Source organism: Bradyrhizobium shewense, assembly GCF_900094605.1.
GTDB classification, from domain to species: Bacteria; Pseudomonadota; Alphaproteobacteria; order Rhizobiales; family Xanthobacteraceae; genus Bradyrhizobium; species Bradyrhizobium shewense.
In genome coordinates this window covers 1-56,623 of record NZ_FMAI01000032.1, presented here as the reverse complement: position 1 = coordinate 56,623, position 56,623 = coordinate 1, and the positions used below count along the sequence as shown (strand labels likewise).

General features: G+C 64.3%; 53 protein-coding genes and 1 tRNA gene (1 of these 54 cut by a window edge). 34 read left to right on the top strand and 20 right to left on the bottom strand.

The genetic code is table 11. From position 1 onward, the window contains the following. The 3 genes from GA0061098_RS37070 to GA0061098_RS37060 form a co-directional block, all read left to right on the top strand. On the top strand, positions 1-733 hold the end of the coding sequence (locus GA0061098_RS37070; protein ID WP_091966284.1) for a molybdopterin-containing oxidoreductase family protein. The gene continues 1,394 nt to the left of window position 1, outside the view; the window shows 733 of its 2,127 coding nt (coding positions 1,395-2,127); the start codon falls outside the window, past its left edge; the stop codon is at positions 731-733. 2 nt (positions 734-735) lie between these two features. Beyond that, positions 736-1,041 carry a ferredoxin family protein gene (locus tag GA0061098_RS37065; RefSeq protein WP_091966283.1) on the top strand — a complete coding sequence of 102 codons (306 nt, stop codon included), beginning with the start codon at positions 736-738 and terminating at the stop codon, positions 1,039-1,041. Between the two features lie 111 nt (positions 1,042-1,152). Further along, positions 1,153-2,340, top strand: coding sequence for an FAD-dependent oxidoreductase (locus GA0061098_RS37060; RefSeq protein ID WP_245323848.1), 1,188 nt, complete (start codon positions 1,153-1,155; stop codon positions 2,338-2,340). 136 nt (positions 2,341-2,476) lie between these two features. Here GA0061098_RS37060 and GA0061098_RS37055 read toward each other — a convergent pair whose 3' ends face one another. Both GA0061098_RS37055 and cysE read right to left on the bottom strand, forming a co-directional pair. Beyond that, positions 2,477-2,695 carry a DUF3126 family protein gene (locus GA0061098_RS37055; RefSeq protein WP_007602550.1) on the bottom strand — a complete coding sequence of 73 codons (219 nt, stop codon included), beginning with the start codon at positions 2,693-2,695 and terminating at the stop codon, positions 2,477-2,479. 157 nt (positions 2,696-2,852) lie between these two features. After that, positions 2,853-3,677, bottom strand: a complete 825-nt coding sequence (gene cysE / locus GA0061098_RS37050) for a serine O-acetyltransferase (protein WP_091966282.1) — start codon at positions 3,675-3,677, stop codon at positions 2,853-2,855. A 292-nt stretch (positions 3,678-3,969) separates the two neighbouring features. Between cysE and GA0061098_RS37045 the strand changes: the two genes are divergently transcribed. The 3 genes from GA0061098_RS37045 to GA0061098_RS37035 all read left to right on the top strand — a co-directional run bounded on the left by GA0061098_RS37045 (position 3,970) and on the right by GA0061098_RS37035 (position 6,772). After that, positions 3,970-5,346: a hypothetical protein gene (locus GA0061098_RS37045; protein ID WP_165637841.1), complete on the top strand. Its 1,377-nt coding sequence runs from the start codon at positions 3,970-3,972 to the stop codon at positions 5,344-5,346. Positions 5,347-5,499: 153 nt separating this feature from the next. Beyond that, positions 5,500-6,291: an alpha/beta fold hydrolase gene (locus GA0061098_RS37040; RefSeq protein WP_091966304.1), complete on the top strand. Its 792-nt coding sequence runs from the start codon at positions 5,500-5,502 to the stop codon at positions 6,289-6,291. A 250-nt stretch (positions 6,292-6,541) separates the two neighbouring features. Beyond that, entirely contained in the window at positions 6,542-6,772 is a 231-nt protein-coding gene (locus GA0061098_RS37035) for a hypothetical protein (protein ID WP_091966281.1), read from the top strand. Positions 6,773-7,027: 255 nt separating this feature from the next. Here GA0061098_RS37035 and GA0061098_RS37030 read toward each other — a convergent pair whose 3' ends face one another. The 3 genes from GA0061098_RS37030 to GA0061098_RS37020 form a co-directional block, all read right to left on the bottom strand. Further along, entirely contained in the window at positions 7,028-7,354 is a 327-nt protein-coding gene (locus tag GA0061098_RS37030; RefSeq protein WP_091966280.1) for a nuclear transport factor 2 family protein, read from the bottom strand. A gap of 537 nt (positions 7,355-7,891) precedes the next feature. Then, entirely contained in the window at positions 7,892-8,647 is a 756-nt protein-coding gene (locus GA0061098_RS37025; protein ID WP_091966279.1) for an alpha/beta fold hydrolase, read from the bottom strand. A gap of 113 nt (positions 8,648-8,760) precedes the next feature. Next, positions 8,761-9,897 carry a hypothetical protein gene (locus tag GA0061098_RS37020; RefSeq protein WP_091966278.1) on the bottom strand — a complete coding sequence of 379 codons (1,137 nt, stop codon included), beginning with the start codon at positions 9,895-9,897 and terminating at the stop codon, positions 8,761-8,763. A 321-nt stretch (positions 9,898-10,218) separates the two neighbouring features. Here GA0061098_RS37020 and GA0061098_RS37015 point away from each other — a divergent pair, with 321 nt between their 5' ends. After that, positions 10,219-10,464: a zinc-finger domain-containing protein gene (locus GA0061098_RS37015; RefSeq protein WP_007602543.1), complete on the top strand. Its 246-nt coding sequence runs from the start codon at positions 10,219-10,221 to the stop codon at positions 10,462-10,464. 19 nt (positions 10,465-10,483) lie between these two features. After that, the gene (locus GA0061098_RS37010) at positions 10,484-11,686 is read left to right on the top strand and encodes an FAD-dependent monooxygenase (RefSeq protein ID WP_091966277.1); all 1,203 of its coding nucleotides are present in this window, start codon (positions 10,484-10,486) and stop codon (positions 11,684-11,686) included. 25 nt (positions 11,687-11,711) lie between these two features. Here the strand turns inward: GA0061098_RS37010 and GA0061098_RS37005 are convergent, their stop codons facing one another. After that, a complete protein-coding gene (locus GA0061098_RS37005; RefSeq protein WP_091966276.1) occupies positions 11,712-12,140 on the bottom strand; it encodes a twin-arginine translocation pathway signal in 429 nt (142 codons plus the stop codon). Positions 12,141-12,313: 173 nt separating this feature from the next. On the opposite strand from GA0061098_RS37005, the gene GA0061098_RS37000 reads away from it, so the two are divergent. The 6 genes from GA0061098_RS37000 to GA0061098_RS36980 all read left to right on the top strand — a co-directional run bounded on the left by GA0061098_RS37000 (position 12,314) and on the right by GA0061098_RS36980 (position 17,095). After that, positions 12,314-12,402 (top strand) — tRNA-Leu (locus tag GA0061098_RS37000). A 432-nt stretch (positions 12,403-12,834) separates the two neighbouring features. Next, positions 12,835-13,485: a class I SAM-dependent methyltransferase gene (locus tag GA0061098_RS36995; protein WP_165637840.1), complete on the top strand. Its 651-nt coding sequence runs from the start codon at positions 12,835-12,837 to the stop codon at positions 13,483-13,485. Further along, positions 13,482-13,856 carry a glycosyltransferase gene (locus GA0061098_RS47540; RefSeq protein WP_208610717.1) on the top strand — a complete coding sequence of 125 codons (375 nt, stop codon included), beginning with the start codon at positions 13,482-13,484 and terminating at the stop codon, positions 13,854-13,856. The genes GA0061098_RS36995 and GA0061098_RS47540 overlap by 4 nt, the downstream gene beginning before the upstream one ends. Next, positions 13,760-14,347, top strand: a complete 588-nt coding sequence (locus GA0061098_RS36990) for a hypothetical protein (protein ID WP_208610716.1) — start codon at positions 13,760-13,762, stop codon at positions 14,345-14,347. The genes GA0061098_RS47540 and GA0061098_RS36990 overlap by 97 nt, the downstream gene beginning before the upstream one ends. Positions 14,348-14,368: 21 nt before the next feature. Further along, on the top strand, positions 14,369-16,279 hold the full coding sequence (asnB, locus tag GA0061098_RS36985) for an asparagine synthase (glutamine-hydrolyzing) (protein ID WP_091966274.1): 1,911 nt from the start codon (positions 14,369-14,371) through the stop codon (positions 16,277-16,279). Between the two features lie 126 nt (positions 16,280-16,405). After that, positions 16,406-17,095, top strand: coding sequence for a class I SAM-dependent methyltransferase (locus GA0061098_RS36980; protein WP_208610715.1), 690 nt, complete (start codon positions 16,406-16,408; stop codon positions 17,093-17,095). On the opposite strand, the gene GA0061098_RS36975 is transcribed toward GA0061098_RS36980, so the two are convergent. Then, positions 17,059-18,351, bottom strand: a complete 1,293-nt coding sequence (locus GA0061098_RS36975) for a hypothetical protein (protein ID WP_245323845.1) — start codon at positions 18,349-18,351, stop codon at positions 17,059-17,061. The genes GA0061098_RS36980 and GA0061098_RS36975 overlap by 37 nt on opposite strands. Before the next feature lie 350 nt (positions 18,352-18,701). Between GA0061098_RS36975 and GA0061098_RS36970 the strand changes: the two genes are divergently transcribed. Beyond that, positions 18,702-19,952: a multidrug effflux MFS transporter gene (locus GA0061098_RS36970; RefSeq protein ID WP_091966303.1), complete on the top strand. Its 1,251-nt coding sequence runs from the start codon at positions 18,702-18,704 to the stop codon at positions 19,950-19,952. 205 nt (positions 19,953-20,157) lie between these two features. Here GA0061098_RS36970 and GA0061098_RS36965 read toward each other — a convergent pair whose 3' ends face one another. From GA0061098_RS36965 to GA0061098_RS36955, 3 genes are all read right to left on the bottom strand, one after another. Continuing rightward, complete coding sequence (locus GA0061098_RS36965) at positions 20,158-21,825, bottom strand: glycosyltransferase family 39 protein (RefSeq protein ID WP_091966272.1); 1,668 nt, start codon at positions 21,823-21,825, stop codon at positions 20,158-20,160. 156 nt (positions 21,826-21,981) lie between these two features. After that, complete coding sequence (locus tag GA0061098_RS36960; RefSeq protein ID WP_091966271.1) at positions 21,982-23,589, bottom strand: ABC transporter substrate-binding protein; 1,608 nt, start codon at positions 23,587-23,589, stop codon at positions 21,982-21,984. A gap of 106 nt (positions 23,590-23,695) precedes the next feature. Next, complete coding sequence (locus tag GA0061098_RS36955) at positions 23,696-25,306, bottom strand: ABC transporter substrate-binding protein (RefSeq protein ID WP_091966270.1); 1,611 nt, start codon at positions 25,304-25,306, stop codon at positions 23,696-23,698. A gap of 270 nt (positions 25,307-25,576) precedes the next feature. Here GA0061098_RS36955 and GA0061098_RS36950 point away from each other — a divergent pair, with 270 nt between their 5' ends. From GA0061098_RS36950 to GA0061098_RS36915, 8 genes are all read left to right on the top strand, one after another. Then, entirely contained in the window at positions 25,577-26,707 is a 1,131-nt protein-coding gene (locus GA0061098_RS36950; RefSeq protein ID WP_091966269.1) for a M20/M25/M40 family metallo-hydrolase, read from the top strand. Positions 26,708-26,914: 207 nt separating this feature from the next. Next, on the top strand, positions 26,915-27,856 hold the full coding sequence (locus tag GA0061098_RS36945) for an ABC transporter permease (RefSeq protein WP_165637838.1): 942 nt from the start codon (positions 26,915-26,917) through the stop codon (positions 27,854-27,856). 17 nt (positions 27,857-27,873) lie between these two features. Further along, positions 27,874-28,761 carry an ABC transporter permease gene (locus GA0061098_RS36940; protein ID WP_028141177.1) on the top strand — a complete coding sequence of 296 codons (888 nt, stop codon included), beginning with the start codon at positions 27,874-27,876 and terminating at the stop codon, positions 28,759-28,761. Positions 28,762-28,889: 128 nt separating this feature from the next. Continuing rightward, on the top strand, positions 28,890-30,539 hold the full coding sequence (locus GA0061098_RS36935; protein ID WP_091966268.1) for an ABC transporter ATP-binding protein: 1,650 nt from the start codon (positions 28,890-28,892) through the stop codon (positions 30,537-30,539). 211 nt (positions 30,540-30,750) lie between these two features. Then, positions 30,751-32,256: a M81 family metallopeptidase gene (locus GA0061098_RS36930; RefSeq protein ID WP_091966267.1), complete on the top strand. Its 1,506-nt coding sequence runs from the start codon at positions 30,751-30,753 to the stop codon at positions 32,254-32,256. A gap of 13 nt (positions 32,257-32,269) precedes the next feature. Then, complete coding sequence (locus GA0061098_RS36925; protein WP_091966266.1) at positions 32,270-33,433, top strand: M20 aminoacylase family protein; 1,164 nt, start codon at positions 32,270-32,272, stop codon at positions 33,431-33,433. 2 nt (positions 33,434-33,435) lie between these two features. Further along, positions 33,436-34,857 carry an amidase gene (locus tag GA0061098_RS36920; protein ID WP_091966265.1) on the top strand — a complete coding sequence of 474 codons (1,422 nt, stop codon included), beginning with the start codon at positions 33,436-33,438 and terminating at the stop codon, positions 34,855-34,857. Between the two features lie 138 nt (positions 34,858-34,995). Next, positions 34,996-35,886 (top strand): crotonase/enoyl-CoA hydratase family protein, encoded by an 891-nt coding sequence (locus tag GA0061098_RS36915; protein WP_091966264.1) that lies wholly within the window; start codon positions 34,996-34,998, stop codon positions 35,884-35,886. Between the two features lie 104 nt (positions 35,887-35,990). Here the strand turns inward: GA0061098_RS36915 and GA0061098_RS36910 are convergent, their stop codons facing one another. From GA0061098_RS36910 to GA0061098_RS36900, 3 genes are all read right to left on the bottom strand, one after another. Beyond that, positions 35,991-36,968 carry an NADPH:quinone oxidoreductase family protein gene (locus GA0061098_RS36910; RefSeq protein ID WP_091966263.1) on the bottom strand — a complete coding sequence of 326 codons (978 nt, stop codon included), beginning with the start codon at positions 36,966-36,968 and terminating at the stop codon, positions 35,991-35,993. Then, complete coding sequence (locus tag GA0061098_RS36905) at positions 36,968-37,576, bottom strand: 2-hydroxychromene-2-carboxylate isomerase (RefSeq protein WP_091966262.1); 609 nt, start codon at positions 37,574-37,576, stop codon at positions 36,968-36,970. Before GA0061098_RS36905 ends, GA0061098_RS36910 begins: the two co-directional genes overlap by 1 nt. A 176-nt stretch (positions 37,577-37,752) precedes the next feature. Continuing rightward, positions 37,753-38,454: a glutathione S-transferase N-terminal domain-containing protein gene (locus GA0061098_RS36900; RefSeq protein WP_091966261.1), complete on the bottom strand. Its 702-nt coding sequence runs from the start codon at positions 38,452-38,454 to the stop codon at positions 37,753-37,755. 131 nt (positions 38,455-38,585) lie between these two features. Here GA0061098_RS36900 and GA0061098_RS36895 point away from each other — a divergent pair, with 131 nt between their 5' ends. Then, on the top strand, positions 38,586-39,608 hold the full coding sequence (locus tag GA0061098_RS36895) for a methionine synthase (RefSeq protein WP_091966260.1): 1,023 nt from the start codon (positions 38,586-38,588) through the stop codon (positions 39,606-39,608). A gap of 25 nt (positions 39,609-39,633) precedes the next feature. Here GA0061098_RS36895 and GA0061098_RS36890 read toward each other — a convergent pair whose 3' ends face one another. Genes GA0061098_RS36890 through GA0061098_RS36880 form a run of 3 tightly spaced genes read right to left on the bottom strand, consistent with a single transcriptional unit; the run spans position 39,634 to position 41,622 of the window. Continuing rightward, a complete protein-coding gene (locus GA0061098_RS36890; protein WP_091966259.1) occupies positions 39,634-40,296 on the bottom strand; it encodes a hypothetical protein in 663 nt (220 codons plus the stop codon). A 24-nt stretch (positions 40,297-40,320) separates the two neighbouring features. After that, positions 40,321-40,848 (bottom strand): xanthine phosphoribosyltransferase, encoded by a 528-nt coding sequence (gpt, locus tag GA0061098_RS36885; protein WP_018322072.1) that lies wholly within the window; start codon positions 40,846-40,848, stop codon positions 40,321-40,323. Between the two features lie 36 nt (positions 40,849-40,884). Next, entirely contained in the window at positions 40,885-41,622 is a 738-nt protein-coding gene (locus tag GA0061098_RS36880) for a competence/damage-inducible protein A (protein ID WP_027518748.1), read from the bottom strand. 276 nt (positions 41,623-41,898) lie between these two features. Between GA0061098_RS36880 and GA0061098_RS36875 the strand changes: the two genes are divergently transcribed. From GA0061098_RS36875 to GA0061098_RS36850, 6 genes are all read left to right on the top strand, one after another. Further along, positions 41,899-43,317, top strand: coding sequence for a circularly permuted type 2 ATP-grasp protein (locus tag GA0061098_RS36875; protein WP_038949939.1), 1,419 nt, complete (start codon positions 41,899-41,901; stop codon positions 43,315-43,317). A 4-nt stretch (positions 43,318-43,321) separates the two neighbouring features. Then, positions 43,322-44,266, top strand: a complete 945-nt coding sequence (locus GA0061098_RS36870) for an alpha-E domain-containing protein (protein WP_028141191.1) — start codon at positions 43,322-43,324, stop codon at positions 44,264-44,266. 111 nt (positions 44,267-44,377) lie between these two features. Continuing rightward, positions 44,378-45,226, top strand: a complete 849-nt coding sequence (locus tag GA0061098_RS36865; protein WP_091966258.1) for a transglutaminase family protein — start codon at positions 44,378-44,380, stop codon at positions 45,224-45,226. 69 nt (positions 45,227-45,295) lie between these two features. Then, entirely contained in the window at positions 45,296-45,703 is a 408-nt protein-coding gene (locus GA0061098_RS36860; RefSeq protein ID WP_091966257.1) for a carboxymuconolactone decarboxylase family protein, read from the top strand. Positions 45,704-45,817: 114 nt separating this feature from the next. Next, positions 45,818-46,576 (top strand): proteasome-type protease, encoded by a 759-nt coding sequence (locus tag GA0061098_RS36855; protein WP_091966256.1) that lies wholly within the window; start codon positions 45,818-45,820, stop codon positions 46,574-46,576. A 24-nt stretch (positions 46,577-46,600) separates the two neighbouring features. After that, positions 46,601-47,359, top strand: a complete 759-nt coding sequence (locus GA0061098_RS36850; RefSeq protein ID WP_091966255.1) for an SDR family oxidoreductase — start codon at positions 46,601-46,603, stop codon at positions 47,357-47,359. 155 nt (positions 47,360-47,514) lie between these two features. Here GA0061098_RS36850 and GA0061098_RS36845 read toward each other — a convergent pair whose 3' ends face one another. After that, positions 47,515-48,753: an MFS transporter gene (locus tag GA0061098_RS36845; RefSeq protein ID WP_091966301.1), complete on the bottom strand. Its 1,239-nt coding sequence runs from the start codon at positions 48,751-48,753 to the stop codon at positions 47,515-47,517. Between the two features lie 160 nt (positions 48,754-48,913). Here GA0061098_RS36845 and GA0061098_RS36840 point away from each other — a divergent pair, with 160 nt between their 5' ends. Continuing rightward, complete coding sequence (locus GA0061098_RS36840) at positions 48,914-50,164, top strand: NupC/NupG family nucleoside CNT transporter (RefSeq protein WP_091966254.1); 1,251 nt, start codon at positions 48,914-48,916, stop codon at positions 50,162-50,164. Between the two features lie 23 nt (positions 50,165-50,187). Here GA0061098_RS36840 and GA0061098_RS36835 read toward each other — a convergent pair whose 3' ends face one another. Next, positions 50,188-51,405 (bottom strand): rhomboid family intramembrane serine protease, encoded by a 1,218-nt coding sequence (locus GA0061098_RS36835; protein ID WP_245323843.1) that lies wholly within the window; start codon positions 51,403-51,405, stop codon positions 50,188-50,190. A 321-nt stretch (positions 51,406-51,726) separates the two neighbouring features. Further along, positions 51,727-52,254: a cupin domain-containing protein gene (locus tag GA0061098_RS36830; RefSeq protein WP_091966253.1), complete on the bottom strand. Its 528-nt coding sequence runs from the start codon at positions 52,252-52,254 to the stop codon at positions 51,727-51,729. A gap of 217 nt (positions 52,255-52,471) precedes the next feature. On the opposite strand from GA0061098_RS36830, the gene GA0061098_RS36825 reads away from it, so the two are divergent. Further along, positions 52,472-54,601, top strand: coding sequence for an O-linked N-acetylglucosamine transferase, SPINDLY family protein (locus tag GA0061098_RS36825; RefSeq protein WP_091966252.1), 2,130 nt, complete (start codon positions 52,472-52,474; stop codon positions 54,599-54,601). A 144-nt stretch (positions 54,602-54,745) separates the two neighbouring features. Here the strand turns inward: GA0061098_RS36825 and GA0061098_RS36820 are convergent, their stop codons facing one another. After that, complete coding sequence (locus GA0061098_RS36820) at positions 54,746-55,033, bottom strand: usg protein (RefSeq protein ID WP_028141201.1); 288 nt, start codon at positions 55,031-55,033, stop codon at positions 54,746-54,748. 379 nt (positions 55,034-55,412) lie between these two features. On the opposite strand from GA0061098_RS36820, the gene GA0061098_RS36815 reads away from it, so the two are divergent. Together GA0061098_RS36815 and groEL are read left to right on the top strand one after the other, a co-directional pair. Then, positions 55,413-55,727, top strand: coding sequence for a co-chaperone GroES (locus GA0061098_RS36815; RefSeq protein WP_011088371.1), 315 nt, complete (start codon positions 55,413-55,415; stop codon positions 55,725-55,727). A 45-nt stretch (positions 55,728-55,772) separates the two neighbouring features. After that, positions 55,773-56,623: chaperonin GroEL (gene groEL, locus GA0061098_RS36810; protein WP_129591040.1), on the top strand; the 851-nt coding region annotated here is incomplete at its 3' end.

Sequence of the window (56,623 nt, the reverse complement as noted above, 5' to 3'; positions counted from 1 at the left end):
CCGCCTGGCGCGCGCAATGGGCATCACCGACCCCACTTTCTTCCGGACCGACGACGAAATCATCGAAGCTTCGCTCGACTGGAGCAGCCCGGTTCTCGAAGGCATCACGCTCGACGGCGTCAAGACCAAGGGCTATGCGCGCCTCAACATGCCGGCGCCCGCCGACTGGGCGCCGCATCGCGAGGGCAATTTCCCGACCGCCTCCGGCAAGTGCGAGTTCAAATCGACGATCGCGGGCGGCGGCAACTTCGTGGTGCCGCTGTTCCGCCAGGGCTACAACGGCGACCAGGATGCCACGCCCGTCGATCCCCTGCCCCACTACATCCCGCCGAACGAGAACCCGCGCACGGCGCCGGTGCTCGCGACGCGCTACCCGCTCAGCCTGATCTCGCCGAAGAGCCACGCCTTCCTGAACTCGAATTACGGCAATCTTCCCGCGCAAACCGCCCAGGCCGGCGAAGAACAGGCGGTGCTTCTCAATCCCGATGATGCCGCACAGCGCGGGATCGTCGCCGGCGCGCCCATTCGCGTGTTCAACGATCGGGGCTCATTCGAAGCCTTTGCGACCGTTTCGTCTGACATCATGCCTGGAGTCGTGGTGGCGCCGTCCGGTTACTGGCAGCGGTCCAATCGCAAGGGCGCGACGGTCCACGTTCTGACGCCGCCGGCGTTCGCCGACCTCGGCCGGGCCCCGACATTCTCCGACATCCTCGTCCAAGTCAGCGGGGCGTGACGATGACTTATGTGGTCACCGACAATTGCCGGGGATGCCGATACACCGAATGCGTCACGGTGTGTCCCGTCGAGTGTTTTCACCTCGATGACTCCATGACCTATATCGATCCGGAAAACTGCATCGACTGCGGCGGCTGCGCGCCGGCCTGCCCGGTCGGTGCGATCGAGCCCGACTATCGCCTCGCAGCCGACAAGAAATTCTGGATCGACGTCAACCGCAGGCGCGCCGCCGAAACTCCCGTCATCAGCGCGCGCCTGGTGCCTCTGCCGGGCGCCGACGAGCGCCGCCTGGCGCTCGGCCGATGACGGGCGGGACGCGCGTCGCCGTCGTCGGCAGCGGACCGAGCGGCTTCTACACGGCCGAGGCCCTCTTGCGTTCCGGTACATCTGTGACGGTTGACATGTTCACGGCTCCCGGTGCCGTACGGGCTGGTGCGGTTCGGCGTCGCGCCCGACCACCCGAAGCTCAAGCAGGTGACGGCAGCGTTCGACCGCATCGCCGCCATGCCCGGCTTTCGCTTCATCGGCGGTGTCACGGTCGGAGACGATGTCACGGTCGACGAGCTGCGTGAGGCCTATGACGCCGTCGTGTTGGCAACGGGCGCCGAACTGAGCCGGCCGCTGGGCATTCCGGGCGAGGCTCTGCCCGGGAGCCACAGCGCCGGCGATTTCGTCGCGTGGTACAACGGACACCCCGATTTCGCCGATCTCAGCTTCAATCTCGACCATGAGGCGGCAATCATCATCGGTCACGGCAATGTCGCACTCGACGTCGCACGCATTCTCGCCAAGACCGCCGACGAGCTGCGACAGACCGATATCGCGCGCCACGCGCTCGAGGTGCTGGCGGCGAGCCGGATTCGCGAGATCTCCATCGTCGGCCGCGGCGGACCGGTGCAGGCCAAATTCAGCGCCAAGGAATTGCGCGATTTCCTCGAATTGAAGTCATGCGACACGCTCGTCAACGACCGCGATGTCACACCGAAGGACTTCGAACCGCAGCATCCCGCAGATCCGGAGCTGGTCGAGAAGCTGTCGCTGCTGCGCGGATTTTCGCAGCAGACCGCGACCAGGCCGCGCCGCTGTGTCTTTCGATTTGGCTTCTCGCCCTTCGCGATCCACGGACGAGACCGGGTGGAGACCCTCTCGGTGACGCACCGGTCCGGCGCCGTCGAGGACATCGCCGGCGGCCTCGTGTTCGGCAGCGTCGGCCGCAGGACGGCGCCCGTCACCGGCGTGCCCTACGACACACATCGCGGCGTTCATGCCAACGCCAATGGACGTGTCACGAACGGGCATTGCATGATCGAGGGCCTCTATGCCTGCGGATGGAGCAAGCGCGGTCCGAACGGCACGATCGGCACCAATCGCGGCTGCGGCATCGCCACGGCAGAGGCCGTGCTGGCGGATCTTGCGCATCGGCGAGCGCGCCCGGACACGCCGGATGCGCTGCTGGCACGCGTCGTCGGCCGCGTCACCCGCGTCGTGAGCTATCCGGACTGGATGGTGATCGATACTGCCGAGAAATCCAGGGGAGCCCTGCTCGGCAAGCCGCGGGAAAAATTCGTCACAATCCCCGACATGCTCGCAGCGGTGGGCGCGTAACCCCGGAATCGATCGCGCCACCGGACCGCGCTAAAGCGCGATGCGATCAGGATGAATCGTCATCGCGCTTTAGGTTGTTGTTTAAGCATGATCTTTTCGGAAAACCGCTGCGCAATTTTCCGGACCACGCTCGCATCTATTCCTGATCGACGAGATCGTCCTCGAGGATCGCCATCTGGAACTGGAACGAGCGATCGTCGTCCTCGTCGTCGACGAAGAGCACGCCGATGAATTCCTCGCCGATATAGACTTCGGCGGAATCGTCCTTCTTCGGCCGCGGCACGACGCGGATCTTGGGATTGCCGAATACGCGCTTCAAATACGCATCTAACTTTCTGACTTCTTTGACGTCCACGGCAAGTCTCCGATCGAAAATGGTCGGCGGGTTTTAGGACGAGACGCGACGAACCGCCAGCATGAATTGCCAAAGAATTTGGGGATCGAAAGGGCCGGAAAACCGCCCCTTTTCGCCTTCAAAATCAGGTCTTAAAGCCCCAAGTCTCCCCCAAGTCTCAAAGCCCCATCGCGTTGATCATCTGATCCATGGTGCGCGACGGTTCGGCGCAGCCGGCCTCGCCGACGACCTTGGCAGGCACGCCCGCGACGGTGACGTTGTGCGGCACGGGCTTGACCACGACCGAGCCGGCGGCGATGCGCGCGCAATGGCCGATCTCGATGTTGCCGAGGATCTTTGCGCCGGCGCCGATCAGCACGCCATGGCGGATCTTCGGATGACGGTCCTCGTTCTCCTTGCCGGTGCCGCCGAGCGTCACGCCGTGCAGGATCGAGACGTCGTCCTCGATCAACGCCGTCTCACCGCAGACGAAGCCGGTGGCATGGTCGAGGAAGATGCCGCGGCCGATGCGCGCGGCGGGATTGATGTCGGTCTGGAACACCGCGGAGGCGCGGCTCTGCAGGTAATACGCAAAATCCTTGCGGCCCTTCAGCCAGAGCCAGTGCGCCAGGCGATGGGTCTGGATGGCGTGAAAGCCCTTGAAGTAGAGCAAGGGATCGATGAAGCGCGAGGTCGCGGGATCGCGATCGTAGACGGCCACGAGATCGGCGCGGAAGGCGTTGCCGAGATCGGGATCGTCGCGCAGCGCCTCGCCATAGGTCTGGCGCACGAGGTCGCCCGACAGCGCGGAGTGATCGAGCCGGTCGGCGACGCGGTGGATCACCGAATCTTCCAGGCGGCTGTGATGCAGCACCGTCGAATAGATGAAGGTCGCAAGCTCGGGCTCGCGACGGACGATGTCCTCCGCTTCGCCCCGGATCCGGTCCCAGATCGGATCGAGCGATGCGAGCTTTCCTCCCGGATTGACCTGATGCACTGCCATGGATTTGCTCTTTGGGATTTGCTCTTTCGAGTGGGCTCGTTTTGCCGGCTTTATAGCATAGTCTAAGCGACGAAGTCCTGAACCGGCTTGCCTGAGAGTGAACAGCGCCTTGCCCTGCCAAAGCATGCCAAGACGTTGAAACACAACAGTTTCTTCGAAGCCCCCAAGCGGCAAGGTCGGCTCAAAGTGGTCAGAGTTTTGCCAAATTCAAGTCGGGCGGCGTCAAACTATTGGTGAATTCTCTCCCGACCGTTATTGCGAGCATGGTTCGGGGCGAGGACGGGGAACAAATTTGAGCATCACCACCGATCAATTGCGCGCGCGCGCCGCGGGCTCGCTTTGGCTGCGTCTGGCGGCGGTGGCCCTGCCCCTCCTGATGATCGCGCCGGCATTCTGGAACGGCTACCCGCTGTTGCAATGGGATACCGGCGGCTATCTGGCGCGCTGGTACGAGGGGTATCTCGTCCCCAGCCGCTCCACGGTGTTCGGCCTCTACCTGCACTATGGCGAAAGTTTTGGTTTCTGGATCAACCTCGCGGTCCAGTCGCTGGCGACGCTGTGGCTGCTGCAGCTCACCCTGCGCGTGCTCTCGATGATGCAGACCTTCCGCTTCGTCGCGATCAGCCTTGGCCTGATCCTGTCGACCGCGCTGCCCTGGCTTGCGAGCATGCTGCTCACCGACATCTTTGCAGGACTCTCGATCCTGTCGCTGTTCCTGCTGGTCGTCGGCGCAAGCCGAACCTCGGCGCTCGAGAAAATCTCGCTGTTCGTCTTCACCGCCTTTGCCGCCGCCACCCACAGCGCCACGCTCGGCGTGCTGCTCGGTCTTTGCGTCGCGGGCTGGATGGCACGGCCGTTTCTGAGGGAGCGCCTACCGCTTGCGGGATTGGCGCAGGCCAGCCTCACCATCGTTGCGGGCGGCCTGATGCTGGTCTCGGCGAATTATGCGCTGTCCGGCAAGCTGGCCTGGACGCCCGGCGGTTACGGCGTCGCCTTCGGCCGCATGATGCAGGACGGCATCGTCGCGCGTTACCTCAGCGATCATTGCCTCCGCGAACGCTACAAGCTGTGTCCGTATCGCAATGAGCTGCCGGCGACGGCAGATGAGTTCCTGTGGGGCAAGAGCATGTTCAACACGCTCGGCCGCTTCGACGGCATGAACGAGGAGATGGGCTACATCGTCGTGCAGTCGCTCAAAGATTATCCGGCCTGGCAGGCCGGCGCGGCGCTGCGGGCGATGGGCCAGCAATTGCTGCATGTCGCGACCGGCGAAGGCACCAATGGCTGGATCCCGCACACCCGTGGCATCATCGAGCGCTACGTCCCCGCGCAGGCCGCGCCGATGCGCTCCGCGCGACAGCAGAATTGGCAGCTCGACTTCACCGCCATCAACTGGCTGCACGTGCCGGTGGCGCTGGCCTCGATGCTGGCGCTGGTCGCGCTGCTCGGCCATGCGCTCGCGAACCGCCGGCTCGACGAGCTGACGCTGCTGGCGGCGACCGTGACGCTAGCGCTGCTCGGCAACGCCTTCATCTGCGCCGTCATCTCAGGCCCGCACGACCGCTACGGCGCGCGGATGGCATGGGTCGCCACCTTCGTGGTGCTGACGGCGCTGGCGCGCCGTTTTGGCGAAACTGATCCGTCAAGACCGGATCATCGCCACTCCTAGATGGCCGGGCTTTTCTGGTCCACTTGCGTAGACAAGGCGATGGTCGGCATGCCCGCCGCACTCGACAGCCTGGATCACCTCGCTTTTATCTTCGGCTGCTCTTCGCCGTGCCCGAGAAACGTGTCCGCAAAACCCCGTCCAAGGAGAACTAGCATGCCCTATGTCACGTCCGCAGACGGCACCCAGATTGCCTACTCCATCGACGGCGGCGGTCCGGCGGTCATCCTTACCACCGGCTCGCTCGATGACGGCAGCGAGAACGCGCGACTTGCAACAGAACTCAGCCGTTGGTTCCGCGTAGTAAATTATGCGCGGCGCGGTCGCGGCGAGAGTGGTGACGGGCGCGAATATTCAGTTGCCCGCGAGATCGAGGACATCGCCGCGCTCATCGACGCGGCGGGCGGCCGTGCCGCGCTCTACGGCGTGTCGACCGGCGGCGCCCTGGCCCTCGAGACGGCTGCCACATTGCGGTCCATCGAAGCGGTCGCAGTCTATGAAGTGCCCTACGACCTCGCGCCGGAGACGCCGCAACAGCAGCGGGACTATGTGGCCGAGCTCGACAGACGACTGTCGGCGGGGCGGCGCGGCGACGCCGTAGCACTGTTCATGGAGCTCGCCGGAAGTTCGGCTGAAGAGATCGCCGGCGCTCGCGCGCATCCGGTCTGGGCAAGTCTCGAGCGGATAGCGCATACGCTGGCCTACGACGCTGCCGTGCTGGGGACGCGCCAAGCCCCGTTGGAACGTTTCGCGCGCCTTCACCAGCCGGTGCTGGTTGCTACGGGCGGCAGCATCCCCCCGTTCGAAGGGGCGGCCGACGCGCTCGCGGACGCGATCCCCCGGGCGCAGCGAGAGGTGCTCACCGGTCAGGGCCACGTGGTGGACCCGGCCGTGATGGCAGCAGAACTAAAGGCGTTTTTCGAGGAGACGGTTAGGCGGGCCATGTAGCCAGTGCCCCGTCAGATCGCTACTTGCGCGGCGAGCTTCGCCGCGCTGGTTTTCGAGGGTGCGGTATCAATGTCCGCAGTTTGCCCTTGCTGACGTCCCTGCCCGCCTTGAGCTGCGGTCCGACCGACCGCCCTTAGTGGACTTCATCGAGCGGCTGGCGCCGGAATTCCCAACTGTTCCCAGGAACAAAATTTAATTTATTTAATTTATTTAATGTGATTTAATTGCCCTACCCTCCGGAGAAACTGCAATGCCAGACCAGGACGACGACCGACGGGAGTTCTTGAAGACCTGCGGAAAGTTCGCCGCCGTGACGCCGCCGACCATCACCCTTTTGCTATCAACGTCCCTCGCGTCCAACGCGATTGCACAGTCTGGCGCGGGGGCTGTCCACCACGACCATCAGCACCATGGCAACAATGGCTGGGGCAACGGCGGCCGCGATGGCAGCCCCAACGGGAAGAACGATGGAGGCCGCTGAGCCGACGCGCGACCTCCGGAAGGAGACACAATGCAGCCCAGGCGCCGCGACGTAGATTGGCACTTCGCCTCCACGATCGTCTCGTTGATATGGCTAGCGATCTTGGCTGCCGCGCTTATAGCGGTGCTCCTCCGAGCCCAATCATGAACGCACAGGCCGAAGGGCCGTTATTTTCCCGCGCGGAAAGGACCGAGAGCCTGGGAGAGGCATCAGCTCGAATCCCATTGACCGGGAACTGGCGCCTTTTATCGCCCGTCAGTTTGCAGGTCCGCAGGTATGCACCGCTACCTGGCCAGCGGCGTTGAACTTCAAGACCGCGCTGACCAGGCCTTCGGGCACGATGTAAGAGATCAGCGCTCCCTCTTCGGCCTGCTGTAAGTTGTCGAGCTTCGACGCAGGATATTGGATCATCCGATCGACCCAATAGGCGCGATGACCTTCGGGCCCTGTAATGGTCTTCGTGCAACCGCAGCCGCAGACGATGACCGCATCTTCAGCGTACATCCTCAAGATCGTGTCGACATCGCCGGCGCGGTAGGCGTCTAACCAATCGACCGCCGCAGCCATCGCGTCAAAGGACATACAAGCACCTCCATGCCAAAATCGAGATTTGGCCGGGTACCAGCTAAGTCTCGCTTTCGTGAATTTTGGTGTTCTCGCCAGGTTAGGACCATATGCTGAAAGTCATAGCCCAACGGTGGAACGGTTGGACGGGTATCCTGTTTTCCCGCCGCCCATTCCCTAGGGCAACGCAGTCGGCCCGAGCCTCATCACGCGCCCGAAGCTGGTGCCTCCCGTGGGTCCCCAAGAGCGGCTTTTGGAGCGGGAGGCGTCAATGAAGGAGTCTTGCGCCATCCTTTTGGCCCAACAGCTGAACGACCTCTCTTCCCGACTGTCAGAACTGGAAGACCTCCGCCTTCGAGTCGAAGAAGCGGAGCGACGCGCCGAGGCTGTGCATAGATTACAGTCGCCTCCGAAGACTTAGCCGCCTCACGCGGGGCAGCATCTTATGTGCAGGCGCCCCTGGTTCGCGCCGACCTGAAAGGAGCAGGCAGCCCTTTGGGATGGAACATTTCAGGATAGCTGGGCAACAACCTCGTCGCCTCAGACGACATGGCCTCAGCCGCGGCGTGACAGAAAATCGAGCACGCCGTTCTTGTAGACCTTGTCGCCGACCGCGCGCATGTGGTCACGGTTCGGAATGTCGAGCACTTCGGAGCCGGGGATGATGGCACCGAGCGCGCTGGCACTTCCTGCGACGTCGTCGGTCGAGCCGACCGCGATCAGCACCGGCAAGTCGATGCGCGCGGCTTCGTCGCGGGTCATGAGGTCGCGCGTGCCGCGCAGGCAGGCGGCGAGCGCACGGTGATCGGAGCGAGTCTGGTCGGCGAACGCACGGAAGGTGCGGCCGACGGGATCGGTGACGTCATCCAGCGAGGGCGCCTCCAGCGCCTTGGCGACGTTCTCGCCGGGGCCGGTGCCTTCGATCAGCCCGCCGATGCCGATGCCGCCGAGGATCGCCGAGCGCAGGCGTTGCGGCTCGTTGAGGGAGAGCCACGCCGCCATCCGTCCGCCCATCGAATAACCCATGATGTCGGCCTGCGGGATGGCGAGATGATCCATCAGCGCGAGCACGTCGCCGGCCATGGTCGGGATCGAATACTGCGCGGGCTCGTAGAGCTTTGCGCTTTCGCCATGGCCGCGATTGTCGAGCGCAATCACGCGGCGGCCGTTCTTGCGCAGCTCCGAGACCCAGGTCGGATAGACCCAGTTCACGTTCTTGCTCGAGGCGAAGCCGTGCACCAGGATGATCGGATCGCCCTCGCCTTCATCGAGATAGGCAATTTCAACGGCGCCGTTGTGAAAGCTCGGCATCAGCAGTTCCGCGGGTCTGGAGGGGAATGGTTGATCTTAGAGCACGATCCGGAAATGTGTGCAGCGGTTTTCCGTCAACATCATGCTCAAACAATAGCCCGAAGCGCCGCACCTCAGGCCGTGACGGCCGCGTTGGCCAGAGCAGCTTCTGCGGCGATCTGGGCACGGCGCAGCCGCCGCGCCCGTTTGCGATCGCACCAGGCCTGGGTGAGGCGCTCGGTGGTCGCCTTGATGGAGGAGAGAAGGCCGAACAGCGTCAGCGCCGCACTGAGCAGCCAGAGCGCCAGATTGAACGCGCCGCCGATCAGCAGCAGAGCGCCCCGGCCGAGCAGCTTCATGACCGCGCGCGTCTTGCTGCCTTGCGCTTCGGCCAGCCGCGCCGCGCGCGCGACGTCCTTCGGACCTTCGGCGATGCGCAGCGTATCCATCGCCCCGCGCGTGCCGGTCTTCTCGGCGACACGGGTGACGTCCTTGCCGAGCCGAACCAGCGCACCGGCCTTCTCGGCCCGGAACGCGGCCTTGATCGCGCTGACGGTCTCGCCCGGCCGCAGCACCGAGCCTGATACCACCGCATTCCGCAGCGCCGGCGTGTCGACGACCTCGCGCGCGGACCGGCCGGCCCAGACGGCGAGCCCCTCGCCGAGCCGCCCGACTTTGCGCGCATCCTTCACCAGCGTCAGTCCGGCGCGCACCGGCGCCGCGCCACCGACGGACACGTAGGTCGCCGCCGTCACCGCAAGTCCGGCCGCCGCAAGCCCGAGCACGAGCCGGTCGGTGTCCTCGCCCATGGCCAGATGCTTGCCCTCGCGCACCACGTCCCTGATGTCGCCGATCACGAAGAGATCGCCCGCCACCGTCCCCGAGAGGCTCGCGACATCGTCGGCATTGCCGGTGACGAGGCCGGTGGCGAATCGTTTGGCGAAATGCGAGGTGGAACCTTGGGCTTTGACCGCGTCACTGACGCGGCTCAGGAGGTCGTCAGGCAGTGCGAGGTTGCGGTCACGCGCCAGCGCGACGAAACTGTCGGCGAGATCGGCATCATCAGCGGCGAGCGCGGCCTCGATATTGTCCTGAACCAGGCGATCGTTCTGCCGCAGCACTTGATCGAGCTTGAGTTCGGAGAGCGCGGCCGGATCATCCTGGGCGGCGAGGATCGCGCCGGCCTCGCGGGCGTGCGGTGCTACCTGCGCGAGCATGAAGCCGCACGCGGCGATACCGGTCAAAGCTGTGGTGATTCGCAGCCACTTCATGTGGAAAGCCTGGGCGGTCCTTCGGGCGGTCCGTGGGATCGTCTACGCCGGTCGATTCGTCTTTCGGCGCAAATTTGCTCGTCCACAGACATAGTATGCCAAAATTGCGACACAACGTCCCCGACGAAAGAAGGGCTTCTCTCAGGCCTTAAGATTGTGTCGAATTTGCATTGAGCAAATGAGCATGGGGCAATTGCGAACCTTTCGGTTCCGCTGGACTAGCAATCATCCACACCCGCCAGTATGGTCCGCGGCGCCTTAAAGATGCCGCGTCAGTTCGTGATTGTGTCTGCCGCCATTGCCACTCCAGGATGAGTTACGATGTCCGACCATGTCGTCCCGCACTTCCATAACGATGCCGGCGTCCCCGTCATCGAGATCGGCTCGCAAGAGTTCATGTGCGTTGGCGCCAACCCTCCGTTCGACCATCCGCACGTCTTCCTCGACCTCGGCAACGACAACGAGATCATCTGCCCCTACTGCTCGACGCTGTACCGCTTCGCGGCCGATCTGAAGGCGGGCGAAGCCCGCCCGCCGGAATGCGTCCTGAAGGACAAGGTGGCCTGACCGCTTCCATCGGTCAGGGGTGGCGCTCTCCCGCACGATTGTCATCGCCGGTGCCGGCATCGGTGGACTGACGGCCGCGCTGGCGCTGGCAGCCCGCGGCTTCCGCATCGTCGTGCTGGAAAAGGCCGAGCGGCTCGAGGAAGTCGGCGCCGGCCTGCAACTCTCCCCCAATGCCAGCCGCGTGCTGGTCGAGCTCGGCCTCACTGAGCGCCTCAAGCTGCGCGCCGTCACTCCGGAAGCGGTCTCGATCATGAGCGCGCGGGCCGGCGGCGAACTGCTGCGGATGCCGCTCGGTGAAGCAGCGTCCGCGCGGGCCGGCGCCCCCTATTGGGTGGTGCACCGCGCCGACCTGCAATCCGCGCTCGCCGGCGCTGTTGCGGACCATCCCGACATCGACCTGAAGCTGGGCGCAACCTTCGAAGACGTCGCGCCTCATGCCAAGGGGCTGACGGTGGTCCACCGCAGCGGCACGATCCGCCGCAGCGATCTCGCCAGCGCGCTGATCGGCGCCGACGGCATCTGGTCGACGGTCCGCCAGCATCTGTTTCCCGAGGTGCAGCCGCGCTTCTCCGGGCTGATCGCCTGGCGCGGCACGCTGGATGCCACGCAACTGCCAAAGGACTACACCGCGCGCCGGGTGCAGCTGTGGATGGGGCCGAATGCCCATCTCGTCGCCTATCCGATCGCGGGCGGACGCCAGATCAACGTCGTCGCTGTGTTGCCGGGCACCTGGAACAGGCCGGGCTGGAGCACGCCCGGCGATCCGCTAGAAGTGATGGACGCCTTCGCCGCGCCGCGCTGGCCGGCCTCGGCGCGGATGATGCTGGCCACGGTCGACAGCTGGCGGAAATGGGCGCTGTTCGGCGTGCCCGAAGGCTGCCCCTGGAGCAAAGGTCCGGTGGCGCTGCTCGGCGATGCCGTGCATGCGATGCTGCCTTTTGGAGCCCAGGGCGCCGGCATGGCGATCGAGGATGCCGCGGTGCTCGCCCGGCATCTGAGCTTTGAAGTCGCCGAGAGCACGGCGGGCATCAGTGCTGCGCTGACGCAATACGGCCGCGCCCGTCAGGCGCGGGTGCGGCGGGTGCAGCGGACCGCGCGGCAGCAGGGCCGCATCTATCATCTCGGCGGGCCGCTTGCGGCCGCACGCGATCTTGCGATCCGCGCGCTCGGCCCGAACCGCATGCTGGCGCGGCAGGACTGGATCTACGGCTGGCGGCCCTGATGCGAAGCGCCGCCGGCGCGGCGCCTCAGCGGGACGCTTTCCCGGATTTCGAAGCGGGCTTGGCAATCGCCGCAGGCGACAATTGCGTGGCAGGCGGGGTCGCCTCCGGCGGCGTTTCCCGGCACTTGTTGCGGCGCCAGGCATCATCGGCCATTTGCGCCGACCCGCGCACGGCAACATAGTCGTTGCGATAAGCGAGCTCGGACACCACGGCGCCACCAGTCCCGGTCTCCGCCTTCTCCATCAACCCCCGCAAATCGTCAGTGCGCTTGGCGAGCGACTTGCGCTCAGCCTCCAGCTGCTTGCAGTCGTACAATTCGTATTTGGCGGGATCGGCAAAGGCCGGCGCGACCGTCTCGCTCATGCCGGCGCAGCCGGACAGCGTGGCGCCGGCCGCAAGCAGCGCGAGGAGCGCGCCGAAGCCGCGCGGCGATGTGGAAAACGAAGCAGCCATGCCGGATGAATAGTCCCCGTGGATTGAGAATGCCTAAAGCAACAACAGATGTCCGGATTGAGGCTTTGCCTTGTGCGCCCGGCTCGCTTAAGGAAGAACCGTCCCTCCGGGCTCGCAACGCGCCAATTCCAGACGGCCAGGATGGACTTAAGTGTTTGATCTCGTTGGATCAAGCGGGCATGGCGGAATTGGTAGACGCAAGGGACTTAAAATCCCTCGGTGCGCAAGCGCTGTGCCGGTTCGACCCCGGCTGCCCGCACCACGAGATTTGACGGCACCCGCGTGGGCCATTGATGAAGGCGGTCTGCCCTCCGCTTCAGCTGAGCGATCATCGAACACGCCTCCGGTGACGTCTCGATCTGCCCGATAGCTTTGTTGCGCGGCTTCGGCATCTGAAGATCGCCTCGTCCGAGTCCGAGCAGCCTTCGACGCAAGCTGGCGACGATCGATGATCGAGGCGGGATTTCAGTGCATCGAGCGCGCGCTGGAGCAGATCATGTTCCTGTCGCAAGAGCCGTCAACTTTAAGGCGATTGTGCCGCACATGTCCTTGAGAAATGCGGCGCTCGCTGCTAACCCGGGCGAGAACAAGGCACAGGCTCCATGGCTCAAACCTCCTTTCCCAGTCCACGACGGAAGGCCTGAAAGTCGGGGCCGATACGTATTCGAGCGCGATCGCCGACGCGCAGAATTACATGAACTGGGTTATCGACCAGTTCCGTCCCTACCTGAAGGGTGCGATCCTCGAGGTCGGGTTCGGGCATGGGCTCTACAGCAGAGTGCTCGGAGAGCTTGGCGATTATTGCGGCGTGGACCACGACCGCGAAAGCGTCGAACGTGCCGCCAAGGCGATGCCCGATCGCAAGTTCGCCATCTGCGACATTCTGGTCCGCGATCAGCTGAGTTCCCTGTTTCCCCAAGGCGTCGATGCGGTCTTCACCATCAACGTCCTCGAGCACATCGAGGATGACGCCACGGCGGTTGCCAATTTGGTCCAGGTGCTCAAGCCCGGCGGCCATCTCCTGATCAGCGTTCCCGCCCTGATGCTGCTCTACAACGATCTCGATCGCCTGGCCGGACACTGCCGCCGCTACACCACCGCGCGCCTTGCCAAGCTGCTCGCCGATCAACCGGTCGAGCTGGTCCGGCTGAATTACTTCAATCCGATCGGCGGGCTCGGGTGGCTTGCCAATCGCCTGAAGCGGCATCAGTCGCTGAACGATTCCGCCGTCAACGGGCAGATCGCCCTGTTCGACAAATATGCCGTGCCGCTGTCGCGGGCGCTCGATCCGCTCTCGCGAAGCTTCTTTGGGCAATCCGTCACCTGCATTGCACGCCGCCTATGATTTCAGTCGTCATTCCTGCGCTCAACGAGCGCAACGGCATTGTTGAAACCATTGATCGAGCCAAGGCGGCTCTCGACGGCGCTCAGCTCACTCCGTATGAGATCATCATTGTCGACGATGGTTCGGCCGACAGCACCGGAGAGCTCGCCGAACAGGCCGGTGCAAAGGTGCTCAGGCATCCCCACAACATCGGCTATGGCCGCTCGCTGAGGATGGAATTCGCGCTGCGTCCTACGACACGATCGTCATCAGCGACGCGGATGGCTCCTACCCGATGGAGGCGATCCCGGCGCTGGTCGCGCGCTTCAACCAGGGGTTCGACATGGTCGTCGGCGCCCGGACCGGGCCCAACTACCGCGAGTCGAGGCTGAAATCGCCGCTACGCGCAATCCTCAAGGCGATCGTCGAATTCACCGCCAACCGCAATATCCCCGACATCAATTCCGGCCTGCGCGTGTTCGGCAGGCAGGTCGCGATCTCCTATTTCGAGCATGTCAGCGACCTCTTCAGCTTCACGACGTCGCTGACGCTCGCCTACATGATGAACGCGAAGTTCGTCGACTACATCGACATCGACTACAAGGAGCGCATCGGCCGCTCCAAGGTGAACTTGTTCCGCGACTCCATTCGCACCCTGCAATACGTCCTGGAGGCCTGCACCTACTACAATCCGCTGAAGATCTTCGTGCTGCTGGCGATGATGTGCATGGCGCTCGCGCTGGTCTCGCTGATCGGCGGGATCATCCTGCAGGTCGTCAGCGCCTTCGTGCTGGGCGTCGGCGCGATCCTGCTCAGCATTCTCGTCGTCGCCATGGGACTGCTCGCGGTGCTGCTGAAGCAGATCATGAATCAGCGACCATGACCTCCCGCGGCAGGGAACGCGATGTGCGGCATAGCGGGCATCTTTCATCGTGACGGTCGGCCCGCCGACGGTCGCGCGGTTGCGGCGATGTCGGCAGCACTGGTCCATCGCGGGCCGGACGGCGAGAGCACCTGGCTGGACGGCCCCGTCGGCCTCGCCCACCGCCGGCTCGCCATCCGCGATCTCTCCGATGCCGGACGCCAGCCGATGCTCGATGCGTCGGAGCGCATCGTCGTCACCTACAACGGAGAGATCTACAACGATCACGAGTTGCGCAGCGAGCTCGAGCGATCGTTCGGCGTCCGCTTTCGCAGCACCTGCGACACCGAAATCCTTCCCTACGCCTATCTCGCCTGGGGTGAGGCGATGTTCGAACGCCTGGAGGGCTTTTTCGCGATCGGCCTGTGGGATCGGCAGGAGCGCCGCCTGATCCTGGCGCGCGACGGCATCGGCATCAAGCCGCTGTATTATTCCGAAAACGGCAGCCGCGTCCTGTTCGCAAGCGAGGTCAAGGGACTTACGGCGGGCGGAGACCTCGCCGCGCGGATCGATCCCGTGGCCCTGCACACCTATCTCGCCGCAGGCCATCCGGGGACGCAAACGAGCCTGTACCAGGACATCAAGCAGCTCCCGCCCGGGACGATGATCGGATTCACCGAGCGCGAGCGAACCGAGCGACGCTTCTGGCGGCCGGTGCGCGCGCCTGCGATCCGCGACCTCGACGAAGCCGTTGTCCGGCTGCAATCGACGATCGAGACCGTGGTCAAGAGCCAGATGGTGAGCGACGTGCCGCTCGCCGTGCTGCAGAGCGGCGGCATCGACAGTTCGCTGATCAGCCTGACGCTCGGCCGGCTCGGCTTGAAGCCGCCGCTGTTCACGGCAGGCTTCACCGAGAAAAGCCATGATGAAACCGCGGTGGCGCAGCAGATCGCCACCGCCGCCGGCCTGTCGCTCAACGTCATCGACGGGGAAGCCGGCGAGGATGCCGAGGCGGCGCTGCGGGCGGTGGTCTATCATTTCGACGGCCAATGCGCCGACACGGGCGCCCTCGGCTTCTATCATCTGGCTGGCGCGGTCCGCCGGCATTCCACGGTGGTTCTGTCCGGCGACGGCGGCGACGAGTTCTTCGCCGGATATGAAACCTATGCCGCGACCATGATGGCGGAGCGCGCGCGCCACGTCGTTCCGCGCGGCCTTGCCGGCCTGACCGGGCGCCTCGCCTATGCATCGGTGCGCGGCAACGAGAAGCGGCTTCCGGCAGCGGCGCAACTCGCCCGCTTCGCGCTCGGGTTGGGCGAAGCCGGCAACAGCCCACATCTGCAATGGCGGCGGCTCGTTCCCCGCTTTCTCGCCGAGAGGATCTATGACCGCGGGATGGCCGATCTTGCATCGGCCGATCCGTTCGCGGAATACGCCGAATATTATTCGGAGCCGCATGACAACGTGCTGGATCGGGCGCTGATCGCCGACCAGCGCTTCCATCTGCAAAGCGTCCTCACCAAGGTCGATGCCATGAGCATGGCGCATGGTCTCGAAGTGCGCGTGCCGATCCTCGATCGACAGGTCATGGACCTCGCCGGCAGCCTCGATGTCTCGCTGCTCAATCCCTGGCCCAAGGGCGCACCGAAATATGTGCTGCGCAAACTCGCCGAGCGCCTGGGCATGCCGGGAGAGGCCGCATGGTCGCGCAAGCGCGGCTTCAACGTGCCGATCGCGCAACTGATGCGGCGCGGTGGGCTGCGGCCGATCTGCGACCGCGTGCTCGACAGGGAGGCCGACGTTTTTGCGCCCTTCCTGAAACCGGAGGCGATCCGGCTGCTGTGGACTGCGCATCGCGAGGCCAGGAGCGACAATGCGTTCGCGCTGTGGCCGATCCTGACGCTGGGCATCTGGTTGACGGGGCTTGCGACCCCCTCGCCGCGCCGAGCGTAGGGAGCGGGCACGTGCCGGACCTGAAGGACCAGACGATCAACGATTTCGGCGAGCAATGGACCGCGTTCCGCGAAAACCCCCGCCTATTACGGCTCGGCGGACCTGCTTGCCGATCTGTTCGGTCCGTTGCTTTCCCTCGACGAGGTAAAAGGCAAGCGGATCGCCGATATCGGGAGCGGCACGGGACGCATCGTTAACATGCTGCTCGATGCCGGGGCGGATCGTGTCGTCGCGGTCGAACCCTCCGATGCCATGCTGGTCCTGAAGGACAACACGGCGGCCCGCGCGGAGCGCATCGACTATTTCCAAGCGCCCGGCGACCGCTTGCCGCCCGATCTCGGGCTCGACTATGTGGTTTCGATGGGGGTGTTGCATCACATCCCCGAGCCGGCGCCGGTGGTTCGCGCGGCCTATGATGCGTTGCGCCCCGGCGGACGCTGCATCGTCTGGCTCTACGGCTACGAAGGCAACGAGACCTATTTGTCGCTCGCGATCCCGCTGCGCAAGCTCACCGTGCTGCTGCCGCACCGGCTGCTGGTGGTGCTGTCGCATGGTCTGGAATGGGCGCTGACGGCCTATATCGGGCTGTGCCGGATATTGCCGCTACCGATGCGGTCCTACATGCGCTCGGTGCTGGCGAAGTTTCCGCGCAGCGTTCGCCGCTTGACCATCTACGACCAGCTCAATCCCGCCTACGCGAAATACTACACGCGCGCCGAGGCGGAGGCGCTGCTGTCGGATGGCGGATTCGGGGATGTCAGGCTCTACCACCGCCACGGCTATAGCTGGACCGTGTCCGGCACACGGCCCGGATGACGGGCGTCGAGCAGCAGGACCCAGAAGAACATCAGCGCGCTGAAGAGCTGGATGGAATTGTCCTCGGGGGAACTCCCCGTCACGAAGATCAATGAGGGCATCAGGAGACCGACGGTGAGCGCGGCGGCCAGTGCCCTGGCCGGAAGATCGACCAGCAGGATCGCGGCATAGAGCGCGAGCTCGAAGAAGGCATATTCCTTGAGGCGCGGCGAGCTGAGATAGAGCGCAAACATGGCTAGCACCGTGATGCGCATTGCTGCACGGGGGTGATCCATCAGCCAGCGATCCACTCGCGCAAGAAGCGAATCTCCCTCGTGCGCCGGCCGGCTCCCGATCAAGCGCAGGATGGACAGGGCGAACGGCACGAGCACCAGCGCGGTCACGGCGAAGGCATAGGTTGCGAAGATCGCCGGTTTGCTATCGATCAGGCCCACATGGCCCATCAGATCCCGCGCCAGCAGCAGCAGTGACGGATTGCTCTCGAACAGCTCGACGAGGTGCTGGTCGGGGATCTTTCCGGCCACCGCAAGCTGCCAGCTCGCGAACAGATCGGGGTATGCCAACCACGATATCAGGATCGGCAAGGCGAAGCTGAACACCGCCATCGCGATCAGCATCAGCTTGCGGCCGCGCGGCAGCGGCAGGAAATAGAGCGCGGCCAGCACGGGAAAGAACACCAGCTTGAACGACATCACGAGGCCGAGCAGCGCGGCGCCGGCGAGGCGCGACGGAAAGCTGCGGTCCTCCGCCGCTCCGGATGCGGGCGGAGAAAGCAGAAGCCTCAGCGCGATCGCGATCAGCACGCCGCTCAGGATCGCGAAATTGCCCGACGCCTGCACCCATTCGAAACCGACGAATGCGCCGAGCGCGCAGAGCACCCTGAGCCCGACGTCGCGAGCGCTCGGGCGCGTTCGGCCGAGACCGGGCAAGCCAAGACCTGGCAAGAGGAGGCCGCAGAGCACGGCGAGCACGGGAAAGATAGTTTTGTAATGAGCGACCAGAATGCCGCCCGCGCAGAAGGGACGGAAGGCCTCCAGCGTCACCGGCAAATAGGGATAAGAGAGCTTGGTGCCCTTCAGGTTCTTGACGAAGTAGGGATCGAGTCCGCCCGCATAGGCATCCACCGCCGCGCAATTGACGCGGGTGTCCCAGCCATATTTCACATCGAGGCCGACGTCGCTGGCGAGATTGCCCAACACCAGAAGCGCGGTCAGTGCGATCAGGCAGGCAAGCCAGAGGTTTCGCCTCGAAGCCATGTCGGCCGAGGGCTCCAACCATCGTGCTGTACCGGTGACATCAGACACAATCGGATACCTTGTTTGGCCTGGTTCTCTCGGCGCCTGATCGATCGGCCGCCACAGTGGACAGGAGGCGTTTCCGTTTCATCCCGCCGGGCCCGACCTGCCCCGCACGGCGCCGATCTTTAGGGAGGGATGGTGAATCACTGGTTTCCGGGCCATAGCAGGACCCGCGGTCGGGCTCGCGCGGGGGCTCCCCTCACCAATTCTTGTCCGCCCCTCCTCCGCCTGCCAGCCATCCCGAAACATGGGTTGTGCAACGCAGCATGGGCGATGGATAAAGTCGCTCAATTTCAGAGGTGAGCTTCTTGTCTGACGTCAATGCCGACGATTGGGTGTCCTCGGGACACCGCCCAATGGGATTTCCAGAATTCGTCGTCGTGATCGCGTCCATCATGGCGCTGAATCCGCTTGCGATGGACATGATGCTGCCTGCACTGCCCAATATCGGGGCAGCCTTCAACATTCCCGTCGCCAACCATCTCCAGTTGGTGCTGTCGACCTTCCTGATCGGTTTCGGCGCCGGCCAGTTCGTCATGGGTCCCCTGTCGGACCGCTTCGGCCGCCGGCCGGTGCTGCTCGGCGGCATGGCGGTCTATGCTGTGGCGAGCGTGCTGGCGGTCGCGGCGCCCTCGTTCGAGACGCTGCTGCTGGCGCGCGCGCTGCAGGGGCTCGGCACCTCGGCCACGCGCGTGATCGCGACCTCGATCGTGCGCGACTGCTATGTCGGCCGCCGCATGGCGAGCGTGATGTCGCTTGCCATGATGGTGTTCATCGCGGTGCCCGTGATCGCCCCCTCGTTCGGACAGGCGGTGCTGCTGGTGACGGCGTGGCGCGGCATCTTCGTCGTGCTGATGCTCTACGGCCTGCTCGCGCTCGCCTGGTGCGTGCTGCGGCTGCCGGAAACCCTGCCTGAATCCGGGCGCCGGTCGCTGGCGCCCGCCGACGTGCTTTCGGCGTTTCGGCAGACCGTGACCAATCGCCAGACCATCGGCTATGCCACGGCCGCCGGCAGCGTCATCGGCGCGCTCTTTGCCTTTGTGTTCTGCGCTCAGCAGGTCTTCACCGGCATCTATCACCTCGGCCATTACTTCCCACTCGCCTTCGCCGCGATTGCGGCCGGCACGGCCGTCGCCGGCTTCCTCAATGCGAGGCTGGTCGGGCGGCTCGGCATGCGCATGATTTCGCATGGCGCGCTGACGCTCTACACAATCGTCGCCGCCGTGATGCTGCTGACGGAAATTCTCGGCATCCTGCCGCTTACCCTGTTCATGGTGCTCTCGGCTCTGATGATGTTCTCGTTCGGCATGATGGTTGCCAACTTCACGGCGCTCGCGATGGAGCCGCAGGGCCACATCGCCGGCACCGCCTCCTCGCTCTACGGCTCGATCACGACGCTGATCGGAATCGTGGTCGGCATGGCGATCGGACAGAGCTTCGACGGCACGCTATTGCCGTTCTCGGTCGGCTTCTTCCTGTCGACGCTCGCTGCGCTCGCGATCGTGCTGGTGGTGGAAAAGGGCCGGCTGTTCAAGCCGCATCATCGTCCCATCGCTTAAGGAACTTCCCGATCGCCTCGATGTTGTCCTGCAGCAATTCGAGAGGTCACATTCAATGGAACCGGAACACCGGGAAGATCGCCGCGACGCCGAACAGCGGAAGACGGAACATTCGGAGCCGAGCGCAGAGCAGGCCACGTTGACGACGCCGTTGGCGAGCGAGGGTCTTGAGCAGGTCCGCGACACTCATTGCTGAGCGCAGAGCCTATTCCGAACCGCGCCTGCTGGCGCTGAAATCATCCGCAGCGCTCTTGGGTATCATCCGCATTCCCCGGGGCCGCACTATCAGAGCGACCGCCTCCCGCGAGAGACCGGGCCGCCCCCACAGGGTGGCCCGCACGGTGAACTCGCGCCTGACGAAGTGCCCGGTCTGCGAGGACGCCCACGCCATCCACCGGGTGCAAGACTCCTGGTCGCGGAAACACAGCGCGGCCCAGCCGCGGTCGAGCGACATCTTGCGTGGCAAGCCCAAGGTCTGTTCGTACTCGAAGGGCGCCGCATGACCTGGATGGTCCGGGCTGTAGAACGCGGTGGCGAAGGCCAGCGAACCATCACCACTCACCGCGCTCAGCGGCACGCCGGTCTGCTCGCGCCACTCGCGCGTCAATTCACTGGCCGCCTGGGCGTAGAGATTCCGGCCCTCCTCATACCCGTGATCATTGCGATAGACGGCATGGATCGGCGCGGCGATCAGGACCGCCGCGAGCGCGACGCCGGCCACGATCACGGTGAGGTTGACCGTGTAGAAGCGCTCGATCGGGTAGCTCGTCCCGCAGACCACGAGAACGGTGAAGAGGAACAGTCCCTGCAACGCCCATAGCGACGGCAGATCGGTGCCCATCACGAGCGACGTCACCACCGGCAGCACGATCGTGCCCATCGTGACGTAGAACAAAAGCCGCAAGCCCGGGCCCATTGCGGCGAAGTCCGCCGGAAACCGCTTCAAGCGCGTTCCTGCGACGAGCACCCAGAACACGGCCGACATGCTCATCGCCGCCGCCAGCCCCAGCAGAAAGTTTCTCGCCTCGCCGAGTGAGGTCGCAGCGTTGCCGTTTGCGTGCGCCAGCGCGTAGGTGAAGGTCGACGCGCCCGTTGTCGCAAGCCAATAGATGTGAGGTGACAGCGCCGCGAGCCCGACGATGACCGAGATCCAGGGCGAAGCGGAGGTGAAATAAGCACGCCGCGCCGGGTGCGCGAGCGCGGCAAACGCGAAGCTCGTGATGAGAAAGATCGAATAATATTTGCCGACCATCGCCAGCGCCGTCGTACAGCCCACCGCGACTGCCCACAGCGGGGCGCGCGTCTCGAATGCGCGCAGGAAGCACCAGGTCGCCAGCGGCCAGACCGCCAGCAGCACCGAATTGGCATTGAAGCGCTGGGCATGGAATTGATAGACCGGCGTCAGCATCAGCAGCAAAAGCACCAGGATGCGCTTGTGCCCGGTCACGAATTGCCGCGCGATCCGGTCGACGAAGATCAGCGCAAGCCCGGCATTGGCCATCGCCATCAATTGCAATGACCAGTCGCTGAGCGGGAAGACAGAGGTCCAGCTGGCGGCGATCCAGCCGGTCAAGGGCGGATGCTTGTGATAGCCCCAGGCGAAATGCTGCCCCAGCATCCAGGCCTCGAGCGTATCAGGGTGCAGGCCGCCGCCGGCATAGGCGATCGCCAGATAGAGCGTCCAGATCGCGACGAAACAGCCGATGAGGAGCGGAACGGCCCAGCCCGCCTCGACGCCATCGAGCCAATGCAGGAAAGGCCGCCGCCAGCGCGCCGGCGCGCGATCGGACCGTTCGGCCATCGCCTGGAATGCAAAATCGATCGGCACGGGAATCAGGTTGAGGAGGGAAAATGACGCGTAAGGACGACGCATCTATTTCAAGATTGAAACAAATAGCAATGACCGGACATTGGAAGGGTTAAAAACCGACCGGTTTCAAGCTGACGTGAAGCTGACAAATGGCAACGGCGCCGCTGATAACAGCGGCGCCGTGTGGTGAAGACAGCGAAGGCGTGAATCCGCCGCCGCTTACTCCGACTTGTCGACGTTCCAGAAAAGCGGCGTTGCCGGGCCGTCGAGCACGCCGGTCAGCGATTTGCGCCAGGCGCTAGGCGCTTGATACTGGCCGAGTGGCATGTAGAGCACCTGATCGTAGGCCTCTTTCTGGATCTCGGTCGCGATCTTCTTTCGCTCGTCGAGCGAGGCAGCACGAACGAAGGTGTCCTTGAGCTGCTCGATCTTGGCATCCTCCGCCCAGCCGAACCAGCCGCCTTTCTTGCCCTGCCCGCCGACGGCGACGTTGGAAATCGGGTTGTCCACGTCGGCGCTGACCCAATTGGTGATGAACATGTTCCAGCCTCCCTCCTTCGGGGGCTTCTGGCTGGCGCGCCGACTCACGACCGTCTGCCAATCGGTCGCCTGCAGGTCGACCTTGAAACCGGCTTCGCGCAGCTGCTGCGCGACGACGATGGGTTGCGCCTTCAGGGTCAGCACGTCGCCCGGCGCCATCAGCACGACAGGTGTTCCGTCGTAACCGGACTCCGCCAGCGCCTTCCTGGCCGCGGCCATGTCGCCCCCCTTCGCCAGCGTCTCACCGCCAACCTCCGTCGCGAACGGCGTGTCGCAGATGAAGGCCGCCGCGCAGGTCTTGTAATACTTGGGATCGCCGATCAACGCATCGAGCACATCCTTCTGCTTGATCGCCAGAAACGCCGCGCGACGAACCTTGACGTTGTCGAACGGCGGATGAAGGAAATTCATTCGTGCGCCCGTCTGGAATCCGAACTTATTCAGAATATCGAGCTTGAGTCCCTTGTCGGCTTCGATGGTGGGCAACATCTCGATGGCGGGATTTTCCATGAAATCGATGTCGCCCGACTGAAGCGCGTTCAACGCCGTCTGCGCGTCCGGCATGGTGATCCATTCGACGCGGTCGACCTTCGCCACCTTGCCGCCCGCGGTCCAGCTCGCCGGCTCCTTGCGCGGCACGTAATCGGTGTTCTTGACATAGATCGCCTTCACCCCGGGCTGGAATTCCGATGCGACGAATTTGAAGGGACCGGAGCCGATCTGTTCGGGAATCTGCTTGTCCACTGGCGTGTCGGCGAGACGCTTCGGCATCATGAAAGCGACCCGCGAGGACGGCTTTCCAATCGATTCCAGCACGAGCGCGTAGGGTTCCTTCAGCTTCAGTGTGATGGTCCTGGGGTCGGTCGCTTCGATGCTCGCGGTGAACAGCATCATCTGCTGTCCCATGCCATCGACCGCGGCCCAGCGCTTCAGGGAGGCAACGCAATCGTCCGCGGTGACCGGCGTCCCGTCATGCCACTTCAGGCCATCGCGCAGCGTGAAGGTATAGGTCAGCTTGTCGTCGGACATCTTCCAGTCGGCCATCTGCGGCTGGATCTTGAAGTTTGAATCCGTCGCGATGAGCGTGTCGTAGACCATGTAGCCATGGTCGCGCGAGATATAGGCACTGGTGAAGATCGGATCGAGAATTCGCAGATCCGAATGCATCACAGCGGTGATGGTCTTGCCTGCGGCAAGAACTGGCGAGGCAAGTGCCGAAAGTGCCGCGACCGAAAGCGCAAGTCTGGAAGCGAACGCGAGACGCCCCCGACGCATGAGTTGGAACATTGACGTTCTCCTGGCGACCGGCTGGCGCACGGCGCCGCTGATGACAGCGGCGCCGCGTAACGTTGGCGTGAAAGGCGCGAACTGCCTTCCTTCTTTGGACTGGGCCTTACTCCGACTTGTCGACGTTCCAGAACAGCGGCGTCGCCGGGCCGTCGAGCACGCCGGTCAGCGATTTACGCCAGCCGCTCGGCAGCAGGTACTGCCCCAGCGGGATGTAGATCACCTGCTCATAGGCTTCCTTCTGGATGTCGGCGGCAATCTTCTTCTGCTCGTCGATCGACGGCGCGCGGACGAACGCGTCCTTGAGCTGCTCGATCTTGGCGTCTTCCGCCCAGCCGAACCAGCCGCCCTTCTTGCCCTGGCCGCCGATCGAGAGATTGGCGATAGGGTTGGAGACGTCGGCCGCGACCCAGTTGGTGAAGAACATGTTCCAGCCACCCTCCTTCGGCGGCTTCTGACTGGCACGGCGGCTCACCACCGTCTGCCAATCGGTCGCTTGCAGGTCGACCTTGAAGCCGGCTTCGCGCAGCAGCTGGGCCGCGACGATGGGCTGGGCCTTGAGCGTGGTGACGTCGCCGGGCGCCATCACCACGACCGGGGTGCCGTCATAGCCTGACTCGGCGAGCGCCTTCTTGGCTTCCGCCATGCCATTGCCCTTCACCAGGGTCTCGGCGCCGACCTCGGTCGCGAACGGCGTATCGCAAACGAAGAACGCGCCGCAGACCTTCTGGTACTTGGCATTGCCGACCAGCGCGTCGAGAACGTCCTTCTGGTTCATCGCCAGAAGAGCGGCACGTCGCACCTTGACGTTGTCGAACGGCGGATAGAGGAAGTTCATCCGGCCGAGCGTCTGAAAGCCGAACTTGTTCGAGACCTCGATCGTGATCTCCTTGTTCGCCTCCAGCACCGGCAGCATGTCGTAGGGCAGGTTTTCCATGAAGTCGATGTCGCCCGACTGCAGCGCGTTCACCGCGGTCTGCGAGTCCGGCATGGTGATCCATTCGACGCGGTCGACCTTCGCCACCTTGCCGCCGGAGGTCCAGCTCGCCGGCTCCTTGCGCGGCACGTAGTCGGTGTTCTTGACGTAGACCGCCTTCACGCCGGGCTGGAATTCCGACGCCACGAACTTGAAGGGGCCCGAGCCGATCTGCTCGGGGATCTGCTTGTCCGGCGGCGTCTCGGCGAGGCGCTTCGGCATCATGAAGGCGACGCGCGAGGACGGCTTGCCGATGGAATCGAGCACCAGCCCGTAGGGCTCCTTCAGCTTCAGCGTGATGGTCTTGGCGTCGGTCGCCTCGATGCTCGCGGTGAAGTCCAGGAGCTTCTGGCCCATGCCGTCGACCGCGGCCCAGCGCTTCAGCGAGGCGACGCAATCTTCCGCCGTCACCGGCGCACCGTCATGCCACTTCAGGCCGTCGCGCAGCGTGAAGGTATAGGTGAGCTTGTCGTCGGAGATCTTCCAGTCCGCCATCTGCGGCTGGATCTTGAAGCTCGAATCGGGAGCCACCAGCGTGTCGTAGACCATGTAACCATGGTCACGCGTGATGTAGGCCGTGGTGAAGATCGGATCGATAATGCGCAGATCCGAATGCATCACCGCCGTAATGGTCTTGCCGGCTGCAAGCACTGGCGAGGCAAGCGCCGTCGAAAGCGCAACGACAGACAGCGCAAGTTTGGAGGCAAACGCGCGAGGCCCCCGGCGCATGAAGTGCAACATAAAAAGTTTCTCCTGACGTGAAACTGTTCAAAGGCAGGTTATTGGTTAAGCATGCGGCTCGTTCCTTGGGCGAACTAACCTCATGCAATGCCTTTATCTTTCGAGACTTGCAGACAGTGCCGAGCGCGTCAATCCGGTTTCGCTGCAAGCCCTGGCGGCGCGGGCACGGGCTCCACAAGGATCGGTTTGGCTCTACAACACTCTCCACTCGTCCTGCCCCGCACCCAATGCAATGCGCATTCCATCTTTCGAAGCTTGAGAGACATTGAGATGAATCCAGCCAATCTTCCTTTCGATTCCGAGGCGATGCTCCAGGGTCTGCGCGGCTGGGTCGAATGCGAAAGCCCGACCTGGGACGCTGGTGCGGTGAATCGCATGCTCGATATCGCAGCGCGGGATATGGCGATCATGGGTGCGACGATCGAGCGCATCGCCGGCCGGCAGGGTTTCGGCGGCGTGATCCGCGCGCGCTTTCCCCATCCGAAGCAGGGCGAGCCGGGCATCCTGATCGCCGGCCATATGGATACCGTCCATCCGGTCGGCACCATCGAGAAGCTGAAATGGCGGCGCGAGGGCAACAGGTGCTACGGCCCCGGCATTTACGACATGAAGGGCGGCAACTACCTCTCGCTGGAAGCGATCCGGCAACTGGCGCGTGCATCGTTCACCACGCCGCTGCCGATCACGGTGCTGTTCACGCCGGACGAGGAAGTCGGCACGCCCTCGACTCGCGACATCATCGAGGCGGAGGCCGCGCGCAACAAATACGTGCTGGTGCCCGAGCCCGGCCGCCCCGACAACGGCGTCACCACCGGACGTTACGCTATCGCACGCTTCAATCTCGAGGCGACGGGCCGGCCGAGCCACGCCGGCGCGACGCTGTCGGCGGGACGCTCGGCGATCCGCGAGATGGCGCGGCAGATTCTCGCCATCGACGCGATGACGACGGAGGACTGCACTTTCTCGGTCGGCGTCGTGCATGGCGGGCAATGGGTCAATTGCGTTGCCACGACCGCCACAGGCGAAGCGCTCTCCATGGCCAAGCGGCAGGCCGATCTCGATCGCGGCGTCGAGCGGATGCTGGCGCTGTCGGGCACGGCCAACGATGTCTCCTTCAAGGTGACGCGCGGGGTGACGCGTCCGGTGTGGGAGCCGGATGCCGGCACGATGGCGTTGTATGAGAAGGCGCGCGGCATCGCCAAGTCGCTCGGCGCCGAACTGCCGCATGCGAGCTCCGGCGGCGGTTCCGACGGCAACTTCACCGGCGCGATGGGAATCCCGACGCTCGACGGCCTGGGCGTGCGCGGAGCCAATGGCCACACGCTAGAGGAGTATATCGAAGTCGAGAGTCTCGTTGAGCGCGGCCGGCTGATGGCCGGGCTGCTTGCGACGCTGGAGTGACCGGATTGGCGGGGCGCGCCTGGCGCGCCGCGATATTTCGTCTGGCGGGCACGCTCCGCTTGCCCCCTTGAAGAGGGGTCGCCAAAACAGCTGACCGCACTGCAAAAACTGTGGCCCTGATGGCACGGGAATTGCTGAAATGTTAGGCTGGTGGCAGAACAGGCTATGACCGCTGCCGCCGATTTACTCTAATCTGACGGATCCAACTTGCTCGGATATCTCCTTCGCCGAATCTTCGCCGCCGTGCCCGTGATGGGCGTCGTCGCGCTGTTCGTCTTCCTCCTGCTCCGCCTCACCCCCGGCGATCCCGCCGCGATCCTCGCCGGCGACAATGCAACGCCGGAACGGCTCGAGCGCATCCGCACCTCGCTCGGCCTCAACGAGCCCTTGATCGTGCAGTTCATCACCTGGGTGAACAAGCTGCTGCACGGCGATCTCGGGACCTCACTGATCTCCAATCTGCCTGTGATGAAGATGATCGGCCAGCGCGTCGAGCCGTCGATCTCGATCGCGCTGTGTACCATCATCCTCGCCGTGATCGTGGCGGTTCCCCTCGGCGTGATCGCCGCGTGGAAGCACGGCACCTGGATCGACCGTTTCGTGATGGGGCTTTCCGTGCTCGGCTTCTCGGTGCCGGTGTTCGTGGTCGGCTATATTCTGATCCAGGTCTTCGCGATCGAACTGAGGTGGGTGCCGGTGCAGGGCTTCCGTAGCATCTTTAATGGCTTCGGACCGTTCTTCGAGCGCATGGTCCTGCCGACCTGCGCGCTCTCCTTCATCTACATCGCGTTGATCGCGCGCATGACGCGCGCGGCGATGCTCGACGTGCTCGGCGAGGACTATGTGCGCACCGCGCGCGCCAAGGGGATCAACGAGGTCGCCGTGATGATGCGCCATGCGCTGCGCAACGCCGCCGTGCCCGTGATCACCGTGATCGGCACTGGCTTTGCGCTGCTGATCTCCGGCGTCGTCGTCACCGAGAGCGTGTTCAACATTCCCGGTATCGGCCGCCTCACCGTGGATGCGGTGCTGGCGCGCGACTATCCGGTGATCCAGGCGATGATCCTGCTGACGTCGCTGATCTATGTCGTCGTCAACCTTCTCATCGACGTCGCCTACACCCTGCTCGATCCCCGGATCCGGTACTGAGGCAAGGACAAGAATTAATGTCGGTCGATACCCTTCCCCAGTCGTCCATTCCGATCACGTCGCCGCTGCGGCCGCGCTTCGGCTTCCTCACCTCGACGCCGATCATCGCCACAGCGACAGTCCTGCTCGCGCTGATCATCCTGATCTCGATCCTCGCGCCGCTGATCGCGCCGCATGATCCGATCCAGCTCGCGCCATCGCAACGGCTCAAGCCGTCGTCCGCGCAATTCCTGCTCGGCACCGATGCCTATGGCCGTGACCTGTTGTCGCGCGTCGTCTATGGCGGCCGCATCTCGCTCCTGATCGGCATCGGCTCGGCGATCCTGTCGATCGTCATTGGCCTTGCGATCGGCCTCGTCTCCGGCTTCTTCAAGCTGGTCGATGCCGTGCTGATGCGGGTCATGGACGGCCTGATGGCGATGCCGAGCATCCTGCTCGCGATCGCCGTGGTGTCGCTGTCCGGTGCAAGCCTCTGGACCGTGCTGATCGCGATCACCATCCCCGAGATCCCGCGCGTGGCGCGTCTGGTCCGCTCGGTCGTGCTCTCGGCGCGCGAAGAGCCTTATGTCGAGGCGGCGATCTCGGTCGGCTCGTCGCTGCCCAAGATCATGTGGCGGCATCTGATGCCGAACACGGTGGCGCCGCTGATCGTCCAGGGCACCTATATCTGCGCCAGCGCCATCCTCACCGAGGCGATCCTCTCCTTCCTCGGTGCCGGCATCTCGCCAGAGACGCCGACCTGGGGCAACATTATGGCCGAGGGCCGCCAGTACTTCCAGATCAAGCCGTCGCTGATCTTCTGGCCGGGCCTTCTGCTCTCGATCGCCATCCTCAGCATCAATCTGATCGGCGACGCCGCCCGCGACGCACTCGATCCGCGCATGAAGCAGCGGGAAGGCAAGTGATTTGTCTCGCCGGCCCTGCCCCTTGTTCCGTCATTGCGAGCGAAGCCAAGCAATCCAGTCTGCATCCGCGGAAGGACTTCTGGATTGCTTCGTCGCTTCGCGCCTCGCAATGACGATGGAGTGACCTGATGACCAACACCGTCCTCGACATCAACAACCTCGTCGTCTCCGTCGGCAAGAAGCCGGGCGGGCCAAAGATCATCGACGGCATCTCGATCCAGGTCCGCGAGCGCGAGACGCTGTGCCTCGTCGGCGAAAGCGGCTCGGGCAAGTCGGTGACTTCGCTGACCACGATGGGCCTGCTGCCGAAGGGGACGCTGGTTCCGACCAGCGGCAGCATCAAGCTGGTCGGCGAAGAGCTGCTCACCGCGACCGACCGCCGCCTGCGCCAGCTGCGCGCCACGCAGATGGCGATGATCTTCCAGGAACCGATGACCGCGCTCAATCCAGTGGTGCCGGTCGGCCGCCAAATCGACGAGGTGCTGCGCGCGCACACCAAGCTCGACGCCAGGGCGCGCAAGAAGCGCATTCTCGACATGATGGAGCAGGTCCACCTGCCCCAGGTCGAACGCATCTTCGCCTCCTATCCCCACCGACTTTCCGGCGGCCAGCGCCAGCGCATCATGATCGCGATGGCACTCGTGCTTGAGCCGAAGCTGCTGATCGCGGACGAGCCGACCACCGCGCTCGACGTCACCACGCAGAAGCAGATCCTGTCCCTGATCCGCGAGCTCCAGCGCGATCACGGCACGGCCGTGCTGTTCATCACCCACGACATGGGCGTGGTCGCCGAGATCGCCGACCGCGTCGCAGTGATGCGGCAGGGCCGGCTGGTCGAAGCCGGCCCGCTCGAGACCGTGCTGCGCAATCCGACCATGGAATACACCCGCAATCTGCTCGCCTCGGTGCCGAGCCTGGTGCCGCGGCCGCCGCGCGAGGAGAGCCGCGAGCCCGTGGTGCTGGAGGCCAACGATCTCAGCAAGGTCTACAAGGAGCGCGCCTTCTTCGGCAAAGGCCGCGAGGTCGTCGCCGCCGACAAGGTGACGCTGACGCTGCGCAAGGGCCGCACCCTCGGCATCGTCGGCGAAAGCGGCTCCGGCAAGTCGACCGTGGCGCGCTGCATCGTCCGCCTGATCGATCCGACCTCCGGCGGCGTGCGCCTCGCCGGCCGAGAGATCGCCGGCATCTCGCGCCGCCTGCTGCAGCCGCACCGGCAGAAGATCCAGATCGTGTTCCAGGATCCCTACCGCTCGCTCAACCCGCGCGTCACCGTCGGCGAAAGCATTGCAGAGGGCCCGATCAATTACGGCGTCGCCCATCCCGATGCGATGAAACGCGCCCGCGAGCTGCTCGAGCTCGTCGGCCTGCCCCCTGATGCGGTATCGCGCTATCCGCACCAGTTCTCCGGCGGCCAGCGCCAGCGTATCGCCATTGCGCGCGCGCTCGCGCTCGATCCGGACGTGCTGGTCGCGGATGAAGCGGTCTCCGCGCTCGACGTTTCGGTGCAGGCGCAGGTGCTGGAACTCTTCGACGAGATCCAGAAGCGCCTCGGCATCGCGATCCTGTTCATCACCCACGATCTGCGTGTCGCAGCGCAAATCTGCGACGAGGTCGTGGTGATGCAGCACGGCCGTGTCGTCGAGCAGGGCCCGGCTGCCGAGGTGCTGACGCATCCGAAGGAGGCCTACACCAGGGCGCTGCTGGACGCCGCTCCGGGGCGCGACTGGGACTTTGCGAACTTCCGGCCGGTCGCAGAGGGCGTGGGGGCCACGGCGTAGGTTCATCCTCGTCATTGCGAGCGTAGCGAAGCAATCCAGAATCCCTCCGCGGAAAGACTCTGGATTGCTTCGCTACGCTCGCAATGACGGTGTGCGCGGCACACATTCCCAAAACAGCTTGACCCTATGCGCAACGCGAGTGCGTCCCACCTTGCTCTCTCCTCAAGGCCAAGGCTAACGTCCTTCCTCTTTGCTCACTGGACCAGAATTAATGACACGCATCGCCGTCGGCGGCTTCCTGCACGAGACCAATACCTTCGCTCCCACCCAGGCGACCTTCGCCGACTTCCAGCATGGTGGCGGCTGGCCTGCGATGACAGAAGGCGCCGACGTGCTGAAGGCGATGCGGCGCATCAATGTCGGCCTCGCCGGCTTCGTCGACAGCGCCGAGGCCAATGGCTGGGAACTCATCCCGACGATCGCCTGCGGTGCGAGCCCATCGGCGCATGTCACCAAGGATGCTTTCGAGCGCATCGTGAAGGTGATGGTCGACGGCATCAAAGCTGCCGGCCCGCTCGATGCGGTCTATCTCGACCTGCACGGCGCGATGGTGACCGAGCATCTCGACGACGGCGAAGGCGAGATTCTGGCGCGCGTGCGCCGCGTCATCGGCAAGGATGTTCCGCTGGTCACGAGCCTCGACCTGCACGCCAACGTCACGCCCGAGATGATGGAACATGCCGACGCGCTGATCGCCTACCGCACCTATCCGCATGTCGACATGGCCGAGACCGGCCGCGCCTCCGCGCGGCATCTGGCGCTGCTGTTGAACACGAAGCAGCGCTTTGCCAAATCGTTCCGGCAATTGCCGTTCCTGATCCCGATCAGCTGGCAATGCACCAACGACCAGCCGACCAAAGGCATCTACGAACAGCTCGCCGCGTTGGAGAGCGATGCGGTTCCGACGCTCTCCTTCGCACCCGGATTTCCCGCCGCCGATTTCCGCGATTGCGGGCCGAGCGTGTTCGCCTATGGCAGGACGCAAGCCGATGCCGACCGTGCGGCCGATGCGATCATCAAGCTGATCGAAAGCCACGAAGACGATTTCGACGGCAAGATCTGGTCGCCCGACGACGGCGTGCGCCATGCGATGGAGCTGTCGAAAGGCGCGAGGAAGCCGATCATCATCGCCGACACCCAGGACAATCCCGGTGCCGGCGGCGATTCCGACACGACAGGCATGCTGCGCGCGCTCGTGCGCAACAAAGCGAGCGCCGCGACCGGGGCGATCTACGATCCGGTCTCGGCCAAGGCCGCGCATGACGCCGGCGTCGGTGCCACCGTGACGCTGTCGCTCGGCGGCAAGTCCGGCATTCCCGGTGACGCGCCCTATCGCGAGACCTTCGTGGTCGAAAAGCTGTCCGACGGCCGCTTCATCGCGCCGGGCCCTTACTATGGCGGCCGCGAGATGGAGATGGGGCCCTCCGCTTGCCTGCGCATCGGCGATGTCCGCGTCGTCGTCTCCTCGCACAAGGCGCAGCTCGCCGACCAGGCGATGTACCGCTATGTCGGCATCGAGCCGACTAAGGAGAAGATTCTGGTCAACAAGAGCTCGGTGCACTTCCGCGCCGATTTCGAGCCGATCGCGGAAAAGCTGATGATCTGCGCCGCGCCCGGCGCGATGCCGGCCGACACCGCCACCCTGCCCTGGACGCGCCTGCGGCCGGGCATCCGCATCAAGCCGAAAGGCCCCGTTTTCACGCCTCCCTCACGCTAACTGGACAGAACCCATGCCCACGATCGACCGCATCGACGGTTACGCCGACGAGCTCACCGCCATCCGCCGCGACCTGCACGCCCATCCCGAGATCGGATTCGAGGAAGTGCGCACCTCCGGCATCGTCGCCGACAAGCTGAAGAGCTGGGGCATCGAGGTGCATCGCGGTCTCGGCGGTACCGGCGTGATCGGCGTGATCAAGGGCAAGGGTTCGGGCAACAAGCGCATTGGCCTCCGCGCCGACATGGACGCGCTGCCGATGGAAGAGAACACCAATCTGAAGTGGAGCTCGAAAATCCCCGGCCGCTTCCACGGCTGCGGCCATGACGGCCACACCGCCATGCTGCTCGGCACCGCGCGCTATCTCGCCGAGACCAAGAACTTCGACGGCACCGTGCACCTGATCTTCCAGCCGGCCGAGGAAGGCCTCGGCGGCGCCCGCGCGATGATCAAGGACGGCCTGTTCGAAAAATTCCCCTGCGACGAGCTATACGGCCTGCACAACGCGCCCGACCTCAACCATGGCGAGATCGCGATCCTGCCGGGCCCGGCGATGGCCAGCGCCGACTTCTTCGACCTGCGTATCACCGGCTATGGCGCGCATGGCGCGATGCCCGAGCGCTCCAAGGACGCGGTGATCATCGCGACCACGCTGGCGCAGGCGATCCAGACCATCGTCAGCCGCAACGTCGAGCCGCTGCAGGCCGCGGTGGTGTCGATCACCCAGATCCACGCGGGCTCCGCCTACAACGTCATTCCCGGCGACGCGCATCTTTGCGGCACCATCCGCACCTTCTCGAAGGAAGTTCGCACCCTGGTCAGCGAACGCATCCGCACCATCTGCGCCGGCATCGCAAGCGCCTACCAGTGCGTGATCGACGTCGAAATCCGCGATACGTTCGGCGTGCTGGTCAACCAGGTCGAGCAGTCCAAGGTGGTCGAGGACGTCGCGCGCACCATCGTCGACCCCGCCAACGTAATCACCCGCGCCCAGCCCAAGATGGGCAGCGAGGATTTCGCCGACATGCTGGAGACCATTCCCGGCGCCTATTTCTGGGTCGGCCATGACGGCAACGTGCCCGTGCACAATCCCGGCTTCGTGCTCGACGACAAGATCCTGCCGATCGGCGCCAGCATGTTCGCCCGGATCATCGAAACGCGCATGCCGGTGGGCTAGAAATGCATAAAAAGAGCGTCGAAGATGCCGTCACCTCGCTGCACGATCTGTCCGCGGTCGACCTGATCGCGGGCTATCGCGCCAAGCAATTCTCGCCGAGCGAGGTGCTGGAGGATTTGCTCGCGCATGTCGCTGCGTGGGAGCCGCATCTGAAGGCGCTCTATGCGTTCGATCCCGATAGCGCGCGCGAGGCCGCCAAGGCCTCGACCGCGCGCTGGACCGGCGGCGAGCCGTCGGGAGCGCTCGACGGCGTGCCTGTTACGGTGAAGGACAACATCGCGACCAAGGGCGTGCCGGTGCCGCTGGGCGCTGCCAGCGTCAAGTTCGTGCCGGCCGAGAAGGATGCCCCGCCCGCCGCGCGCCTGCGCGAGGCCGGCGCGGTCATCTTCGCCAAGACCACCATGCCCGATTACGGCATGCTGTCGTCCGGACTCTCCAGTTTCCACGCACTCGCGCGTAACCCCTGGGACCTGTCCAAGAATCCCGGCGGCTCCAGTGCGGGCGCAGGCGCGGCTGCCGCGGCCGGTTATGGTCCGCTGCATCTCGGCACCGATATCGGCGGCTCGGTCCGCCTGCCCGCGGCCTGGTGCGGCCTCGTCGGCCTGAAGCCGAGCTTCGGCCGGGTGCCGATCGACCCCACCTATGTCGGGCGCGTCGCCGGCCCCATGACCCGCACGGTCGACGATTGCGCGCTGATGATGAGCGTGATCGCAAAACCCGACCGGCGCGACGGCATGAGCCTGCCCGCCGAGCCGCTGAACTGGAGGGGAGCGGAGAAGTCTCCGCGCAAGCTGCGCATCGGCCTGATGCTCGATCCCGGCTGCGGCCTAGCGCTGGAGAAGCCGGTGCGTGAGGTCGCGGTGAAAGCGGCGAAAGCATTCGAATCCGCAGGCAGCGTCGTGACCGAAGTCGACGGCATCCTCACGCGCGAGATGCTCGACGGCCTCGACAACTTCTGGCGCGCGCGGATGTGGGATGATCTGGCCAAGCTGACGCCGGCCGAACAGGCCAAGGTGCTGCCCAATATCTTCAAATGGGGCGAGTCCGGCGCGAAGCTCTCGGGCGTCGAGGTCATCCGCGGCTTCAACCAGACCATGGCGATCCGGGCCGCGGCTTCAAAGCTGTTCTGCGAGCTTGATTACGTGATCTCGCCGACTGCACCGAACGTGAACTATCCGGCGGACTGGGCCTCGCCGACCAACGACCCCATGAAACCGTTCGAGCACATCGCCTATACCGTGCCGTGGAATATGTCGGAGAACCCTGCCATCTCGATCAACGGCGGCTTCGACGCCAAGGGTTTTCCCATTGGCGTGCAGATCGTCGGCCGCCGCTTCGACGACATCGGCGTGCTCGGCATGGCCAAGGCTTTCGAGGCCCTGCGCGGCGCGCAGAAGCCCTGGCCGAAGCCTCCGGCTCATTAAGCGCGCATCTAGCGTCTCAGCACAAATCGTCATGCGCGGGCTCGACCCGCGCATCCATCCTCTTCAAAAAAGATGGATTGCCGGGTCAAGCCCGGCAATGACAGAATTGATTCAAGAATGACAAGGAAGGAAACCACCATGGCGTATGAGACGATCAAATATGAGGTCGCCGAGCAGATCCTCACCATCACCCTGAACCGGCCCGACAAGCTCAACGCCTTCAACGCGCAGATGCAGGCAGAGCTGATCGACGCGTTCGACGCCGCCGACAAGGACGACAATGTCCGCGCCATCATCGTGACAGGCGCCGGCCGTGGTTTTTGCGCGGGCGCCGATCTTTCGTCGGGCGCCGACACGTTCGACCGCGATGCGCGACGCGGGCCGGTGAAGCGTTTTGCCGACGGCAAAGTCGACTACAGCGATCCCCAGGTACGCGACGGCGGCGGCCAGGTGACCTTGCGCATCTTCAAGTGCCTCAAGCCCGTCATCGCCGCGGTGAATGGCCCCGCGGTCGGCATCGGCGTCACCATGCAGCTCGCCATGGACATCCGCATTGCCTCCGACGCCGCGCGCTTCGGCTTCGTGTTCTCCCAGCGCGGCATCGTGCCGGAGGCCGCGTCGAGCTGGTTCCTGCCGCGCATCGTCGGCATCTCGCAGGCACTGGAATGGTGCTATTCGGGCCGCGTCTTCCCGGCCCAGGAAGCCCTCGCCGGCCGTCTCGTCAGCAAGGTCGTCGCCCCCGATGACCTCCTGCCGACCGCCCGCGCGCTCGCCAAGGAATTCGCGGCGAAGACCGCACCGGTCTCGGTCGCGCTGATCCGCCAGATGATGTGGCGCATGATGGGCGCCGACGATCCGATGGAAGCCCACAAGGTCGACAGCCGTGGCATCTACACCCGCGGCCGCTCCGACGACGTCAAGGAAGGCGTGGTGTCGTTCCTGGAAAAGCGCCCCGCGCAGTTCAAGAACAAGGTGTCCAGCGACATGCCGGACTATTTCCCGTGGTGGACGGAACGGGAGTATAAGTGACCCTCTCGTAGGGTGGGCAAAGCGAAGCGTGCCCACGCACTTTTTGCAATCGAGAGAGATGGTGGGCACGGCGCAAGAGCGCCTTTGCCCACCCTACGGCACCGTCACTCCATCATCAGCGCCACACGCCCGATCGCCTTGCGGTCGATCAAGAGCCGCATGGCCTTCGCATAATCTTCCAGCGGCAAGCGGTGTGAAACGTTGGGGCGCAGCTTGCCCTCCTCCGCCCATTGCAAGAGCGCTTTCAGGCGCACCTCGCCAAGTGCGGGATTCTTTCGTACCGCTTCGCCGGCACGCACGCCGAGCACGCTGGCGCCCTTGATCAGCAGCAGGTTGGTCTTGGCGGAGCCGATGCCGCCGGTGAAGCCGATCACGAGGAGCCGCGCGCCCCAGGCGATGCAGCGCATCGAGTCTTCGAAGACCTGGCCGCCGACGGGATCGAACACGACGTCGGCGCCGCGACCATCGGTGATGCGCTTGACGGCGTCGCGAAACGGCTCGCGGTCATAGCGGATAAGATGATCGGCGCCGCGCGCCTTGGCGATGGCGAGCTTCTCGTCGCTGGACGCGGTCGCGATCACGGTCGCGCCCAGCATCTTGCCGATTTCGACGGCGGCCAGTCCCGTGCCGCCACCGGCGCCATGCACCAGCAGCACCTCCCCCGGCTCGACCCGGCCGCGATCGATCAGCGCATGATAGGCCGTGCCATGGCCAGCAAGATAGGTCGCAGCCTCGGCGTAATCGAACGTCGACGGCATAGGGGTGAGCTGCGACGGCGTGACGATGGCCTCGTCGGTGAATGCGCCGTGCCGCATCTTCACGATGACCTTGGCGCCAACAGAAACGCCCTTCGCCTCCGCACCCACTTCGGTCACATCGCCGGCTGCTTCCATGCCGGGCGTGAACGGCAGCTCCGGCTTGAGCTGATATTGGCCGGCGGCCATCAGCACGTCGGGAAAGTTCAGCCCGGCGGCCCGGATCGCAACGCGCACCTCGCCCGGCTTCAGGGCGCGCGACGGAAACTCTTCCAGCCGCAAGGTTTCGGGCTCGCCGAGCGAGTGGCAGACGACGGCGCGCACCATCAGGCCGCGCTCGCCTTGCTGCGCAACAGCGCCTCGCGGATCAGCGGCAGGCGGTCATTGCCGAAATACATGTCGGTCTTGCCGACGAAGATCGTCGGCGAGCCGAAGCCACCGCGCGCGACGACCTCTTCCGTATTCGCCTTGAGCTGATCCTTGATCGCCTGCTCCGAAATGCCGGCGAAGAATTTCGGCTCGTCGATGCCGACCTTCCTGCAGATCTCGGCGAGCACGGAGTCCTGCGAGATATCCTTGTCCTCGCCCCAATAGGCCTCGAACAATGCGGTCGCGAACGGCACCATGTCCTTGCCGAGCCAGATGCAGCCGCGCATGGCCTTGACGCTGTTCACCGGAAACACCGTCGGCGGCATCTTGATCGCAAGGCCCGCGGAGCGCGACCAGTCCTGAAGGTCCTTCTTCATGTAGCGCGCCTTCAGCGGCACCGGCGTCTCGCGTTGCGCGTAGACGCTCGGATTGACCGTATTGAAGATGCCGCCGACCAGGATCGGCCGCCAGACGATCTCGGCGCCCAGCTCCCTGGCGAGCGGCCGGATGTTGTGGAAGGCGAGATAGGTCCAGGGGCTGGAGCAGTCGAAGAAGAATTCGATCATGGCGTTTCCTTTGCTCTCGTCATTCCGGGGCGCGCCCTCTTGGGCGCGAACTACGGTGCGCAATTGCGCACCTGAGAATCCATTTCACCAGCCTTGTTGCGGCCCGATGGATTCTCGGGTGCGCAATTGCGCACCATAGTTCGCGCTTCGCGCGCCCCGGAATGACGGCGTTGCCGTCACTTCCTTCCCAACACTTCCTTCGCACGCTGGCCGAACATGATCTTGCGTGATTCCTCGTCGAACGGCTCTTTCACGAATTTTCCGATCGCAAGCCCCGCCTGCACCTGCGGCCTGGCGCGCACCAGGGCGTACCAGCGCTTGACGTTCGGATAGTCGTCGAGCGTAAAGCCCTGCGCCTTGTGGGTCATGGTCCAGGGGAAGCAGGCGATGTCGGCAATGGAATAGTCGCCGGCGACATGGGCCCCGGTCTTCTCCAGCTGCCGGTCGAGCACGCCGTAGAGCCGGGCCGCCTCGTCGCGGTAGCGCTCGATCGCATAGGGGATCTTCTCCGCCGCATAGAGCGCAAAATGCCCGTGCTGGCCGAGCATCGGCCCGAGACCGGCCATCTGCCACATCACCCACTGGATGGTGGCGGAACGCCCGCGCAAGTCAGTGGGCAAGAAACGGCCGGTCTTTTCCGCGAGATAAATCAGAATTGCGCCGGTCTCGAACACCGAGAACGGCCCGCCGCCGTCGGCGGGTGCGTGATCGACGATCGCGGGGATGCGGTTGTTCGGGGAGATCGCCAGGAACTCGGGACTGAACTGCTCGCCGGCGCGGATGTTGACGGGCTTCACCGTATAGGGAAGTCCGAGCTCTTCCAGCATGATCGAGATTTTCCAGCCGTTCGGCGTCGGCGCGTAATGGAGATCGATCATGACCTTTCCCTCGGCATCCTTTGGCCTTCCCTGTCGATGCCGCCAGCTAAAATAACGACTTTTGTTGTTCTGTACCTCGACGTTAGGACATGGCAGGAAGGGGCGCAACACAACCCGCCGGGAGAGCCGCCATGCTGTTTCCAACCACGATCGCCGGCTCCTTGCCGAAGCCGGAATGGCTTGCCGAACCCAACATGCTTTGGGCGCCCTGGAAGTCGCAGGGCGACGAGTTGCTCCGCGCCAAGCGCGACGCGACATTGATCTGGCTGAAGATCCAGGAGGACGCCGGCATCGACATCCTCACCGAGGGCGAGCAGGCCCGGCAGCATTTCGTGCACGGTTTTCTGGAGAAGATCGAAGGCATCGATTTCGCGCACAAGGTCGAGATGGGCATCCGCAAGGACCGCTACAAGGCGATGGTGCCGCAGGTGGTCGCCCCGCTGCGGCTCAAGGGCCGCGTCCATGCCTTCGAGGCGCGCGCGGCGCGCACGCACACGAAGAGGAAGCTGAAGTTCACCCTGCCCGGCCCGATGACCATCATCGACACCATTGCCGATCGCTACTATGGCGACCGCGTCAAGATGGCGTTTGCCTTCGCCGAGTTGCTCAACCAGGAGGCCCGGGCGCTGCAGGCCGACGGCATCGATCTCGTGCAGTTCGACGAGCCCGCCTTCAATGTCTACATGGACGAGGTCAACGATTGGGGCATCAAGGCGCTGGAGCGCGCTGCGCAGGGCCTCACCTGCGCCACCGCCGTGCACATCTGCTACGGCTACGGCATCAAGGCCAACACCGACTGGAAGGAAACGTTAGGCAGCCAATGGCGGCAATATGAGCAGATCTTTCCGGCGATCGATGCGAGCCCGATCCAGCAGGTCGCGATCGAATGCCGCAATTCGAAAGTGCCGCTCGATCTGCTCGCGCTCTTGAGGAACAAGATCGTGCAGGCCGGGGTGATCGACGTTGCCAGCGACACCGTGGAGACCGCAGAGGATGTCGTGAAGGTGATCGACGCGGTGGCGAAATTCGTCCCCAAGAGCAACATCATCGCCACCACCAATTGCGGCATGGCCCCGATGCGGCGCGAGATCGCCGAAGCCAAGCTGATGGCGCTCGGCGCCGGCGCCGCGCTGGCGCGCGAGAAGCTGGGGTGATGGCGGTGATCCCCCGGCCGCTCTGCTAATCCAGAGCGGTCGGATGCAGCGCCGGTTGATATCCCGCGCTCAGCGCACGCAGCGTGGACGGGGGCGTCAGCAGCATTGGGCTCTCCACCTCGTGCCCGGCGCGGGCATAGCCGGCTGGCGACCATAACAGCGGCCGACCCTTCATCACCAGAAAGCTCTCCTCCCCCTGCTGCACCATCGCGCCGTCGGGCATTTCTGCGAGCGACACCGATAGTGGGTGCAAACGCTTGCGGCCGCCATCGAGACGCTCCAGGTGGAGCTGGGCATCCATCGCCTTCGCACTCACCTTACTCACGCCATTCCCCTTCTCCCACGCCGCGCGAAAGCGGTTGGCATCCTCGCGCCGGCAGAAGAAACAGGGACGATGGCCGGCGGCAAAGGCGGTGGCCTCGTCGAGAAAGAACAGCTCGGTCCAGCTCCGCCGCGCCATCACCGGCCGGCGCCAGCCGCGGAATTCACACAGGCATGTAATCCATGCCGGCGACGACCAGCGCTTGTTCAGCAGCGTCTTCGTTTCGGGATCATGGATGATGCCGCGATTGCCGGTGAATGTGCCGCGGTGTGGGGTAGCGATGATGTCGCCTAGCGGCGTGACGCGGTTTTGGAGAGGGCGAGTAGCGAATGGCGAATTGCGAGTGGAGGGGCTGCTATTCGCCATTCGCCATTCGCCATTCGCCTTTGATCACGCCGCGCCGTCGCGCAGCGGCGGGTGATAGGACAGCGCGGTGTCCCAGGGGAAGAAGATCCAGGTATCCTGCGAGACTTCCGTGATGAAGGTGTCGACCAGCGGGCGCCCCTTCGGCTTGGCGTAGACGGTGGCGAAATGCGCATCGGGCAGCATCTCGCGCACCAGCTTGCCGGTCTTGCCGGTGTCGACGAGATCGTCGACGATCAACAGCCCCTTGCCAGTGCCACCCCCAAGCTTCATGGCCTGTTCCGAAATACCCTTGAGGACCTGGAGGTCGCCCTGCTTGTCGTGGTCGTAGCTGGCGACGCAGACCGTATCGATGATGCGCACGCCAAGCTCGCGCGCCACGATCGCGGCCGGCACCAGGCCGCCGCGGGTGATCGCGATCACGGCGTGGAACGGGCCGACTTCGTTGAGCCGCCAGGTCAGCGCCCGGCAGTCGCGGTGGAACTGGTCCCACGAGACCGGAAAGGCCTTGCCCGCCCGCTCCTGCGCACTCAGTTCCGGTGCTTCACCAGCCATTGTCGTCTCCTGCTTCGCCTGCCGGCAAATTCCCTGCTAACGAGTGATGTTCAATCCTGCCAGCATTTCCTTCACAGCGGCCATGGCTGCCGCGAGCTTGTCCGCATCGCGCGAGCGCACCACGAGGTTCGTATTCGGCTTCTGCTCTTCGTCCATGAAGGGGTAGCTGCCGATGATGGTGTCGGGATGAGCGGCGGCGATCGCGCGCAAGGGGCTGCCGATGTCGCCCTCCCGCGCATTGGCGCGGACCGATTCGGAGAGCATGCGCACGCCCGATTTCAGCTTGGGCGAGACGATGTCCATCATCGCCTGCATGATCGAGGGCACGCCGGCCATCACGATGACATTGCCGATCTTGAAGCCGGGCGCGAGGATGGTGGCGCTCTGGATCAGCTCGGCACCGTCGGGGATGCGGGCCATCCGCAAGCGGGCCTCGTTGAGATCCTGCTCGCTCCAGCGCTCGCGGAAACGGGCGACCACCTCCGGATGGTGGTCGATGCCGACGCCGAACGCCTTGGCGACGCTGTCGGCGGTGATGTCGTCATGGGTCGGCCCGATGCCACCGGTGGTGAAGACGTAGGTGTAGCGATGCCGCAGTGCATCCAAGGCAGCGATGATATCGGGCTCGTCATCGGAGACGACTCGGACCTCCTTCAAATCGATGCCGATATTGGTCAGGTATTCGGCGATGAAACCGATATTCTTGTCCTTGGTCCGGCCGGACAGGATTTCGTCCCCAATGACCAGAATGCCCGCCGTGACGATCTCGCTCATAACTTAAGTCCCTCACCTGTGGCGCCGACTTTGCCGAGGTAACGCGTTGAAGTCACGCGGTTTTGCTGTCGAAATAAGCAGTCCTCAGCCATTTTTTCAGGCAAGCCGCCGGCCATCCCCGACAAATGCTGCCGGTCCATGCTTATCGCGCTGGCCCGGCCCTTGCTACCACATGAAAGTCATGCACTCTTGCCGCATGGTCAGGACGTTGCGGCTTCACCAGAGCCTGACGACCTGTCCATTGGCGCAACGCCTTGCGGAGAACAGTCGGCATCTATGGCAGTCGCGTTTGATGAAATGAATATTCCCGGCGGGGACCTTCGCCCCGCCTATCAGGAGCTGGCGCGCTGGCTCAAGGAGACGCCTCCCGAGGCGCTTGAATATCGCCGCCAGGAGGCCGAGCTGCTGTTCCGCCGCATCGGCATCACCTTCGCGGTCTATGGCGAGGCCGAGTCCACCGAGCGCCTGATCCCCTTCGACGTGATCCCGCGGATCATGTCGGGCAAGGAATGGGCACTGCTGGAGAAGGGCCTGAAGCAGCGCGTGCGCGCGCTCAACATGTTCCTGCGCGACATCTATCACGGCCGCGACATCCTGCGCGCCGAGATCGTGCCCGACGATCTGATCTTCCAGAACCCGGTGTTCCGGCCCGAGATGAACGGCCAGCAGGTGCCGCACGACGTCTATGTGCACATCGCCGGCATCGACATCGTCCGGGTCGATGCCAACGACTTCATCGTGCTCGAGGACAATGCGCGCACGCCGTCCGGCGTGTCCTACATGCTGGAAAACCGCGAGATCATGATGCGGTTGTTTCCGGATCTGTTCGCCCGCCACAAGGTGGCGCCGGTCGAGCGCTATCCGGACGAGCTGCTCTCGGCGCTCCGCTCTGTCGCGCCGCTCAGCGCCTCGGGCGAGCCGACCGTCGCCCTGCTCACCCCCGGCGTCTACAACTCGGCCTATTACGAGCACTCCTTCCTCGCCGACAAGCTCGGCATCGAGCTGGTCGAGGGCCGCGACCTCATCGTCAAGAACAACGAAGTGTTCATGCGGACGACGGAGGGCGTGAAGCGGGTCGACGTGATCTATCGCCGGGTCGACGACGACTTCCTCGATCCCCTCACCTTCCGTCCCGATTCCGCGCTCGGCGTGCCCGGGCTGATGTCGGCCTATGCGGCCGGCAACATCACGCTCGCCAACGCCGTCGGCACCGGGATTGCCGACGACAAGGCGATCTACTCCTACATGCCGGACATCGTGAAATTCTATCTCGGCGAGGAGCCGATCCTGAAGAACGTGCCGACCTGGCGCTGCCGCGAGCCGAAGGACCTCGCCTATGTGCTGGATCATTTGAGCGAGCTCGTCGTCAAGGAAGTGCACGGCTCCGGCGGCTACGGCATGCTGATCGGGCCCGCCGCGACGAAGGCAACGATCGAAGCGTTCCGCGAGAAGCTCAAGCGCGAGCCCGAAGGTTTTATCGCGCAGCCGACGCTGGCGCTCTCGACCTGCCCGACTTGCACCGCAAGCGGCCTTGCCCCGCGCCATGTCGATTTGCGGCCCTTCGTGCTCACCGGCAGCAAGAGCACCACCATCGTGCCGGGCGGCCTGACACGCGTCGCGCTGAAGGAAGGCTCCCTGGTGGTGAATTCGAGCCAGGGCGGCGGCACCAAAGACACCTGGATCCTGGACGAGTAGTCAGATGCTGTCGCGTACCGCCGAAAACCTCTACTGGCTCGCCCGCTACGTCGAACGGGCCGAATATCTCGCGCGCACCATCGATGCGACGCTGCGCGTCACCGCGCTTCCCGCCGCCTATATCGGCAAGACCAATGAATGGGACTCGGCGCTGCTCACCGCCGGCGTCGCCGCCAGCTTCTATCAGACCTACGAGGAAGCCAACGAGCACAACGTCGTCGACTACCTATCGTTCTCCGTGGACAATCCATCCTCGATCAGGAACTGCATCGAGGCGGCGCGGCTGAACTCGCGCTCGGTCCGCACCGCGCTGACCAGCGAGATGTGGGACACCATCAACTCGGCCTGGATCGAGCTTCAGGCGGTCTGGAGCAAGGGCACCTCGACGCGCGAGGACCTCGCAAAATTCCTGCGCTTCGTGCAGGAGACCTCGCTGCGCTTCGACGGTTCGGCGTACCGGACCATGCTGCGCAACGACGCCTACTGGTTTTCACGGATGGGCGTGCATCTGGAGCGCGCCGACAACACCGCGCGAATTCTCGACGTGAAGTATCACGTGCTGCTGCCCGAGGAAGAGCATGTCGGCGGCCCGCTCGATTTCTATCAGTGGAGCTCGATCCTGCGCTCGGTCTCGGCGCTGACGGCCTATCACTGGGTCTATCGCGAGACGCTGAAGCCGTGGCTGATCGCGGATCTGCTCATCCTCAACGACACGCTGCCGCGATCGCTGGCCAGCTGCTACGGCAATCTCGTGCGCAACCTCGACCAGATCGGCGTCGCCTATGGCCGCCAGGGCCCGGCCCAGCGCCACGCCCGCGGCATCCGCAACCGGCTGGAACACAGCAATATGAACGACATTTTCCAGCATGGCGTGCATGAATTCATTCAGGAATTCATCACCGACAATTCCAGGCTGGGCGAAATCATCACGAAGCAGTATTTGATCTGATGAGCGCCGTCATTCCGGGATGGTCCGAAGGACCAGACCCGGAATCTCGAGGTTCCGGGCTCGATGCTGGCGCATCGCCCCGGAATGACGACGCAAGAACAACGGTTAGTCATGCGCCTGCGAATCCTGCACACCACGACCTATCGCTACGAGCCGGCGGCCACGAGCGTGATCCAGATCCTGCGCATGACGCCCGGCAGCCATGACGGGCAGTATGTGGCGGAATGGCAGATCGACGTCTCCACGGACACCAAGCTCGACACCCACGAGGACGCCTTCGGCAACGTCACCCATGTGCTGTCCTGCGGGCCCGTCGGCGACATCAAGATCACTGCCGAGGGCCTGATCGAGACTCACGACACCGGCGGCGTCCTGCGCGGCGCCGACGAGCGCTTTCCGGCCGGCATGTTCTTGCGCGCCACCGACCTCACCTCGGTCAATCCGGCGATGATGGCGGTCGCGCGCCAGTTGCGCAGCGAGGCCGAGAGCGACACGCTCGGCTTCCTGCATACGCTGATGACCGAGATCGGCGATCACATGACCTTCGACGAGGACCCGACCAACAGCGGAACCTCGGCGGCGGAGGCGTTCACGCTCAAGCGCGGGGTCTGCCAGGACTACGCGCACATCTTCATCGCCTGCGCCCGCACCGGCGGCGTACCGGCGCGCTTCGTCTCCGGCCACTTCCTGCGCTCGGACGGAACGGTGCATCAGGACGCCGGCCATGCCTGGGCTGAAGCCTACGTTCCCGATCTCGGCTGGGTCGGCTTCGATCCCGCCAACAGCATCTGCGCCACCGACGCCCATGTCCGCGTCGCGATCGGGCTCGACTATCTTGGCGCAGCCCCAGTGCGTGGCACCCGCTATGGCGGCGGCGCTGAGACGCTGGCCGTGGCCGTGAAGGTCGAGCAGGCCGGCCGCGGCGGGCCGTCGCAATCGCAATCCCAACGGCAGAGCTAGGCGCAGCCGTCCGAACGCATGGGTCGTGCTACACTCGCGGGGATCGAAGCTGCCCCCCGCGAGGTACCAATGGCCACTGTAAAACTGCTTTCGGACGATGAACTCACTCCTGAAGCGCGCGCCGTCTTCGACGATATCCGCAAGGTGCGAAAGTCGGACTTCGTCAACAATTTCTGGCGCGCGCTGGCACATGATCCGAAGACGCTGAGGCGGACCTGGGAGAGCATCAAGGAGGTGATGGCTCCCGGCGCGCTCGATCCCAAGGTCAAGGAAATGCTCTATGTCGCGGTTTCGATCGCGCATGGCTGCAGCTACTGCATTCACTCCCACACCGCCGCCGCGCGGGCCAAGGGCATGACCGAGGCCGAATATGCCGAGATGCTCGCCATCGTCGGCATGGCCGCGGAGACCAACCGGCTGGTCACGGCGCTCGGCGTACCCGTCGACGAGGCGTTTCTCGTCGATGCGGCGGATTGAGCGACAGAGCTAGCTGCCGCTCCCCGGAATGACGACCTTTCCATGGGAATCGGGGGTTGGACCGGCCCCCGAAATTGGCTAGTAATTCCGCGCAAACGCGTTCGGGGACTGGAAATGACCTATTGTTGCGGAATCCTGGTTCGGGACGGTCTGGTGATGATCGCCGACACCCGCACCAATGCCGGCCTCGACAACGTCTCGACCTTCCGCAAGCTGCACATCTTCTCCAAGCCCGGCGAGCGCATCATGGCGATCGCCAGCGCCGGCAACCTCGCCATCAGCCAGTCTGTGCTGTCCACGCTGACCGAAGGCCTGGAGGACCCCAACACGGGCGAGGTCGAGACGCTGATGAACGCGCCGACCATGTTCCAGGCCGCCCAGCGCATCGGCCGGGCGATCCGCGCGGTGCATGCGACCGAGGGCCCGGCGCTGAGATCCGAGGACGTCTCGTTCGACGTCTCATTCCTGTTCGGCGGCCAGATCAAGGGCGCGCGCATGCGCCTGTTCATGGTCTACACCGCCGGCAATTTCATCGAGTGCACCACCGATACGCCGTACTTGCAGATCGGCGAGCACAAATACGGCAAGCCCGTGCTCGACCGCGCCATGCATTACGACGTCGAGCTCTACGAGGCGCTGAAGACCGGCCTGATCTCGATGGATTCGACCATGCGCTCCAATCTCGGCGTCGGCCTGCCGATCGACGTGCTGGTGGTGCGCGCCGATGCCTGCGAGGCCGACCTCAATCATCGCATCGAAGCGGGCGAGCCTTATTTCCACGATCTGCGCTCGCGCTGGTCGGCGGCGCTGCGCGCGGCGCACCAGAACATTCCGCGGCCACCCTACAAGAACGAAAAAGAACCCAAAACCTGACAGCATGAGAAAAGGCAGGAAATAATGAGCGAAGCAAAGAAGATCGCAGTGGTGACCGGCGCCGGCACCGGTGTCGGACGCGCCGCGTCGCTGGCATTGATGAACACCGGCTTCACCGTGGTGCTGGTCGGGCGCCGACTCGACATGCTCGAGGAGACCGCAAAGCTCGGTCCCGCCGGCAAAAGCCTGTGCGTCACCGCCGACATGACCAAGCCGGATTCCATCGCCGCACTGTTCGACAAGGTGAAGGCGACCTATGGCCGGCTCGACGTGCTCTTCAACAATGCCGGCATGGGCGCCCCCGCCGTCAACTTCGAGGACCTCGGCCTCGAGCAGTGGCAGGCGGTGGTGAACACCAACCTCACCGGCCCCTTCCTGTGCACCCAGCACGCCTTCCGCATCATGAAGGACCAGACCCCGCGCGGCGGCCGCATCATCAACAACGGCTCGATCTCGGCGCATGCGCCGCGGCCGTTCTCGGCAGCCTACACCTCGACCAAGCACGCCATCACCGGCCTGACCAAGGCCAGCAACCTCGACGGCCGCCTGTACGACATCGCTGTCGGCCAGGTCGACATCGGCAACGCCGCGACCCCGATGACCGATCGCATGGTCAACGGCCCCGGCGTGCTGCAGCCGGACGGCACCACCAAGCACGAGCCGCGCATGGATGCGAAAGCGGTCGGCGATGCCGTGGCCTACATGGCCGGCCTGCCGCTCGATGCCAACGTGCTGACCATGACGGTCATGGCGACCAAGATGCCGTTCGTCGGACGGGGCTAGTCGCCGCTCTCGTGCCCCGGACGCGGCGCGGCATGCAATGACGCGCTGCTGAGCCGGGGCCCATGCCTCCGCGATCTCGTTCTTGGCCTTCTGGGTCCCGGCTCTGCGCCGCAACGCTAACGCGCTGCAGCTTGTCCGGGACACGAGACATTCCCCTACTCCAAACTCTCTACCTGCCGCAGGCTCGGAAACAGCTTCATCCAGAGCAGCGCCACCGCAACCGTGGCGACGCCGCCGAGCACGGCGGCCGGCATGGCGCCGAGCAGCGCGGCGGCCACACCGCTTTCGAACTGGCCGAGCTGGTTCGAGGCGTTGATGAAGAGGAAGTTGACCGCGCCGACCCGGCCGCGCATCTCGTCGGGCGTGGACAGCTGCACCAGCGAGAAGCGGATCACGACGCTGATCGTGTCGGCCGCACCGAGCACGGCGAGCGCGAGCACCGACAGCCACATCCAGGAGGACAGGGCGAACACGATGGTGGCGAGGCCGAACACGATCACGGCCTGGAACATGCGCAGGCCCACGTGCCTCGAGATGGCGTGACGTGCCAGCACCATGGTCATCAGGAGCGCACCGACCGCCGGCGCGGCACGGAGCACGCCGAGCCCGACCGGCCCGGTCTGCAGGATGTCACGGGCATAGATCGGCAGCAGCGCGGTGACGCCGCCGAACAGCACCGCGAACAGGTCGAGCGAGATGGTGCCGAGGATGGCCGGATTGCTGCGAATGAAGCGAACGCCGGCAAAGATGTTGTCCGAGTCCATCCCCTCCTTCGCGATCGCCTGCGGACGCGGCCGGATGAAGCCGGTCAGGATCATGCCGAAGATCCAGAACAGCACCATCATGGCATAGGCCAGATGCGGGGCGACCGCATAGGCGAAGCCGCCGAGCGCCGGCCCGGTGATGGTCGCGACCTGAGCCGCGCCGCTGGAGACGGCGGTGGCGCGCTGAAGCGAGCCCTGCGGCGCGATCAGCGGCAGCAGCGCCGCCGTGGTCGGGCTTTCGAACGCGCCGGCAATGCCGAGCACGAAGGTCGCGATGAAGATCTGGACTTCGCCGACCGCGCCGAGATAGGTGATGATTGCGAGATAGAGCGCGGTCGCAGCTTCAACGAGCTGGCAGAGCTGGACCACGCGCTTACGCTCATAGCGATCGGCGGCGTGGCCGGCAACGAACAGCAGGAGCGCCGTGGGCAGGAACTGCACGAGGCCGACCATGCCGAGGTCGAAGGCCGAGCCGGTGAGATCGTAGATTTGCCAGCCGATCGCGACCGCCGCGATCTGGCTGGAAAATCGCGAGAGGCTGCGCGAGAGCAGGAAGAACAGGAACGCGCGATGGGCGAGAAGCGCGCGGGCGCTGACCGGCGGATGTCCGGAATTTGGCTGCTCTGGCATCGCCTTTTGGGTCACCCTCGGACCGCTCTCCCTCTCACTGTCGAAGGCCCCCGCGTGGCCGAGGTGACCCCGCTTGTCAACAGTGGGGCGCTTCTGGCGGCTCCCGGCATTGCCTTTGCAGCGCCGGCACGGCCATAATCATTGAGGGTTTGGGGACATCATGCTGCGCTTGCAATCGGCACTCGGCATTTTCGCATTGCTGTTGATCGCCTTCGCATTGGCGGAGAATCGACGTGCCGTGTCGCTGCGGCAGGCGGCGATCGGCCTCGTCGCCACCTTCGTCACCGCGATCGTGCTCCTGAAGCTGCCGGTCGTCGCGCACGCCTTCGGCGCCATCAACGATGCGGTCGGTGCGATCTCGGCGGCCTCGCGCGCCGGCTCCGCCTTCGTGTTCGGCTATGTCGGCGGCGGCACCCTGCCCTTCGACGTCAAGGTGCCCGGCGCCGATTTCATCCTGGCTTTCCAGGCGCTGCCGATCGTGCTGGTCATGAGCGTGCTGACGACGCTGCTATTCTACTGGCGCGTGCTGCCGCCGATCGTGCGCGGCATGGCCTGGCTGCTGGAGCGGACGCTGGGCGTCGGAGGCGCGGTGGGCCTCTCGACCGCCGCCAATATCTTTCTCGGCATGGTCGAGGCGCCGCTGTTCGTGCGGCCGTATCTGAAGCAGATGACCCGCAGCGAATTGTTCCTGGTGATGACCGGCGGTATGGCGGGCATCGCCGGCACGGTGCTGGTGCTCTATGCGACGCTCCTTGCTCCTCTCATTCCCGACGCGGCTGCGCACTTCGTCATCGCCTCCGTGCTGGGCGCGCCGGCCGCGATCCTCGTCAGCCTGATCATGGTGCCTGAAACCTCCAACACGCGCACCGGCGGCACGCTCGAAGATCCGGAGATGGAAGTCTCCAGCACGATGGATGCGATCGTGAAAGGCACCAGCGCGGGGATCGAGCTGCTGATCAACATCGTCGCCATGCTGCTTGTGCTGGTGGCGTTGGTCTATCTCGTCAACACCATGCTCGGCCTGCTGCCGAATGTTGGCGGCACCGCGATCTCGTTACAGCGCCTGCTCGGTCTCGTGATGGCGCCGGTGTGCTGGCTGATGGGATTGCCATGGGATCAGGCGGTGACGGCCGGTAGCCTGATGGGCACCAAGACCGTGCTCAACGAATTGATCGCCTATGTCGACTTCTCGAAGCTGCCGGGCGATGCGCTCGATCCGCGCTCACGCCTGATCATGCTGTACGCAATGTGCGGCTTCGCCAACTTCGCCAGCCTCGGCATCATGATCGGCGGCTTGGGCGTGATGGCGCCGGAGCGACGCGAGGAGATCAACGCGCTCGGGCTGAAATCGATCGCATCGGGGACGCTGACGACCTGCTTGATGGGCGCGGTCGTGGGGGTCATCACGTGACCCGTGGCGATGCCGTAGCCCGGTCAACTGCACAATTTCGACTTCTGCAAGATGCGACGCACCTCGGCCAGCTTGGCACGGCAGGGCTCGACCGCCATGGCCTTCGCCTCGCTGGTTCGTCGCTGCGCCCACAGTAACACCGCCATCAAGCCCTGCGCGCCAGAGCGCACCGGCCCACCCGCCACATCTGAAGCGGCGAGCGACAGCGCGGTTCGCGCCTCCGTCTCGGCGGCACTGAGGTTCGCTTGTTCCAGGAAGAAGACCGCACGGAACACGTGGGCCCGCGCATCTTTTGGGTAGCGGGTGACGAGATCGAACGACCGGCTGACCATCTCGTCAGCCTTCGCCGGCACTTCCGACGCGCGGATATAATGCACGGCATCGGCCATGTAGGACGAATAATGGACAGCGGCGAAGCCGGCGCAGATCAGAGATCCGAGGGATGCTGCAAGCAACGTCATGCCGGCGCTCCGCGGCAGGCTGTCATAGGACCAGAAGGCGAGCCACGGCGTGATCGCAAGCGCGGCGCCGGCCACCGCACCGCCTGCATGGGCATAATAGTTGACATTGCCCGAGGCGCCGAAGGCCAGCGGCAGCAATGCGGGCACGCCGAAGAAGAGCGACGTCTTCAATCGCGATATGGTTTGATCGGCGTCCGCTTCGGAATCGAAGCTCGCGACGAACAGCGCGGCAATGAGCCCGGTAATGGCGCCGGACGCGCCGACACCCACCGTGCCGGGGCCATTGCCCAGCAGAGAGCCGACCTCACCCGCCACTGCACTGGCGACGAAGATCAGCGCAAACCAGCCACGGCCGATCAGAGACTCCAGCCTGACGCCAACGATGAACAACCCAACGCAGTTGCTGATGAGGTGCCACCCGCTACCGTGCAGCAGCGGCGCAAGGCCAATCCTCCACCACTCTCCTCGTCCGACAACGAGATCGTAACCGGAGGCGCCCTGAGCGATCAGCGAGCGGACATCGAGGTCACCGTCCCGCGCAACGTCGATGGCCAGACTGCGTTGCAGGGCGAAGATCAGGAGCAGACCGAAAATCAGGCCAATGGTGAGAAAAGGGATATCGGCCAGAAGCTTGTTGTCGCCAAAAAGTGTCCCCTCACTAGGCAAGGCCTGAGCGGGGTCGCGCACGATCTCCCGAACGATCGGCGCGGCGACGGGTTGAAACGACGCTCTTGAGGGCGGCGCCACAACGCCGCGTCGGCCAAAAGTGTTGGTCGCCATGAAAGCACTCCCGCGTTTTCACAGCTTTGAGTTGACGGGGGAGGTATTTTCGACTGGTTAGCGCCCGCCCTGCAGGGCAGCTGAAACCATCCGACTGGTAAGTGCCCGGTTTCGCAGATCGGGTGCTTTTTAGCGATCGTGACGGGAACGCTGACGACGTGTGATGGGCGGCGGTGGGGGCTGGAGTAGCGACGGTCCTGTAGCCCGGATGGAGCACAGCGCAATCCGGGAAGGTCTGCGTCGTCGCAGGCGGCCCCGGATTACGCTTCGCTCCATCCGGGCCACGAACCGTCATAGCAATGACGAAGGAGAGAGATCTGCCTACGCCTTCAACTCCACCGTCTTGAATTCCGCCGGCAGGATCACCTCCAGCAGTTCGACGTCGTCCGAATAATCCAGGATCATGTGCTTGATCTTCGGCGGCTGGGTCCAGGCGCTGCCTTCCTTCATCAAGGTCTCGCCTTGCCCGTCCATATAGGTCTTCACCCAGCCCTTGAGCACGTAGACCATCTGGAAGTCGACGTCGTGAAAATGCAGCTTTGACACCTCGGCCGGATCGCAAGGACCTTGCAGCCGGATCACGTGCGCTTGCGCGAGGCCGCGGCTTGCGTCGGCGATGCCGAGATCGCGGTATTTCGCGTAAGCGCGCAGGCCATCGGCCTTGAAGTCTTCCTCGCGGTGATGGCTGATCGCGATGCGCTGCCTGGGACGTGCGGGCTTCTTCGGTACGGCAGTGCGAGCCTTTGCCTTCACCGCCTTGCGGGCCGAGGATCGCGCCGGCGCCTTGGCGCCGCTCCGCTTCTTCACCGCGGTCTTCGTTGCGGATCTTGATGCCTTTTGCTTGGCCATTGTCTGCCTCCCTGATCTGAGCCGCGCCCGGACGGGTACAACCCGAAGGACAGATTATCCAGTCCTGGATGAGGCGGCAATTGCCGAGCGCAAGGCTGGCGGCTCGATGAGCCGATCGGTCGTAGCTTGTCCCAGGCTGTCGTGGCGAGCGGCCGTCGTCTCGTATTCGTTCTCTCGCTGAATTAATCTCGAAGAGAGATTCTGGGGGAATGAATTCATGGGCAACAGCGTAGGTCAGCGTGCATTTCAAAATGCCCGGCTGCAGAAACGGCAAAAGGCCGAAGTGCTGCCGTTGCTCGGGCACGCGCTCCAGCTACACAAGATGGGGCTTCTCCCCGAGGCCCAGGCTGCCTATCGCCAAATCCTGCAGCTCGCGCCCAACCAATTTATGGCGCTGCACATGCTCGGCGCTTTGGAGTCTGATGCCAAAAACTTTCAGCAAGCCGAGATCCTGCTGAGCCGGGCGGTCGCCGTGGATCCGCAATCTGCCGATGCTCATATGAGGCTGGGCGTCGCGCTCAACGGGCTGCGGCGTCACGACGAGGCCTGCGCGAGCTATCGAAAGGCCCTCGCCTTGCGGCCCAACCACGCCGCAACCCTCTCCAATCTCGGTAACGCGAGCGTGGCCCTCGATCTTCACGAGGAGGCGCTCCATAGCTACGACAAGGCGATCGCACTCGACGCAAATCTTGCCGAAGCCCACAACGGCCGGGGGTGGGCGCTGTGCCGTCAGCGCAATTATGACGAGGCCATCGCAAGCTTGAACCACGCGCTGTCGATCAAGCCCGACTATGCCGCGGCGCTGGCGAACCGTGCCACGGCTTTACGGGAACTTCAGCGATTTGACGAAGCGCTGGCAGACGGCAATCAGGCAATTGCGCTGGCACCCGACGACGCGAATGGGTGGCTCGCGCGGGCCAGTGTCCTGCTCCAGATCCAGCAAATTGCCCACGCATCCCACGACTGCGAGCAGGCGCTCGCGATCGATCCCGATTCCATTCAAGCTCACCTGGTGCTGGGCCTTTGCCTCGCCGGTCTTGGCCGGGTCGACGAAGCCCTCGCCAGTTTCGACAGAGCCCTCGACATCCAGCCTGACCTGCAGAGCGCGATCTCCAACAAGATATTCACGCTCGATTTTGCGGGGGACGCCACCGTCGAACGGCATCAGCAGGCGCGCCAGGTGTGGTGGGAGCGTGTCGGCGCGAAAATCGCTTCAGGAGCGGCGGGACCGCATGACAACAGCCGCGATCCGGATCGCCGTCTGGTGCTCGGCTATGTCTCGTCGGATTTCAACGCGCATTCGGCCGCGTTGATTTTCAAGCCGGTCCTCCAACACCATGACCGGGCACAGTTCGAGGTCGTGTGCTACGCCTGCTCGTCGAAAGTGGATGCGACGACCAGCGAATTTCAGGAGACCGCCGATCGCTGGCGCGACGCCTCGCAATGGACCGAAGATCGCCTCGCCGCCGAGATCCGCGCCGACGGCATCGACATCCTGATCGATCTGTCCGGCCATACCAGAGGGAACCGCCTCGGCGTGTTTGCGCGCAAGCCAGCACCGGTCCAGGTGCACGGCTGGGGCCACGGCACGGGCACCGGGCTGCCGACGATCGATTATCTGTTCTCGGACCCGGTCGCGATTCCCCTAGAAGTTCGGCATCTCTTTGCCGAGACCGTTGTCGACCTGCCATGCTTCGTGACGCTGGCGTCGCTGCCGACCGAGATTCCGCGGGCACCAACGCCAGCGATCTCGAACGGGTTCGTCACCTTCGGCGTCTTCAACCGCATCAGCAAGATTTCGGACGAGGCTGCGCAAGTCTGGTCCAGGATTCTCGAGCGGGTGCCGGGTTCGCGACTGCTGGTCAAGGATGTTGCGCTGGACGACCAACTGGTCCGCGAGAACTTGCTGGCGCGGTTCGCGGCTTGCGGATTGCCGGCCGAACGCGTCGATTTGCTCGGCGCCACCTCGCGAAGCGAACATCTGGCATCGTTCAATCGCGTCGATATCTGCCTCGACCCGTTCCCGCAAAATGGCGGCGTCAGCACATGGGAAGCCTTGCAGATGGGCGTGCCGGTGGTGGCGAAGCTCGGCAACAGCCTGCCCAGCCGTGCTGCCGGCTCCATCCTCACCGCACTCGGCCTGCCGGACTGGGTCACGGACAGTCATGAGGCGTATATCGAAATCGCGACGAGCCGAGGTTCTGAGATCAGCGAGCTCGACAGGTTGCGCCGCGAACTGCCCGACAAGATCCGGTCCGCAGCCGCCAGCAACCCCGTCTCATACGGGCGAGCGGTCGACGAGGCCTATCGCGCGATGTGGAGACGCTATTGCAGCGACGGCGCCTGATCGCCCCTCAGGCGATCCCGGGAATAGTGCGTTCGTCCGACGAGCTGCAACGGAGAGCGTGCCTACCTTCCGCGCGCGATCATGGAGAGATGGTGGGCACGGCGCTTAAGCGCCTTTGCCCACCCTACGAGACCGGTGTTCGTCTCAATGCAGCCGGAACACGCCATCCACGGCGCGCAGTTCGGCCGGCTTGATCAGCTTGGAGTGCGCGACGGTGACCGAATGGAGGGGACCGTCGAGCTTTTCCTGCCAGAAGGCCAGGAAATCCTTCAGCGCCGGGAATTTCGGAAACATGTCGTAGTTCTGCCAGACGTAGGTCTGGAGCAGCGAGGGATGATCCGGCATCCGGTAGAGGATTTGCGCCGTCGTCAGCCCGTAACCTAAAAGCTGTTTCCGAAAGTCCTCGGAAACGCCCCCACTCCGCACGCCCATGCCAACCTCCTTTGCAGGAGCGCATTCAAGGGGCGGCCTGGTCGGTGTGCGCCTTACGAGCCACCCGGTACTGATGCGCTCACATGAGAGAAATGTGACGTAAACTGACAACCCATCTCAAGCCCAAAAGTTTAACAAGCTGTTGAAATTCAATGCGTTAGCAGCAGAGGCGGCACCGTGCTAATACGGGCCCGGCCTCGGTTAACGATGGAAAAGAGATTCTGGCAGTCCGCGCTTCCGGGTGCTGATTTTTCTGCTAGAAGCCCTTGCTCCCGCAAAATTCCTGTCCTATTTCAGCTTCGCTCGTGCTAGCACTCGCGGGCATCGACTGCTAACATCCCTTGAAACATCAATCTGAGCAAATCCTTAGGAGGACTGCATGAAATTCCGTCCGCTTCACGACCGCGTCGTGGTCAAGCGCATCGACGCAGAAGAGAAGACCGCTGGCGGCATCATCATTCCCGACACGGCCAAGGAAAAGCCCTCGCAGGGCGAAGTCGTCGCCGTCGGCCCCGGTGGCCGCGACGAAGCCGGCAAGCTGATCCCGATCGACCTGAAGGTCGGCGACCGCGTGCTGTTCGGCAAGTGGTCTGGCACCGAAGTCAAGATCGACAGCGTCGATCTGCTGATCATGAAGGAAAGCGACATCATGGGCGTTCTCGACGTCCCCGCTTCCAAGAAGAAGGCGGCCTAAGAGCCTCTTTCCCTCCAGTCAAACATTATCCAAGGAAAATTCCAGATGGCAGCCAAAGAAGTCAAATTCTCGGTTGAAGCGCGCGACAAGATGCTGCGCGGCGTCGACGTTCTCGCCAACGCGGTGAAGGTCACGCTCGGCCCGAAGGGTCGCAACGTCGTGCTCGACAAGTCGTTCGGCGCTCCCCGCATCACCAAGGACGGCGTCACCGTCGCCAAGGAGATCGAGCTCGAGGACAAGTTCGAGAACATGGGCGCGCAGATGGTGCGCGAAGTCGCCTCCAAGTCCGCTGACGCGGCCGGCGACGGCACCACCACCGCCACCGTGCTGGCCCAGGCGATCGTGAAGGAAGGCGCCAAGTCGGTTGCCGCCGGCATGAACCCGATGGACCTGAAGCGCGGTATCGACCTCGCGGTCGAAGCCGTGGTTGCGGACCTCCAGAAGAACTCCAAGAAGGTCACCTCGAACGACGAGATCGCCCAGGTCGGCACCATCTCGGCGAACGGCGACCAGGAGATCGGCAAGTTCCTCTCCGACGCCATGAAGAAGGTCGGCAACGAGGGTGTCATCACCGTCGAGGAAGCCAAGTCGCTCGAGACCGAGCTCGACGTCGTCGAGGGCATGCAGTTCGACCGCGGCTACATCTCGCCCTACTTCGTCACCAACGCCGACAAGATGCGCGTTGAGATGGACGACGCCTACATCCTCATCAACGAGAAGAAGCTCTCCTCGCTGAACGAGCTGCTGCCGCTGCTCGAGGCCGTTGTGCAGACCGGCAAGCCGCTGGTGATCGTCGCCGAGGACGTCGAAGGCGAAGCCCTCGCGACCCTGGTCGTGAACCGCCTGCGCGGCGGCCTGAAGGTCGCGGCCGTCAAGGCTCCGGGCTTCGGCGATCG

Excerpts from the sequence above, each read along its gene's own strand:
- GA0061098_RS37065 (WP_091966283.1), top strand. The coding sequence starts at position 736 with ATGACTTATGTGGTCACCGACAATTGCCGGGGATGCCGATACACCGAA.
- cysE (WP_091966282.1), bottom strand. The coding sequence starts at position 3,677 with ATGGCAGTGCATCAGGTCAATCCGGGAGGAAAGCTCGCATCGCTCGAT.
- GA0061098_RS37040 (WP_091966304.1), top strand. The coding sequence starts at position 5,500 with ATGCCCTATGTCACGTCCGCAGACGGCACCCAGATTGCCTACTCCATC.
- GA0061098_RS37035 (WP_091966281.1), top strand. The coding sequence starts at position 6,542 with ATGCCAGACCAGGACGACGACCGACGGGAGTTCTTGAAGACCTGCGGA.
- GA0061098_RS37030 (WP_091966280.1), bottom strand. The coding sequence starts at position 7,354 with ATGTCCTTTGACGCGATGGCTGCGGCGGTCGATTGGTTAGACGCCTAC.
- GA0061098_RS37025 (WP_091966279.1), bottom strand. The coding sequence starts at position 8,647 with ATGCCGAGCTTTCACAACGGCGCCGTTGAAATTGCCTATCTCGATGAA.
- GA0061098_RS37020 (WP_091966278.1), bottom strand. The coding sequence starts at position 9,897 with ATGAAGTGGCTGCGAATCACCACAGCTTTGACCGGTATCGCCGCGTGC.
- GA0061098_RS37015 (WP_007602543.1), top strand. The coding sequence starts at position 10,219 with ATGTCCGACCATGTCGTCCCGCACTTCCATAACGATGCCGGCGTCCCC.
- GA0061098_RS37005 (WP_091966276.1), bottom strand. The coding sequence starts at position 12,140 with ATGGCTGCTTCGTTTTCCACATCGCCGCGCGGCTTCGGCGCGCTCCTC.
- GA0061098_RS36995 (WP_165637840.1), top strand. The coding sequence starts at position 12,835 with ATGAACTGGGTTATCGACCAGTTCCGTCCCTACCTGAAGGGTGCGATC.
- GA0061098_RS47540 (WP_208610717.1), top strand. The coding sequence starts at position 13,482 with ATGATTTCAGTCGTCATTCCTGCGCTCAACGAGCGCAACGGCATTGTT.
- GA0061098_RS36990 (WP_208610716.1), top strand. The coding sequence starts at position 13,760 with ATGGAGGCGATCCCGGCGCTGGTCGCGCGCTTCAACCAGGGGTTCGAC.
- asnB (WP_091966274.1), top strand. The coding sequence starts at position 14,369 with ATGTGCGGCATAGCGGGCATCTTTCATCGTGACGGTCGGCCCGCCGAC.
- GA0061098_RS36975 (WP_245323845.1), bottom strand. The coding sequence starts at position 18,351 with ATGGCTTCGAGGCGAAACCTCTGGCTTGCCTGCCTGATCGCACTGACC.
- GA0061098_RS36965 (WP_091966272.1), bottom strand. The coding sequence starts at position 21,825 with ATGCGTCGTCCTTACGCGTCATTTTCCCTCCTCAACCTGATTCCCGTG.
- GA0061098_RS36960 (WP_091966271.1), bottom strand. The coding sequence starts at position 23,589 with ATGTTCCAACTCATGCGTCGGGGGCGTCTCGCGTTCGCTTCCAGACTT.
- GA0061098_RS36955 (WP_091966270.1), bottom strand. The coding sequence starts at position 25,306 with ATGTTGCACTTCATGCGCCGGGGGCCTCGCGCGTTTGCCTCCAAACTT.
- GA0061098_RS36950 (WP_091966269.1), top strand. The coding sequence starts at position 25,577 with ATGAATCCAGCCAATCTTCCTTTCGATTCCGAGGCGATGCTCCAGGGT.
- GA0061098_RS36940 (WP_028141177.1), top strand. The coding sequence starts at position 27,874 with ATGTCGGTCGATACCCTTCCCCAGTCGTCCATTCCGATCACGTCGCCG.
- GA0061098_RS36935 (WP_091966268.1), top strand. The coding sequence starts at position 28,890 with ATGACCAACACCGTCCTCGACATCAACAACCTCGTCGTCTCCGTCGGC.
- GA0061098_RS36930 (WP_091966267.1), top strand. The coding sequence starts at position 30,751 with ATGACACGCATCGCCGTCGGCGGCTTCCTGCACGAGACCAATACCTTC.
- GA0061098_RS36925 (WP_091966266.1), top strand. The coding sequence starts at position 32,270 with ATGCCCACGATCGACCGCATCGACGGTTACGCCGACGAGCTCACCGCC.
- GA0061098_RS36920 (WP_091966265.1), top strand. The coding sequence starts at position 33,436 with ATGCATAAAAAGAGCGTCGAAGATGCCGTCACCTCGCTGCACGATCTG.
- GA0061098_RS36915 (WP_091966264.1), top strand. The coding sequence starts at position 34,996 with ATGGCGTATGAGACGATCAAATATGAGGTCGCCGAGCAGATCCTCACC.
- GA0061098_RS36910 (WP_091966263.1), bottom strand. The coding sequence starts at position 36,968 with ATGGTGCGCGCCGTCGTCTGCCACTCGCTCGGCGAGCCCGAAACCTTG.
- GA0061098_RS36905 (WP_091966262.1), bottom strand. The coding sequence starts at position 37,576 with ATGATCGAATTCTTCTTCGACTGCTCCAGCCCCTGGACCTATCTCGCC.
- GA0061098_RS36900 (WP_091966261.1), bottom strand. The coding sequence starts at position 38,454 with ATGATCGATCTCCATTACGCGCCGACGCCGAACGGCTGGAAAATCTCG.
- GA0061098_RS36895 (WP_091966260.1), top strand. The coding sequence starts at position 38,586 with ATGCTGTTTCCAACCACGATCGCCGGCTCCTTGCCGAAGCCGGAATGG.
- GA0061098_RS36890 (WP_091966259.1), bottom strand. The coding sequence starts at position 40,296 with ATGGCGAATAGCAGCCCCTCCACTCGCAATTCGCCATTCGCTACTCGC.
- gpt (WP_018322072.1), bottom strand. The coding sequence starts at position 40,848 with ATGGCTGGTGAAGCACCGGAACTGAGTGCGCAGGAGCGGGCGGGCAAG.
- GA0061098_RS36880 (WP_027518748.1), bottom strand. The coding sequence starts at position 41,622 with ATGAGCGAGATCGTCACGGCGGGCATTCTGGTCATTGGGGACGAAATC.
- GA0061098_RS36875 (WP_038949939.1), top strand. The coding sequence starts at position 41,899 with ATGGCAGTCGCGTTTGATGAAATGAATATTCCCGGCGGGGACCTTCGC.
- GA0061098_RS36870 (WP_028141191.1), top strand. The coding sequence starts at position 43,322 with ATGCTGTCGCGTACCGCCGAAAACCTCTACTGGCTCGCCCGCTACGTC.
- GA0061098_RS36865 (WP_091966258.1), top strand. The coding sequence starts at position 44,378 with ATGCGCCTGCGAATCCTGCACACCACGACCTATCGCTACGAGCCGGCG.
- GA0061098_RS36860 (WP_091966257.1), top strand. The coding sequence starts at position 45,296 with ATGGCCACTGTAAAACTGCTTTCGGACGATGAACTCACTCCTGAAGCG.
- GA0061098_RS36855 (WP_091966256.1), top strand. The coding sequence starts at position 45,818 with ATGACCTATTGTTGCGGAATCCTGGTTCGGGACGGTCTGGTGATGATC.
- GA0061098_RS36850 (WP_091966255.1), top strand. The coding sequence starts at position 46,601 with ATGAGCGAAGCAAAGAAGATCGCAGTGGTGACCGGCGCCGGCACCGGT.
- GA0061098_RS36845 (WP_091966301.1), bottom strand. The coding sequence starts at position 48,753 with ATGCCAGAGCAGCCAAATTCCGGACATCCGCCGGTCAGCGCCCGCGCG.
- GA0061098_RS36840 (WP_091966254.1), top strand. The coding sequence starts at position 48,914 with ATGCTGCGCTTGCAATCGGCACTCGGCATTTTCGCATTGCTGTTGATC.
- GA0061098_RS36835 (WP_245323843.1), bottom strand. The coding sequence starts at position 51,405 with ATGGCGACCAACACTTTTGGCCGACGCGGCGTTGTGGCGCCGCCCTCA.
- GA0061098_RS36830 (WP_091966253.1), bottom strand. The coding sequence starts at position 52,254 with ATGGCCAAGCAAAAGGCATCAAGATCCGCAACGAAGACCGCGGTGAAG.
- GA0061098_RS36825 (WP_091966252.1), top strand. The coding sequence starts at position 52,472 with ATGGGCAACAGCGTAGGTCAGCGTGCATTTCAAAATGCCCGGCTGCAG.
- GA0061098_RS36820 (WP_028141201.1), bottom strand. The coding sequence starts at position 55,033 with ATGGGCGTGCGGAGTGGGGGCGTTTCCGAGGACTTTCGGAAACAGCTT.
- GA0061098_RS36815 (WP_011088371.1), top strand. The coding sequence starts at position 55,413 with ATGAAATTCCGTCCGCTTCACGACCGCGTCGTGGTCAAGCGCATCGAC.